The following is a 56,272-nucleotide window of genomic DNA, read 5'->3' as shown; positions in this document are numbered from 1 at the left end:
CCTGCGTCTCACCGTCCCTGCTCCAGCTGCGCGAGCCGTTAATGCTGTAATTTACCAGCAGTGCAGAAATGCCCTGGTTCCAGCGCGACGGGTCAACGGTGCCGCGTGCCCGCGCGTTAAGCGCCGACTGAGGGATAGAGATGTCCAGTCTCTGCCTGTCAAAATCCAGCCGGGTGGAGGCATCCGGTATAAATGCGCCGGGGTCGGTAATGATCGCCTCGGCAGGCAGCATGGATAGTTCAGGAAATGCCTTCACCCTGACTCCGAGCGATTCCAGCACGCCACGGTTAAGCTCCGGTGCCAGCCCGACGCCGTTAATAGATACAAAAGAGATATTCTCCGTTCGGATGTAATTTTCATTAAGCCATATTTCCACCCTGTAGGTGCCGGGTAACTGCTCTCCCCGCTCGAAGCGGCCCAGATCGATGCCCTGAGAAGTCGAGTGTGTTTTTTCAAGCGCATCGGCCATGAAATAGAGTTCGCCTGCGGCTGCGGGAAAAACGCCCGAAATAAAAAGCGCTATCGTCGAGAGTCGACTTACGCGGTCAGGCCACGAGCCAGAGAAAAAACCATATCGAGAAAAAGGAACAGTATTCACTTTGCTTACCTGCGCGAGTGACATGCGTATTGTTAATATTTTTTATTTCAGCATCTGGCGCTTTTCTGCTGTTACGCCACCAAAATCATTTATGGCTTTCCAGGCCACCTGTTTTCCACTGCCAGCCACCGTTTCTGAACTAAAGGGTGAAATCATGGGCGGCTGCGCAATCGTCTTATTGCCAATAGTTAACGAATAAAGAGAAACGTAGAACGGCGTGGGATTATTAATCACCAGGCGTTCACCGCGCGGCTCAAATGTTAATTTCGTCCATGCTTCACCGGCTTTTTCTGATGCCAGCGCCGCAGGGCGATAGAAAATCTTCATGCGCGTTTTAACGGCAATAAGCAGCCGATTTTCATCTGACCGGGTCATTGAGGGAATAGACTTAACGTTTAGCCAAAAAACAGATTCGTGATTATCAGGCAGTTTTTTTCACCGGTATAAATGATCCGCAGCGTATTTTCATGCCCGCCGTCGAGGCGGAACAAGGGCGGCGTAACGATAAAAGGAACCTTCTCCTTCGCGTTTTCACCTAACTCAACCCATGACTGAATTAAATAGGGAACAGCATCTCGGCTGTTGCTCACAGGAAGTGAGGCTTCATTGTCATTTCCGTTATAAATTAAGCGCGTTCCCCCGACGGTTATGCTGGCCTGAACCGGCAGAAAAATCAGGCAAGCGCTTAATAATACAATTGTTCGAATAAGTTGACTCATCATACGTTCCCGATATTTCAGCAAGAGACAACGGGGCGCACCTCAGGTACGCCCAGGATATTACTGATAGGTAATGGTAAAATCTGACGTCGCGTTTGCCGTACCCGCCACCACGGCAGCCTGCGTTGCCTTATATTTCGCCACGAAGGTCATCTTATTGCTGTTTGCGGCATCTTCACCTGCGCTGGTGTCAAGCGTGATGCTCTTCGACTGGGTAGCCAGAGGGATCGCGGTAATGCCGTCCTCTTCATAAAACGCAACGCCTACGCCTTTCGCCGTCTGATCGCTGTTCAGCGCAAGAATACTGGTGTCAGAGCTGTCCGCAGTACCATCAAACTTAATGGAGGCAGAGGTAACGGCCGCGGGGCAATTGTTCAGCACAATGCTAAAGCGGGTTGCGGCAGCAACAGATCCAGCCGCGCTAAACGAGCTTTTGGGGATTTTTCCAAGGTTAACGGTCTGATTCGCCGTATTGGTATCAATTGTACAGGCTGAATCAAGGATTGTGCCGGTGAAATTAATTTTTCCATCGGCCGCCTGCGCGGCAAAGGTGATTCCGCTCACGGCTGCGGCCGTCAGCACATTCCGAATTACACGGGTAATTTTAGTTTGCATAGCTTTATCCTTAGGATTGAACATTATCTGTATTGACGTCATGTCAATACAGGAACAGCGGAATAAGTCCGCTAAACCAGTTAATATATTATTTAATGCCCAGTCAGGCTGATTTTAAACAAGGATGGTGATAAGCCTGAGTGGTTAAAATGACGATGAGTTGCTTCATCTCTGAACTGCTTCCTAGTGCCAGTCGCTTTCTTAAATAATAGTTTTTATTTATGTCATCACGGTCATTGCAACGATATTCACCGGTCGACGCATCGTACAGCGTCATCAGAAAGTCCAGATGTTCTGCCGATAGCTTTTCCGATAACCTGTCGTAAATAACATCGGCTATTTCCCACGATTTTTCCGTTGTGGGAAGTTTCGCTGCACGATCGCAAAGCGCCTTCAACTCTTTAATCGTTGTAACTAGCCAGAAGAGTTTTAAATAGCTATTGCCTGTATTTTCTTCTGGCGAAATAAAATAGGTTCGCCGCGATAACCCTCTGGCCGCGAGCCGAGAATATAACCACCCTATGTTATCTGTTGTTTCATCTATTGCATCAATCAATATGCAAGGCTTATCCAGGATTGTTGCACAGACAATAAACTCAAGGCGGTTATCAAAAAAGAATACCGCTCTGTCCGCTGAGGATAAACCCTGAATGGCCTGCCTCATTGCAAAATTCCGAGTAAACACCAGTAGCGTCGTCAACGTTCATTCCTTTTTTATTCACATAACATGATTAAGATGAAGTTTTGACAACATATATGCGTTCTAAACAAGAGCGATCGATTACATAAGCTTTTCCATCGACCCTTGCAAAGGGATACCGCTCAAAGCCGACGGTATTAAACGCATTTTGAATTTTTTTAATCATGGACAGCAGATAAGATCTGGAGCACCGCAACCCATGATCCTCAAAAACATGTATGATGATGTCATTATCGTAGACAATTCCTTCATCCATTCCTGACAATAAATACTCAAACAATCTGGCTTTTGTCGTGCCAAATCTTTTGATTCGGCCATTCTTGATATTAATTAGCGTGCGCGTTGCTGGCCTGTATTCCAGATGCTGGAAAATGGTGTATCCATACAGAAGTTCGTCAGAGACAAAAGGCACAACCACTCCTTAGGGATTATCGTTCTCATTTCTGTGACATCTCCTCCTTCGCTCCGGGTAAATCAGCGTTCGCCTGATTTGTAGAAGATGGTATTCGAATGAAGAAAATGTGACAATGAGACAACTTTATCAAGATAAAAAGACATTAGTTAAAATTTTTATAAAACATTAAACTGCATAAAAAACATAATTAAGTATATAATTCCTTTTGATAAAAAAATGTATAATCTAAACACTAATTTTTAACATAATCATTACACAAGCATATTCATCCATTATTTTTAACAAAATAGAACAAAAAACCAAACAACAAGTATTCGATAAATCAAATCAATAAGTTAGTAGAGTAAAGAAAGGGAATTAAACCTTTTCTTAATAGGGTTAATTTAAGATTATTCATGACAAAACTTTGAGTTTTAGTAAAACGCCTACTACAAAATCTGAAGTTTCTTTACGAATGCCTAACAGCCGCTCGCGTGAAAAATAATAAAATCTCTTTAAAATCAAACAACTTCCGGAAAAGCGCGTTCAGATCAATTTTTTTGATGAAAATTAACATTATTCCGACGCACTCCTTCTCCCCTTCCCCTGATGAGTGCTCCCGGCAAACTTAAGGGAAAAAAAAGGCAAGTGTCAGTAGACACTTGCCTTATCGTGCGCGTTTATAGACAGCGTTACTTACGTGTCCGGGAACATCACGCTATTCCCCGGCGCTTCCCTGTGCAGGTGGATAAAGTTCAGGTGCCGTTCATACTGGTCCAGTATGTCCGTAATCACCTGCTCCTTGCTGTAGTCCATCAAATCATTCCCCTGGCTGCCTTCCAGCAGGAAGGTTTCCAGCCGGTAGTAGGTCGATTTCCCGCTGCGCGCCCGATAGGTAAACCCGGGTACGGAATACTGCTGCGGCCAGATCTGGTAGACAAAGTTCTGCTCGTCGCCCATGTGCACCAGCAGATCCAGGTGCCCCAGGGTCTCGCCCTCCTCCGGCGGCAGGTTTTTCAGCTCCACGTAGGCTCCGCGCAGCTTCAGCTCCTGCGCCACTTCCTCCATCGCCGGGAAGCAGACCGTCTCCATCATCTGCCTGGTGTAGCGCGTGCCCGGGTAGTTCATCAGGCGCGAGAGACGTTTCTTCCAGCTCAGCCTGTCCTGCGCGCCCATCGGGCGCGGGGCGGTGTGGCGGCTGGCGCTGACGCGGCGGTAGTCTTCTACCTTAAGCGATTTATACAGCCCCGCCATCACGAAGAAGATGACGAAGCTGAACGGCAGGCCCATGATCACCGTCGTGTTCTGCAGCGCCGAAATGCCGTTGGTCATCAGCATGCCGAGCGTCAGCAGGCCGATGGCCACGGACCAGAAGATGCGCAGCCAGTTCGGGGCATCGCTGTTAATATCCTTGAGCTTCGAGGTAAAGTTGCCCAGCACCAGCGCGCCGGAATCCGCCGAGGTGACGTAAAACAGCAGGCCGGTGATGGTCGCCACGGAGGCGCTAAAGGTAAACGCCGGGTACTGCGCCAGCAGGCTGTAGAAACCGCGCTCCGGGTGCGCCATCGCTTCCTGCGCAAAACCCGCATTGCCGTGGATGATCTCGTGCAGCGCGCTGTTGCCAAACACCGACAGCCACAGCAGGGTGAAGGTGAACGGGATAATCAGCGTGCCCATCACGAACTGGCGGATGGTGCGGCCACGCGAAATACGCGCCAGGAACAGGCCGACAAACGGCGACCACGCTACCCACCACGCCCAGAAGAACAGCGTCCAGTTGTTCATCCACTCGACCGGGCGGTCGAAGGCGAAGCTGTTCAGCGTCATGCCCATAAAGCGGTTCACGTAGTCGCCCACGTTGAGCACTAAGGCGTTGAGCAGGAACGAGGTGTCGCCCATAAACAGCACGAACAGGATCAGCCCCAGCGCCAGCGCAACGTTCAGCTCGGAGAGCACGCGGATGCCCTTATCGACGCCCGACGTCACCGAAATGGTGGCGATAATCACCGACAGCGCAATCAGCGCCGCCTTCGCCGCTATCGAATCCGGAATATCAAACAGCACGCTCAGCCCGTAGTTAAGCTGCACCACGCCGATGCCGAGCGTCGTCGCGATGCCGAAGATGGTGCCGATCACCGCCGCGATATCGACGCTGTGGCCAATCGGTCCGTTGATTTTTTTACCGAAGATCGGGTACAGCGCGGAGCGAATGGTGAGGGGCAAATTATAACGATAGCTAAAGTATCCGAGCGCCATCCCCATCAGGGCGTACATCGACCAGCCCGTCAGGCCGTAGTGGAACAGCGTCCAGACCATCGCCTGGCGCGCGGCCTCCATCGTCTGCCCTGCCCCTTCCGGCGGCTGCATATACTGCGTAACCGGTTCGGCCACGGAGAAGAACATCAGGTCGATGCCGATGCCCGCGGCAAACAGCATCGCGGCCCAGCTCAGCAGGCTGAACTCGGGCTTGGACTGCTCCGGCCCCAGCTTCACCGAACCGAAGCGCGAGCATGCAATGCAGACCACGAAGACGATATAAAGCGTCGCGGCCAGCAGGTAGTACCAGCCGAAGGTCTTCGACACCCAGTTCAGGGTGCGCCCAATCCACTCGGCGGAAAAATCGCGAAAGAAGATGGTCGTCAGGGAAAACAACAAAATCAGCCCGGCGGAAGTATAAAAAACGACCGGGTTGATTTTGTCTTTTTCTCTGTCTTGTGAAAGGTCTGTCATCCAGTATCCCCACTGTTTTTGTAACTATTAAAATCCAAATCCGCAACAATTAAGACACATTTTATATTGAACGTCCAATCAAAAACCGCTTTAATGTATTACCAAAGCTGATGAATGGAGTGGCAACAATGCCCAAAGTGGGGATGCAGCCGATCCGGCGCAGGCAGCTAATTAACGCCACGCTGGAAGCAATAAATGAAGTGGGAATGCATGACGCGACGATCGCGCAGATAGCCCGTCGGGCGGGCGTTTCCACCGGGATCATCAGTCACTATTTCAAAGACAAAAATGGCCTGCTGGAAGCGACCATGCGCGACATCACCGGCCAGCTTCGCGACGCGGTATTAAGCCGCCTGCACGCCCTGCCGGACGGCAGCGCGGAGCAGCGACTGCAGGCGATTGTCGGCGGCAACTTTGATGAAACCCAGGTCAGCAGCGCGGCGATGAAGGCCTGGCTGGCCTTCTGGGCGAGCAGCATGCACCAGCCGATGCTCTACCGCCTGCAGCAGGTGAGCAGCCGTCGCCTGCTGTCGAATCTGGTGTACGAATTCCGCCGCGCGCTGCCGCGCGAGCAGGCCCAGGAGGCGGGCTACGGGCTGGCGGCGCTGATCGACGGACTGTGGCTGCGCGCTGCACTGAGCGGCAAGCCGCTGGATAAGACCCTGGCGCAATCGCTGACCAGCCACTTTATCAGCCAGCATTTACCGACCGAATAACCGAGGAGAATTTATGTCCCGAATGGCAGAACAGCAGCTTTATATCAATGGTGGTTATACATCCGCCACCAGCGGTCGCACCTTCGAGACCATCAACCCGGCCAACGGTGAAGTCCTGGCGAGCGTGCAGGCCGCCGGGCGCGAAGACGTCGATCGCGCCGTAGAAAGCGCAGCGCGCGGGCAAAAAATCTGGGCGGCGATGACCGCCATGGAGCGCTCGCGCATCCTGCGTCGCGCCGTGGACATCCTGCGCGAGCGCAACGACGATCTGGCAAAGCTGGAAACCCTCGACACCGGCAAAGCTTATTCCGAAACCTCGACCGTGGATATCGTCACCGGCGCGGACGTGCTGGAGTACTACGCAGGGCTGATCCCGGCGCTGGAAGGCAGCCAGATCCCCCTGCGTGAGACCTCGTTCGTCTACACCCGCCGCGAGCCGCTGGGCGTGGTGGCGGGCATCGGCGCGTGGAACTACCCGATCCAGATTGCCCTGTGGAAATCGGCCCCGGCGCTGGCGGCGGGCAACGCGATGATCTTCAAGCCGAGCGAAGTGACGCCGCTCACCGCCCTCAGGCTTGCCGAAATCTATACCGAAGCGGGTCTGCCGGACGGCGTGTTTAACGTCCTGCCGGGCGTGGGCGCGGAGACCGGTCAGTACCTGACCGAGCATCCGGGCATCGCCAAAGTCTCCTTCACCGGCGGCGTCGCCAGCGGCAAAAAGGTGATGGCGAACTCGGCGGCCTCGTCCCTGAAAGAGGTGACGATGGAGCTGGGCGGCAAATCGCCGCTGATTATTTTTGACGACGCGGATCTCGATCTCGCGGCGGACATCGCCATGATGGCGAACTTCTTCAGCTCCGGTCAGGTGTGCACTAACGGCACCCGCGTGTTCGTGCCTGCGAAGTTTAAGGCCGCGTTTGAGCAGAAAATCGTTGAGCGCGTGGGCCGCATCCGCGCGGGGGATCTGTTCGATGTGAAAACCAACTTCGGGCCGATGGTCAGCTTCCCGCACCGCGACAGCGTGCTGCGCTACATCGCCAAAGGTAAAGAAGAAGGCGCGCGCGTGCTGTGCGGCGGAGACGTGCTGAAGGGCGAAGCGTTCGACAGCGGCGCGTGGGTGGCCCCGACCGTGTTCACCGACTGCACCGACGAGATGACCATCGTGCGCGAGGAGATCTTCGGCCCGGTGATGTCCATCCTCACCTATGAAACCGATGAAGAGGCCATTCGCCGCGCCAACGACACCGACTACGGGCTGGCGGCGGGGATCGTCACCGCCGATCTGAACCGCGCCCACGGCGCCATTCATCAGCTCGAAGCGGGCATCTGCTGGATCAACACCTGGGGTGAATCCGCCGCAGAGATGCCGGTGGGCGGCTACAAACACTCCGGCATTGGCCGCGAGAACGGCGTGATGACGCTGCAGAGCTACACCCAGGTGAAGTCCATCCAGGTTGAGATGGGTAAATTCCAGTCCATATTTTAACCGGGAGGTTTATTTGCAATTTGACTACATCATTATCGGCGCCGGCTCTGCCGGCAACGTGCTGGCAACGCGACTGACCGAAGATCCGAATACCACCGTGCTGCTGCTTGAGGCGGGCGGGCCGGATTACCGCTTTGACTTCCGCACCCAGATGCCCGCCGCGCTGGCGTTCCCGCTGCAGGGCAAGCGCTACAACTGGGCGTACGAAACCGAGCCTGAGCCGTTCATGAACAACCGCCGCATGGAGTGCGGGCGCGGTAAAGGGCTGGGCGGTTCGTCGCTGATCAACGGCATGTGCTACATCCGCGGCAACGCCATGGATCTGGATAACTGGGCGAAAGAAGATGGCCTGGAGCACTGGAGCTACCTCAACTGCCTGCCCTACTACCGCAAGGCCGAGACGCGCGACGTGGGGCCGAACGACTACCACGGCGGCGACGGTCCGGTGAGCGTCACCACCTCTAAGCCGGGCGTGAACCCGCTGTTTGAGGCGATGGTGGAAGCGGGCGTGCAGGCGGGCTACCCGCGCACGGAGGATCTCAACGGCTATCAGCAGGAAGGCTTCGGCCCGATGGACCGCACGGTCACGCCGCAGGGCCGACGCGCCAGCACCGCGCGCGGTTATCTGGACCAGGCAAAGCAACGCCCGAACCTGACCATCCGCACCCACGCCATGACCGACCACATTATCTTTGACGGCAAGCGCGCGGTGGGCGTCGAGTGGCTGGAAGGGGAAAGCACCATTCCGTCGAAAGCGACGGCGAATAAAGAGGTGCTGCTGTGCGCCGGGGCCATTGCCTCCCCGCAGATCCTCCAGCGCTCCGGCGTGGGCAATGCCGAGCTGCTGAAGCAGTTCGATATCCCGCTGGTGCACGACCTGCCCGGCGTGGGCGAAAACCTGCAGGATCACCTGGAGATGTACCTCCAGTACGAGTGCAAGGAGCCGGTCTCCCTCTACCCTGCCCTGCAGTGGTGGAACCAGCCGAAGATTGGCGCCGAGTGGCTGTTTGGCGGCACCGGCGTGGGCGCGAGCAACCACTTCGAGGCGGGCGGGTTTATCCGCAGCCGCGAGGAGTTCGAATGGCCGAACATTCAGTACCACTTCCTGCCGGTCGCGATTAACTACAATGGCTCGAACGCGGTGAAAGAGCACGGCTTCCAGTGCCACGTTGGCTCTATGCGCTCGCCGAGCCGCGGACACGTGCGCATCAAGTCCCGCGATCCGCACCAGCATCCGGCGATCCTGTTCAACTATATGTCCCACGAGCAGGACTGGCAGGAGTTCCGCGACGCGATCCGCATCACCCGCGAGATCATGCACCAGCCCGCGCTGGACAAGTACCGCGGCCGTGAAATCAGTCCGGGTATTGACTGCCAGACCGACGAGCAGCTGGACGAGTTCGTGCGTAACCACGCCGAAACCGCGTTCCATCCGTGCGGCACCTGCAAGATGGGCTATGACGAGATGGCGGTGGTTGACGGCGAAGGCCGCGTTCACGGACTGGAAGGGCTGCGCGTGGTGGATGCGTCGATCATGCCGCAGATCATCACCGGCAACCTGAACGCCACCACCATTATGATCGGCGAGAAAATTGCCGATGCGATTCGCGGGCGGGAACCGCTGGCGAAGAGCACGGCGGCGTATTACGTGGCGAACGGCGCGCCGGTTCGCCGCTGAGGGTTGCCCCTCACCCTAACCCTCTCCCCATTGGGGAGAGGGAATAAACGTCTCCTGAATTTATTTTTATTTCCCTGCATCCAGTTTCCCCCCAGCCCTCGTATATGGGTATGTGAGCAACTCCTTTGCTCCCCAATCCGAGGAATGATGATGAAAAAGCTAACCCGTGTTGCCTTCGTAACCAGCGCTTTACTCTTCTGTGCAGGCGCATCAGCAGCCATGACGTCAGACACCGTGATGGTGGGCGGAGCGGCTATGTTCCCGAGCAAAAATATTGTTGAAAACGCCGTGAACTCGAAAGATCACACCACCCTGGTAGCGGCAGTCAAAGCCGCCGGACTGGTGGATACCCTTCAGAGCAAAGGACCGTTCACCGTGTTTGCGCCGACCAATGCGGCGTTTGCAAAATTGCCCGCCGGCACCGTCGATAACCTGGTCAAACCCGAAAACAAAGCCCTGCTCACCAGCATCCTGACCTACCACGTGGTCGCCGGTAATTACGATATGAAAGCGCTGGAGCAGAAGATTAAACAGGGTGGCGGCCGCGCGGAGCTGAAGACCGTTAACGGTCAGCCGCTGTGGATCATGAGCAACGGCCTGCACAATATTCAGCTTAAGGATGCCAAAGGCAACGTGGCAAACATCAGCACCTACGACGTTCATCAAAAAAATGGCGTGATCGATGTGATCGATACCGTTCTGATGCCTAAGTAGTTGTCTATACTTCGGAAGTGTGACGCTGCCTTCCGGGGAAAACATGGATAACGCGCTGGCTGAACAGCAGCAAAAATTAATGCAGGCGGTCGCTAACGGCGATCGCCGTGCATTTGAACAACTCTACCGACTCACCTCGCCGCATCTGTTTGCCGTCGCGCTGCGCATGCTGCGTGACCGGGCATGGGCGGAAGAGATCCTTCACGACTGTTTTCTCACCGTCTGGAGTAAAGCTGAAACCTATAATGCCGCCCTGAGTTCTCCAATGACCTGGCTTACGCACATTGTTCGCAACCGCTGTATAGACTGGCTGCGCAGCGGGCAAACCCGGGCCGCCGAGCGCGAGACGGCGTATAACGAAGCGCTTCTCCCGGGCGAGAACGATGAGCAGAACAGCTGGCACGACGATGCACAGGCAGAACGGCTCAGGCACTGTCTCGAACATTTGAGCAGCGAGCAGCGCCAGAGCATTACGCTCGCCTACTATCAGGGGATGTCTCACAGCGATATTGCCGACTGGCTCCAGCAGCCCGTAGGCTCAGTGAAAAGCTGGATACGTCGCGCAATGGATCATCTTCGGGAGTGTGTGGGGCTATGAATGACGCAGAAAAACGCGACGACATGCTGGCAGCAGAATATGCCCTCGGCACCCTGCGGGGAGGCGCGCGGCTGCAGTTCCAGAAAAGGATTGCCGCGGAACCCGCGCTGGCTGCGCGCGTAGCGTACTGGCAGCAGATGTTCAGCACGCTCGATAGCCACCTCGTCCCCATCACGCCTCCTGAGTCGGTGTGGAAAAAAATTGCCCTCGAACTGCCGTCCAACCGGCCGGTGCGCAACTGGCGACCTTACCTCGGCTGGATGGTGGCCGCCGGCCTTGCCGCCTTTAGCGTCGTGACGTGGTACTCCACCCGCACGCCAGCGCTCGCACCGCTGATGGTGCTCAACGATGCCCAACAGCGCGGGCAGTGGGTAGTGAGTGCGGACAGCCGCCGTCAGCAGCTGAGTATTGCACCTCTCGGCCCCGCCGCCGTCCCGGCGCAGCACAGCCTGCAGCTTTGGCTGATCCCGACCGGACAGGCCCCTGTCTCGCTGGGGCTGCTGCATAGCGATATCCCAACGACGGTGGCCCTCAGGAACACAACGCTTCCTCCTGACGCCACGATAGCGATAAGCCTTGAACCAGAGGGCGGATCCCCCACTGGCCTGCCAACAGGCCCGGTGCTCTACAGTGGAAAAATATAATCCTCAGGCCCTGTTCGCAGGGCCTGCAGCATCACTCTATTTCTATTTTATACTCTTCTCGGTTACATATAAGAATTAAATATTAGGTCTGCAATTAATTTAATTATTAAAAAACGACATTGACAGACTCTTCCGCACTCCATTAAGTTTTAAACGAACAACATTTTATTCCCGATACACAATATATCAAAAAGCCGCGTTAATGAATTTGTCATTATTCATCAACGCTTATCTGCATTTTATTTTTTTGCATCACTCAATAGCGAGATAAGATCATGAATAATAGTCGAAACAACGTTATTGTCATCACCGGTGCCAGCAGCGGTATTGGTCAGGCCATTGCCCTCCATTTAGCGAATAACGCATTTTCGCTGGTGCTGGTGGCGCGCCGTCTCGACAGAATTAATGCCCTGGTGGATCAAATAATTCAGCAAGGGGGAAAGGCCATTGCCGTGAAGGCGGATGTGACCCGTCAGGAAGAGGTTCAGCGCGCCATTGATGCCGCCGTTGCCGCCTACCAGCGCGTGGATGTGCTGATCAACAACGCGGGCTTTATGGCTATCGCCCCCCTTTGCGAGCTGAAAACCGACGAATGGGACAAGATGATTGATACCAATCTGAAAGGCGTGCTGTACGGCATCGCGGCGGCATTACCGGTGTTTCAGCGTCAGGGCAGCGGGCATTTTATTAACGTGGCCTCCGTTGCGGGCATCAAGGTACTGGCCCCTGGCGGCGTGGTGTATAGCGCCACAAAATTCGCCGTTCGCGCGCTGAGCGAAGGCCTGCGTCAGGAGGCGGGAAAAACCATCCGCACGACGCTTATTTCGCCCGGTGCCGTCGAAAGCGAACTTCAATTCGGCAGCTCTGACGTAGAGAGTAAAAAATTTCTCCATGAATTTTATAAGCAGGCTATTCCGGCTGATGCGATTGCCCGCGCGGTTTTATTTGCCATTGAACAGCCTGGCGACGTTGATATTAATGAAATTGTTGTTCGTCCGACGCAGGAAGAATTTTAGCCTGCGTTAAATAATACTGAATGAGGTGTCATTATGATTAAATCATTAACGTCCTTATCAGATCTCAATATGCGAACGGGCGCCGATATTCTCCTTGAAGTGCTGGAGAGTGAAGGCGTGGAATATATTTTTGGCAACCCCGGCACAACCGAACTGCCGCTCATTGATGCCCTGCTTCGCCATGAAAATATTCACTATATTCTTGCACTTCAGGAGAGCAGCGTGGTCGCCATTGCCGACGGCTATGCGAAAGCCTCCGGTAAAACGGGTTTTATCAACCTGCACACCGCCAGCGGCCTGGGGCACGGCATGGGGAATCTCATTAACTCGCGGATCATGAAAACCCCGCTGGTGGTAACCGTCGGGCAGCAGGATACGCGGCACTACGTTCGCGACCCGCTTCTGTACGATGACATTGTCTCCATTGGTTCCCCGGTCATGAAATGGGCGCAGGAGGTCACCAGCGCCGACCAGCTTCCGGTGCTGGTGCGCCGCGCGTTTCACGCTGCCAGCTATCCTCCGGCCGGCCCGGTTCTGCTTTCTCTTCCAATGAACGTCATGGAGGAACTGAGCGACGCCGGAATACAGACGGCGTCCAGAGTGAACTACCACACCGTCGCTGGCTCGCTGGACGAACTGGCTGAGGCGCTCAGCGAGATCGCGCCAGGCAGGATCATGATTGTGGCGGGAGATGAAGTCCACTCCAGCGGCTCGACGCAGGAGATTGTCCAGCTGGCGGAAGCGCTCAGCGCCCACGTCTACGGCTCCTCCTGGCCGCTGAATTTACCCTTCCCCACCCAGCACGCACTCTGGCGGGGCAATATGCCCACCACCGCCAGCGAAATTGCCAGCATCATTAATGCCTACGATGCCGTGTTTATCATCGGCGGCAGAAGCCTGATCACCATTTTATACAGCGAAGGCGAGGCCATTCCGGCGACCTGCGCGGTGTATCAGCTCTCGGCAGATATGCACGAGCTTGGCCGCACGTACGCCACTCGGCTTTCAGTGATGGGGGATATCAAACTGTCCCTGCACGAACTGTTGCCGAAGCTTGAGCAGCGCCTGATCGCCAGCAGTCTGTCCCACCAGCGGCTGCTGGTTGCGGCCCGCGACGAGCGCGAGAAGGAGTGGCTGCAGCAGGAAGAACGTCTGGCCGCCGAGCGGCTACGCCCAACCCTTTCGCCGATGGTCGCGGCCTGGGAAGTTATCCGTTCCATTCCCGCGGGTACTACCATCGTTGATGAGGCGATAGCGACCGCCAGACACGTCCGCCGGTTCATCTCTGACCAGCAGCATCAGCGCTACTACTTTATGCGCGGCGGCGGACTGGGCTGGGGGATGCCCGCCTCAGTGGGGCACTCGCTGGGGCGCGGACGGGAGCCGGTGGTATGCCTGATAGGTGACGGCGCCTCGCTGTACTCGCCGCAGGCGCTCTGGACGGCGGCACACGAGAACCTGCCGGTCACCTTTATCGTCATGAATAACAGGGAGTACAACATCCTGAAAAACTTTATGAAGAGCCAGGCTGACTACAGTTCAACGCGGCTGGGGCGTTTTATCGGGATGGACCTGGTGAACCCGCATATCGATTTTCAGTCCCTTGCCACCGCCATGGGCGTCCCCTCCTGCCGGGTGACCGAGGCGGCAGATATCGCCGAAGCGGTAACGCGCGGGCTGCAGTCAGGAAAAACCAATTTGATTGAAATCGCAATTTCCGCGGATTAGCCGCGCATTTACGCTGTACCCTACATAAAAAACTTATAACCGAAACGCCTCAAGCCGCTTTATCTGCCGCCCTTAGCGGTCGAAATTCTCCGCCGCCAAAAATAAAAAGCCGTTCGTTATAGCGGGCGAAAAGCCGCGCATTTTCATAGCCAGAGCGCATGCGATATTCCCGGATGGCATAAGCAAAGCTGAATTTCGACTTTGCGGAATGTCACAGTCGCCCTAACGTAGCGGAGCATAAAACCATCACAATATATTCTTCTCAGGGATCGCTATGACGAAAAAACTGTTGCCGTTACTGGTGCTGGCCGCGCTCTCAGGCGCAGCCCACGCCGCTACTCCACCCAACACGCTGGTGGTTGCCCAGGGGCTTGATGACATCGTAAGCCTCGACCCGGCAGAAGCTAACGAGCTTTCCAGCATCCAGACCGTGCCGAGCCTGTATCAGCGCCTGGTACAGCCGGACCGCGATAATCCGGAAAAAATCACCCCGATTCTGGCGGAAAGCTGGAAAGCGGACGCGGCAGCAAAAACCCTGACCATCAAGCTTAAGCCCGATGCCAAATTCGCCTCCGGCAACCCGCTGCGCCCGGAAGACGTGATTTTTTCTTATACCCGCGCCGTAACGCTGAACAAATCCCCGGCTTTTATCCTTAACGTGCTGGGCTGGGACGCGAGCAACATCGCCAGCCAGCTGAAAAAGGTGGACGACCATACCCTTCAGCTGCACTGGACGGCGGACGTTAGCCCGTCGGTGGCGCTGAATATCCTTTCCACGCCGATTGCCTCCATCGTCGATGAAAAGCAGGTCGCGGCAAACGTGAAGGATAACGACTTCGGCAACGCCTGGCTGAAAATGCACTCGGCAGGCAGCGGCGCGTTCAAAATGCGCGTCTATCAGCCGCATCAGGCCATCGTGCTGGAAGCCAACGAGTCAGCCCCCGGCGGCGCGCCGAAGCTTAAAAGCATCATCATTAAAAACGTCCCCGATCCGGCATCGCGCCGCCTGCTGATCCAGCAGGGTGATGCGGACGTGGCGCGCGATCTGGGTGCAGATCAGATTAGCGCCCTGGACGGCAAGCCGGGCGTGAAGGTGCTGAGCATTCCGTCCGCCGAGCAAAATTACCTGGTGTTTAACACCGGCAACAGCGCCAACCCGCTGCTGAGCAACCCGGCGTTCTGGGAGGCCTCGCGCTGGCTGGTCGATTATGACGGCATCACTAAAAACCTGCTGAAAGGCCAGTACTTTGTTCATCAGAGCTTCCTGCCGGTGGGGCTGCCGGGCGCGCTGGAGGACAATCCATTCAAGTTTGACCCGGAAAAAGCGAAAGCCATTCTCGCCAAAGCGGGCATTAAGGACGCGCACTTTACGCTGGACGTGGAGAACAAGCCGCCGTTTATCACCATCGCCCAGTCGATGCAGGCGAGCTTTGCTCAGGGCGGCGTGAAGGTGGATCTGCTGCCTGCCGCCGGGAGCCAGGTTTATGCCCGCGTTCGCGCAAAGCAGCATCAGGCGGCAATTCGGCTGTGGATCCCGGACTACTTCGATGCGCACTCTAACGCCAGCGCCTTCGCGTGGAACGACGGTAAATCCAGCACCGTGGCCGGTCTGAACGGCTGGAAAATTCCGGAGCTGAACAAGTCCACGCTGGCGGCGGTCGCCGAGCCGGATCCGGCGAAGCGTCTGGACCTGTACAAGAAGATGCAGGAACAGCTGCAGCAGAGCTCGCCGTACGTGTTCGTCGATCAGGGCAAAACCCAGATCGTGGTGCGCGATAACGTGAAGGGGTATCAGCAGGGGCTGAACGCGGATATGGTCTGGTACGACCGCGTCACGAAGTAGCCCTTGTTGCCGGGTGGCGCTACGCTTACCCGGCCTGTGTTCTCGGTTTTGTAGGCCGGGTAAGGCGAAGCCGCCACCCGGCATGAAGAGATATCCCATGCCACATCTTTCCACCCGCGTGTTGCAGGGACTGCTGACCCTCCTGCTCACGCTCTTCGGGCTGCTGCTCGTCACGTTTGCGCTCTCGGCGTTTTCGCCGGTCGATCGCGTGCTGCAGATCGTCGGGGATCACGCCAGCCAGTCCACCTACGATCAGGTTCGCCACCAGCTTGGGCTGGACCGGCCCCTGCCCGTGCAGTTCTGGCACTACCTGCAAAATCTTGCCCACGGCGATTTAGGCACCGCCAGCGCCACCGGGCAGCCGGTGCTGCATGACCTGCTGCACGCCTTCCCCGCCACGCTGGAGCTGGCGACGCTGGCCTTAATCATCGGCGCCGTGCTCGGCGTGATGGCAGGCGTGCTGTGCGCCCGCTACGCCGGTTCGCCGCTCGATTTAGCGATCAGAACGCTCACCCTGCTCGGCAACTCGGTGCCGATTTTCTGGCTCGGCCTGCTGATGCTGGCCCTGTTCTACGCGAAGCTACAGTGGAGCGCGGGCCCCGGCAGGCTGGACGATGTCTGGCAGTTTACCGTCGAGCCGCGCACCGGCTTTGCGCTGGTGGATACCTGGCTTTCCGGCGATCGCGAGGCGTTCCGCAACGCCGTCAGCCACCTGGTGCTGCCGGTGCTGCTGCTGGCCTATTACTCGCTGGCAAGCATCACCCGGCTGACGCGCTCCGCCTGCCTGAGCGAAATGAACAAAGAGTACATCCTGCTTGCCCGCGCCAAGGGGGCCGGGGAGATGACAATCCTGCTGCGCCACGTGCTGCCGAACATTCGCGGCACCCTGCTGACGGTGATCGCCCTCGCCTACACCAGCATGCTGGAGGGCGCGGTGCTGACCGAAACCGTCTTCTCCTGGCCGGGGATCGGGCGCTACCTCACCACCGCCCTGTTCGCCGGCGACACCACCGCCGTCATGGGCGGCACGCTGCTGATTGGCGTCTGCTTTGTGCTGATCAATAACCTTACCGACCTGCTCGTGCGGGCGACCGACCCCAGGGTGCGCTGATGCCGTTTTATCTTTTCTTACGCCGCCTGCGCCGCTCCCCCGCCGCGCTGTGCGGGCTGGTTGCCATCGCGCTGCTGGGGGGTATCGCCCTGTTCGCGCCGTGGCTCGCGCCGCTTGACCCGAACTGGCAGGACGCCGCCGCGCGCCTGCAGGCCCCGAACGGCCAGCACTGGCTGGGCACCGACAGCTACGGGCGCGACCTGCTCTCGCGCCTGATTTACGGCACCCGTCCGGCGCTCGGGCTGGTGGCCTTAGTCACCGTAATTACCCTGCCCGCCGGGCTGCTGGTGGGGATTTTGTCCGGCTACTACGGCGGCTGGCTGGAGCGCATCCTGATGCGCTTTACCGACGTGGTGATGTCGATGCCGCGCCTGATCCTCGCCTTCGCGTTTGTGGCGATGCTCGGCCCCGGGCTGGTCAACGGCGCGCTGGCGCTGGCCTTAACCACCTGGCCCGCCTACGCGCGGCAGGCGCGGAGCGAGATTCAGCGTCTGCGCCACAGCGATTACCTGGCGGCCGCCGAGATGATGGGCATTCGCGGCCCGCGCCTGCTGGTCGGCCATATTCTGCCCCTGTGCCTGCCCTCCGCGATTGTGCGGCTGGCGCTGGATCTGGCGGGGATTATTCTGGCCGCCGCCGGTCTCGGCTTCCTCGGCCTTGGCGCCCGTCCCCCCATGGCCGAATGGGGAGCGATGATCGCCGACGGCATGCAGGTGATTTTCGACCAGTGGTGGATTGCCGCTATTCCGGGCGGAGCCATTCTGTTTGCCAGCCTGGCCTTTAACCTGCTGGGCGATGGCCTGCGCGACGTACTGGAGCCACATCATGACTGAACCCCGCGTTATCGTCGATGCGCTGAATATCGACTACCCCGCCGCGCGCGTGGTCAACAACCTGAGCTTTACGCTTGGCAACGAGCGGCTGGCGCTGGTCGGGGAATCCGGCTCGGGCAAGTCGATGTCCGCCCGCGCCCTGATAGGGCTGGTGCGTAAACCCGGCGTCGTGAGCGCAAAACGACTCCACGTGCTCGGCAACGACCTGCTGACCCTGAACGCCCGCCGCTGGCAGGCGCTGCGCGGCAACGGGATCGCGATGGTCCTGCAGGACCCGCGCTACGCGCTTAATCCGGCGAAAAACGTCGCCGCCCAGCTAGATGAGGCGCTTACCCTGCATCAGCGCCTGCCCCGCGCGGAACGTCTGGCGCGCGTTCATGACGTCATCCGCGCCGTCGGGCTGAGCGAACATGTCCTCCAGCGCTACCCCGGCGAACTCTCCGGGGGCATGGGCCAGCGGGTGATGATCGCGATGGCGCTCGTCAACAACCCGCAGGTGCTGATTGCCGACGAACCGACCTCCGCGCTGGACGCCCGCCTGCGCAACCAGATCCTCGAACTGCTGGTGCAGCAGTGTGAAGAACGTCAGATGGCGATGCTGTTAATCAGCCACGATCTGCCGCTGGTGGCGGCACACTGCGACCGCGTGCTGGTGATGTATCAGGGAGAGAAAGTTGACGAGATGGCGGCGAGCCAGCTCCCGCAGGCGACGCATCCGTACACGCGCACCCTGTGGACCTGTCGTCCAGACGCCAGTACCTATGGACAGATGCTGCCAACGCTCGACCGTTCGCAGCCGTGGAAGGAGGCCAACGATGGCGCTCGTTGAGGTTAACCGGGTTCAGGTCACCTTCGGGGAAAAAACGGCGGTCTCAGCCGCCAGCTTTGCCATTGAGAAAGGCGAAACCTTCAGCCTGATGGGTGAATCCGGCTGCGGCAAATCGACCCTGCTGCGCGTGCTGGCGGGGCTGCAGCGCGAGTGGAACGGCACGATTTCGATACTGGGGGAAGCGTTACGCCCCGGACGGCGTTTTGAAGGCGCGCTGCGCCGCAACGTGCAGATGGTGTTTCAGGACCCGTGGGCGTCGCTACATCCGAACCACACCGTTGCGCGCACGCTGTCGGAGCCGTTAAGCATCCACGGCGAAACGCAGGTTGCCGAAAAGGTAGCGGATGCGCTGCAGCAGGTGGGGCTTTCCGCCGACGCGGGCAGGCGCTACCCGCACCAGCTTTCCGGCGGCCAGCGCCAGCGCGTGGCGATTGCCCGGGCGCTGCTGCTGCGCCCGCAGCTTCTGCTGCTGGATGAACCCACCTCGGCGCTGGATATGTCCGTGCAGGCGGAGATCCTGAACCTGCTCAACCGCCTGAAGGCCGAGCACGAGATGACCTATCTGCTGGTGAGCCACGATGCGGACGTGATTGCCCATATGTCCGACCGGGCGGCGTTTATGGCGCACGGGGAGATTCAGAAGGTGTTCGATCGTGAGGCGATGGTGCGGGGCGAGCACAGGATGGGGTAAACCGTGCGGATTTCGTAGGCCGGGTAAGGCGAAGCCGCCACCCGGCAAAAAATCACTTCAGCAGCTTCACCGTGGCATCAATGTCGATCTCATCTTCGGTAAAGATCAGCGTTGTATTCTGGAAGGTGGTGATCGCCAGCTTCTTCACCGTGCGCATTTCGCCCGGCTTTTTGTCAGATTTTGGCTTGATGCTGTTCATCAGCAGCCCCACCGACAGCACGGCGTTCTCTTTGTCGATTTTGGTATCGACCGGTTCTTCTTCGGTAAACACCACGAAGGATTTAATCGAGGTGAGCTTCACGCGCTCGCCCGCAATATAGAGGTGCTTGCTTTCGGGGATCACCTTCACCGCATAGGCGGAAAGGCCTTTATTGTTGGTGGTCGGCTCAAAGGTCACCGCGGCATCTTTTTTAATCAGATCGGGGTTCGCGACCTTAATCACGTGAAAATAGCGGTTGTCGCCGTTTTCATCTTTGATAAATCCAAAGCCTTTATCTTTAAACCACGTTGTGATTGTACCGTTCATCGCTGTTACCGCCTGTCAGATCGTAATGACTAAAGTTTTGCAGCGCGCAGTGTAATGCACAATGGCGGAGGAGACAAAAAAAAGCCCCTGCACGGGGGCAGGGGAAAACTCATGTCAGAACTTATTAGAATTTAGTTGAACACCATCCCACCATCAATTAAGAGCGACTGGCCGGTCATGTAGTCGGAATCCGGTCCGGCGAGGTATGAAACGCAGGCGGCGACATCTTCCGGCTCGGACAGGCGGCCAAGCGTAATGCGTTTGGCGAAGGTTTCGGTCCCGTAGCCGAGCGGTTTACCCGCCGCCTCGGAAACCTGACGGTCGATCTCCGCCCACATTGGCGTTTTAACGATGCCCGGGCAGTAGGCGTTAACGGTGATCCCCAGCGGGGCAAGGTCTCGCGCTGCGGTCTGGGTTAAGCCGCGCACCGCGAACTTGCTGGAGCTGTACACCGCCAGTTCCGGGTTGCCGGTGTGGCCCGCCTGGGAGCAGGCGTTGATGATCTTGCCGCCGTGCCCCTCTTTGCGAAACGCGTCGATCGCGGCCTGAATGCCCCAGATCACCCCTTTCACGTTGATGTTGTAGACCTTGTCGACAATCTCCGGCGTGATGGATTCGATCGGCGTGGACGGCGCGACCCCGGCGTTGTTGACGATCACGTTAAAGCCGCCCAGCGCGGTGCGGGCCTTCTCAACCGCCGCAAACACCTGCTCGCGGTCAGAGACATCGACCTTCACGGCGACGGCCTTGCCGCCGTTGCGGATGATTTCATCGGCGACGGCTCTGGCCGTCTCCGCGTTATAGTCGGCGATAGCGACGGCAAAGCCATCTTTCACCAGACGAAGCGCGATCGCTTTACCAATCCCCTGGCCTGAGCCGGTTACGAGAGCAACTTTTTGCATTTCTCTGTCCTTATGTTAAGTCACAAAATCTGGCTGAGATGGAGCTGGCCCATCAGCAGCGGGTTATCGCTGTAGTCGACGGGGATCGCCACCACGGCAGGCCCGTCCACATCCATCGCCGCGCGCAGCGTCGGTTCCAGCGCCTCGGCGCTCTCCACGGCAAAGCCTTTCGCGCCGAAGGCGTCGGCATAGACTTTAAAATCAACCGGGCCGAACTCCACGCCGGATAGGCGCTGGTATTTTTTCTCTTCCTGAATCGCCACCATGTTGTAGCCGTTATCCACCCAGATGATGTGCAGCACGTTGGCGTTGAGGCGCACCGCGGTTTCCAGCTCCATGCTCGACTGCAGGAAGCCGCCGTCACCGGAGACCGACACCACCTTGCGGCCCGGATTGACCAGCCAGGCACCAATCGCCCACGGCAGCGCGACGCCCATGGTCTGCTGGCCGTTGGAGATCATCACCTGACGCGCCCGGAAGCTGTAGAGGTAGCGGGCGATCCAGATGTGGAAGCTGCCCATATCCACGGTCAGGGTGACGTCGTTATTGACGATGTCCTGCATGGCGCGCACGATGCGCAGCGGGTGTAGGGCAAACTGGTTGAGCGAGGCGCCGCGGCGATCGAGCAGATCCCGCTGATGCTGGCGATCGACCAGGATTTCAGAGGCCCGCGGGCTCAGCGCCAGCTTATGCTCGATGCGGTTTGCAAGCAGGTTCAGCGTTTCGGCGATGTCCCCCACCAGCTCGAGATCCGGCACGTAGTTGCGCTCTTCATAGGCAGGCAGCACGTCAATGTGCACCAGCGTCGCGTCGCCGCTGTTCCACATGGACGGCTCGTATTCCACCGGGCTGTAGCCGATGCAGATAATCAGATCCGCCAGATGCAGCAGCCGGTCGCCCGCCTGGTTATTGAACAGACCGACGCGTCCGGCGAAGCGGGTGAAGTGCTCCTGGTTCACCGCCCCGGCGGCCTGATAGGTGCTGGTCACCGGAATGCGGCTTTTCTCCAGCAGCTTGCGCAGCGCGGCGCTGTTCGCGGGCTGGCTGGCCATCAGGCCGAGTAAAATGACCGGGTTTTCGGCCTTTTCGATAAGCTTCGCCACGTCGTTAATCGCTGACTCGGGTGCCGGGCCCATCCGCGCCGCGCCGCTGGCGGGCAAAATCGCCCCCGTCGCAGGCTGGTCGACGATATCCTGCGGCAGGCTGACAAATGCCCCCCCGGGCCTGCCGTGCTCGGCGGCGCGAAACGCGTTCGATACCACCTCGGCAATCGCGTCCGGCGAGCTGACCTCCACGGCGTATTTAGTCACCGGGCTGAACATGGCGACGGTGTCCATGCTCTGGTGAACCAGCTTCGCTTTATCCGCGCGTTTGACCGCCCCGCCCAGCGCCACCACCGGGTCGCCCTCGCTGTTGGCGGTGGCGATGCCGGTGATCAGGTTGGAACAGCCTGGACCGGAGGTCACCAGCGCCACCCCGGCTTTGCCGGTCAATCGCCCTACCGCAGCCGCCATAAACGCCGCGTTCGCTTCGTGACGCACCGGAATAATGTCGATGGAGGAGTCCAGCAGGGAGTCAAAAACCTTGTCGATTTTCGCACCCGGGATGCCGAACACCTGCTTCACGCCCTGCGCTTCCAGCTGGCCGACAACCATATCGGCGCCGTGCGCCCACTGACGCGACTGTTTCTCACTGTTCACGGTAGTTCTCCTGTTAGTTTTCGACGGAACGGATCGCGGCATCCAGATTGCTGGGGTGAAGGTTGGCCTGTAAGAACGCGCTGTCGGCGGGCAGGTCAATCATCAGCTTGTGAATTTCACCGAAGGTGAGCACGCCGCTCTCCAGCTGGTAGTCGAGCAGGTGTCCCCCGCCCTGACGGTCGTCGGTGATGAAATGCTCGTGATAGCCGGCCACGTTAATGCCCTGCATATGCTGCGGCGTACGGAACCCGACCAGCACCCCTTCGCGCTGGTTGAAGCGGAACACCGGCTGGTCGTCCAGCACGTCGGTCATCGCGCGGTACGGCGGCTTCTGGCGCGGTACGGTGCGGGTATGGGCGTGGCGGAAAGTGCCGTCGATACGCAGCGCGCAGAACAGGTTATCGGAGGGGATCTGCTGGTCGATCGCGTCGTGGATCTGCTGACGGCTGACCGGCGCGTCGAAGGTTTTACGGTACTGCGGCTGGAACCAGGTCATCACTGCGAACGGCGTTTTCTGCTCCGGCTTCGCGGCCCGGGCGCTGCCGTCGGCGCGCAGCTGGTACACCTGGCTGCTGAAGGCAATCATTTCGCCGTCCAGCTCGTTGAAGGTGCCCAGACCAAAATCACCGTGTGCCAGCAGATCGGCGATGGTGGTTTCCCCCTCGTACACGCCGCTTAGCAGGGCGCTCATTAGCGATGTCTGATAGATCACGCTGTCAGGATGCTGGGCGGAGAACCCGCGCAGGGTCTCGCACAGGCTGGCCTCACAGTCGCAGGCAGATGAATGCATCATCGTGCTCGTCCTCTTCAACTTTATTTAGAAAGGTTAAATAAATGTTGACCCGATTCAGCAGAGAGTTCCAATATAGAAACCATGCTGGTTTGAGACGTTTTAGATATGGAACTTCGTTATCTGCGGTATTTTGTTGCGGTTGCACGGGAGCGACACTTCACCAGGGCGGCCGAAGCGCTGGGTATTTCACAGCCTCCTCTGAGTCAGCAGATCAAACGGCTCGAAGAGGAAGTGGGTACCCCGCTGTTCAGACGCCTGACGCGGGGCGTGGAGCTGACCGAAGCGGGAGAAGCCTTCTATGAAGATGCCTGCAAAATTCTGGCGCTGAGCGATGCCGCGCTGGAAAAGGCCCGCGGCATCGCGCGCGGGCTGAACGGCAACCTGTCGATAGGCATCACCAGCTCCGACGCTTTCCATCCCAAAATTTTCGCGCTGATTCGCCAGTTTCAGGTGCAGAACATGGCGGTGCAGGTTCACCAGGTCGAAGCCAATATGTCGTCGCTGACGACGATGCTGGCGGAGGGCGAGCTGGATATCGCCTTCGTGCGCCTGCCGTGCGAGAGCAGCAAGGCATTCGAGTTAAAAATCCTCGACCGGGAGCCGATGGTGGTGGCGCTGCATCGCGATCATCCGCTGGCGGCGTGCGATGCGCTGGCGTTAGAGCAGCTGCGTGATACGCCCGTGGTGCTGTTCCCGCAGGAGGTCGCGCCGGGCCTGTACGAACGGGTTCACGGCTGCTGCGAACGGGCCGGGATTGACGTGCAGCACGCGCTGCAGTCGTCGCAGCTTTCCTCCTCCCTGAGCATGGTTTCCGCCGGCGGCGGCTTCGCGCTGGTGCCAAAATCCATGGCGGCCATTTCTCCGCCGAACGTCACCTATCACACGCTGAGTTCACCGGAGCTTTACACCGATATCGCGCTTTGCTGGCGGCGGTTTGAGCGCTCGCGGACGGTGAAGCGATTTTTGACGATGATGAGTGAGGAGTAGCGGTGCGGCTGTGCCCGGCGGCGCTGCGCTTGCGCGGGCCTACGGTTCGTGTCGCGGGCAGGTTGGTTGGCGGTTTTGTAGGCCGGGTAAGGCGTAGCCGCCACCCGGCAATGCCGTTCTGGAAGCCGCCTCGCAAACCTGCAAGCAACCTTATGTAATTCAGGGTTATCTCTTTTCATCCCTTCTTCGCGGTTTTAAAGTGCCTGCGTTGCGGCACATCCGTAACCGGGCGTAGGAACCCGTTAGCATAACATGACACTTTTTTGCACAACGAGGATGCTAAATGGCGACTAACCCTGTTTTTTCATACGCGCTTTCTGAGGAAAGTGCTGTTCATCATCTCATTAATACATCCATTTGCGATTCTGCGAATCTCTTTGAACTGGCCGATGCTTGTGCCGCCTGCGTGAGCGTGCTGGTAGAAACGGACGATACCGTGACGTTTTCCACGCTTTGCAAGCGATTGCTGGCGGCGCTGAAGCGACTGCGGGAATGCTGTGACTCGGAGCTTCCGCCGTATCTGGTTGAACAGTTGATCGCAGGTGAAAAAATCACCTCCTGCGTGCCCGACTGCTGGCAGGAGACGACGCTACAAGTTGACTATGCCGTGGCGTTAACGCTGGCCGTAATGGGAGGAACATTGCCTGCGAGCGTGGCGAAAGAGCTAACCGGGCTGCTGCATGATATGGTCTGGCTGCTGGCGGAGTTTGTGAAGGAACCTTATATTTCGGCACATTGAGGCGGGTGATGGGAGGCCGGGATTCTGCTGGGTAAAAAGCAGGATTCCGGCCTTGCGTTCAGTGCAATGTTTGCCCCTAATGAGCGAATAACGTACAAGATACTAACGTTAATGTCGGTAAGGGTCGATTCCACGCAACAACAGATTGATATGTCTTAGACATCCAAAACAGGTTACACGTTGGATGCTAAATGAACAGCGCCCCTTATAATTCGGTTACAGCGCTCCCTTCAATGAAGGTTCTTCTGGCAATATTCCCAACTATATTCGTTGAAATACCATCGAATGTCCCTCCAATAACGCCACCAACAAGTGGTATCATTTTACCTAAGTTGATCGCCCCTTTTTCACCAAATTTAGTGAGAAGTCTAAAGCCAACCCGCTTATTGATAGCGACAATCGTCTCTCTAGATATACTTTTAATTAACTGCGTAGACATTTTTGAACCAATAATTATTCCTGTTCCTTTAAGAATATCTTTTGCAGCATTGCCAGCGAGGCATGAGTAAACGAGCGCTTTAACACGATCATCTTTAACATCATAACCTCCCATAATAGCGATTGCTGTTATCATACGAATCTGGACATAAATCACAGTTGCAATACTTGCTGGAATTGCAACGGGCATAGTTATAATCCCTCCAAGTCCGGATACGAACCCAGTAGTGGCAGATTTCGTATTTTGCCATCTGATAAGTGAGTTAACCTTGGCCTCTAAGTTATCTGTTCCTTTCAGGTAGTTTTCAGCCATATCATAAGATGAATCTGTTCCAGGAATCGTACCATCCAAAGCTTTATCGTAGGCCCAATTAAGGGCTTGCATGATCTTGCCTTCGTTAAGCATTTCAGCCATTTATAAGTCCTGTTAAATCAAAGTGAAAAGTTACATAATTATCGACCTTCACATAATTTTCTTTAATCTAAATTAACTTTAGGTCATCTTTTTTAGTACTGTTCCATAGTCGTCATGTCCGCCGATGGCACAAAGAAGAACCATCTTTCTCACACATCCATATACTAAAATAAGCAAGCTATCACCCACTACAATCCTTCTCAGCCCCATTCCTGAAAACGCTACGCAAATCAAAAAAATATCCAAAATCCAGCCCCCAAGCCCCTTTAATCTCTCACCACCACCTCTTAAAGTCTTTGAACTCAATTAACGGGTGCCATTCTCATGAGCAGGTGGAAACCGAGAATTCATCATAGTTTCCACATTGTCAACCCACCAACCATCATCTATAATGTTTCCATCCTGGAAACAAGGGGCAAGGATGCATGTAGTCTCAAGAGCGCCTTTCGACATGGCGACCAGACATTTTCCCAATCAAGCACTAGCCCTGGAGGATCTTTACCGGGTGCTCAAGAAAGAACATTACTCGTCACCAGACGACATGCGAAAGCGCTTTCCCAGCCTGGATCGGATGAAATACCGGGAAAAATGGTGGGTCATTGATGTCGGGGGCGGGCATTTAAGAGTGATGTTTTTTGCTGATTTTGAGCGGGGAAAGATCTTCATCAAACACATCAGCACGCACGCAGAGTATGACAAGCTCACGGACCTCTACCGGAGAACAAAAGAATGAATTATGCAGCAGCCATCAAAGCGGCACACGCGCTGACAAACGAGCTCCCTTTCCTGGGTTCAAGCCCGTCGCGACAAGATTACGAGGATGCACTGGCGCTGGTGGAGTACCTGCTCGAACACGACCCCGATAGCCCGCTTGTAGAGATGCTCACTGCCAAAATCGATAAATACGAAAATGAGTCTGCGGAGTTTGCAGAATTTAACGCGCGCGTTGCCAGCATTCCGTCTGGCGTTGCGTTATTGCGAACGCTGATGGATCAGTACCAACTCACTCAGAGCGACTTCGAAAATGAGATTGGCAAGAAGTCTCTGGTGAGTCGGGTCCTCAACGGACAGCGCACGTTAACGCTGGAACATATGCGGGCGCTGGCGAGGCGTTTTGATTTGCCAGTGAGCGCGTTTGTGGGGAAATGATGCGAGATTTCTATCCGTACCGCCTCCTCTCATTTTAAAACTGCTATTCAACTCACACCAGCCCCTCGCTCCCCGCCGCCAGCAGCGGTACCTCCACGTCGCTGATGGGCACCGCAATGCCGTGTTTGCGGCCGTGGCGCTGGATAACGCCGTTGCGGATATCCCACTCCATCGGGCGATCCGCCTGAAGGTCGGCCAGGAACGACAGCATTAAAGATCTGCACTGGCAGCTAACCAGGCGGCCATATTAAGCATCGGAAGTAGGATTTTCTGCTTAACCTCTTTAACCGTTTCAGGCATGTCGTCAGGAATTTGCGGGTATTCTGACGAACCGTTATGAGCTTTTACCAACTAATAAATCGTTAAATAGATATAAACCTAATAACAGCCCAAATATTTATTAGACTTTCAATCAATATTCACTTAATTAATCCTTAAGTAAAACCACGGCATTAATCATTAATAAATAATCCAGTTTCAAACCGTAAGATCCCACATTTTCTTAATTTATATCAACGAAAATGCAGTTCATTTCATATCCAAATCGTACAAATATTGACGACCCACTTTATAAGCGCTAGCGTCACCATGGTTACTTAACCAACTTAACCAAAAGATTTTTTCAGGATTTTCTTAAATGGAGTTTTAAACAAATGGCTATTCCCGCTTATTTATGGCTCAAAGACGACGGTGGTACCGACATCAAAGGGTCTGTCGATATACATGGCCGTGAAGGAAGTATTGAGTTAATCGCACTGAACCACGGCGTAATGCAACCCATGGACAAGAATAACGGCAAAGCAACAAGTCTTCGCGTCCATTCCCCTTATTCTTTCGATAAAGAGATCGACGCCTCCAGCCCCTATTTGTACAAGGCAGTCAGTACAGGCCAGAAGCTAAAATCCGCGGAGGTGAAGTTTTACCGTATCAACGATGCCGGTCAGGAAGTAGAATATTTTTCCACCTTTATGGAAGGAGTGACGATCGCCAGCGTCTGTCCAATGATGCTTGATATCAAAGATCCTGACTATGAGAAACATAACCATCTTGAGCTGGTAGAACTGCTGTATGAAAAAATTACCTGGCGCTATGTCGACGGTAACATCATGCATTCTGATAGCTGGAATGATCGCAAAACGGCATAAGGAGAACGTTATGGTATGGAAGTATGAGCAGTCTACCGGCAAGATGTATAAAGACGGCAAATTAATTGAAACCGGATATTCCGGTGCTCTTACGAATAAAAACAACCCGGACCGTCAGCATGTAAAGGGGCTGGGGCCACTGCCTCGCGGGACATATAAAATCGCGGGTCATTCGAATTCAAAAGGACCAATTACAATCATCCTTGAGCAAACCTCCGGAGAGAGTTTTGGTCGCTCAGAATTCCGCATTCATGGTGACCACAAGTATGGTCCAGCCGGGTTTGCATCAGAGGGTTGCATCATTCTCTCACTGTCAACGAGGCGTAAAATCCTTCGTGACGGCGGTGACCTTGAGGTCGTGCGATGAAATACCCTATCGTACCCCTGCTATGTGCGCTTACCGTCCCAGCCATTGCAGCCAGCACTGACTGGTCATCAGCACTTAATGGAATCGCCTCTGGTGATGCACACTGGATTGAGCAAGCTCCTACCCTGTCTGCTACGGCTGACGTCAAGCAGGCGCAACAGCTGGAGGACGCCTTAGCCGCAGCGCTCATAACAAATACGAACGCAACGCTGAAAGCGCTCCGCACCATTGACGCCGGAAAGTGGCCGCACATGGTAGGCAGCGATATTGTCTGCACGCCGCCTTTAGAGAAATCCCCCAAAGAAATCGACGCGTTCTATCAGCGTACCCGCCAAGCGCTGCTGGAAACGTTTGACGGTGCTCAGTGCCTCTGGATCCTGGAGGCAACCATGGAAGAGTTGAAAGCAGAGAAAGCCCGTCAGGCTAAGTAGAGACGCTACCCGGCGCACAACGGCCGGGTCTTTCCTTCACCCCAGACCCTGGCTCACCCCGGCCCCTCGCTTCCCGCCGCCAGCAGCGGCACCACCACGTCGCTGATGGGCACCGCAATGCCGTGCCTGCGCCCGTAGCGCTGGATCGCGCCGTTGCGGATATCCCACTCCATCGGGCGATCCGCCTGACGGTCGGCGAGAATCGACGTGCCGAGGTCCTCAGGCGCACGCTGAAAGTTCGCCAGAATCTCATCGGCCACCGCATCGTCAAGCCTCGCCCCCTCGGCGCGGGCGACGGTAAGCCCCTCGCGCAGATAGGTGAGCGCAAGCTCGCTGATGTCCTCGCGCCTGAACATGCCTGCGCGGCGGTTGGCGAGCACCATCAGCCCCGCAACCGCGTTTTGCAGCAGCTTGCGCCAGGCGACGGTGGCGAAATCGGTCGAGAGTTCCACTTCACAGCGCGTACCGCGAAGCGCCTCAACCACCCGCTGCGCCTGCGTTACGTCCGGCAGCGTCAGGCGCGGCTTCGCCCGCAGCCAGACGGAGGCATCCGGCTCGCGCTGTGCCGGGAACCACACCACCGACGGCAGCACCGTCGCACCGTTGACCAAAGGCTCAAGCTGGGCTTTTTGCTCAACGCCGTTTTGCAGGGCGCAGACCACGGTGTTCTCATCGCACAGGGCGCGCAGCCATCCGGCGCTGTCGGCATTTTGCGTCGTTTTTACCGCGATAAAAACCAGATCGGCGGGACGCGTAATGGCGGCAGGATCGGTTAATACCGGACCGGGTACCACCGTTTCGCCCTCGTCATAACGTAAGCGTAATTCCGGATGTGCGGTACGTCCGCACAGCAGCGGCGTGCGGCCCGCGTCATGCAGCACCGCGGCAATGGTGGTCCCAATCGCACCGGGACCTATCAGCGCAATCACTGGATTGTCAGACATGATTAACTCCCCCTTTTCGCTAAGCCTGCTAACAGTTATACCACCCTGAAAAGTGAGCGCCACGTCGTTGTCTATACTCAACACACAACTGACAACGGAGTGCGCCATGCCTTTACCCGATTTCAAGTCCTCTGAACCGTTTACCCTCGGCATCGAACTCGAACTGCAGGTGGTTAACCCGCCGGGCTACGATCTGAGCCAGGACTCCTCCGCACTCATCGCCGCCGTTAAGGACGACATCAAAGGCGGCGAGGTCAAACACGACATCACCGAAAGCATGCTCGAAATCGCCACCGGCGTGTGCCAGACCATCGACCAGGCGGCGGCGCAGTTCTCGGTGATGCAGCAGAGCATCCTGCGCGCGGCGGCGGAGCAGCATATCCAAATCTGCGGCGGCGGGACGCACCCGTTCCAGAAGTGGCAGCGACAGGAGGTGTGCGATGACGAGCGCTATAACGTCACGCTGGAGCGCTTTGGCTACCTGATTTTGCAGGCAACGGTCTTTGGCCAGCACGTGCACGTCGGCTGCCGGACCGGGGACGACGCCATTTACCTGGCGCACGGCCTGTCGCGTTTCGTGCCGCACCTTATCGCCCTCGCCGCCGCGTCGCCCTATATGCAGGGCACGGACACGAAGTTCGCCTCGTCGCGGCTCAACATCTTCTCCGGATTCCCGGATAACGGCCTGATGCCGTGGGTCAACAGCTGGCAGGAGTTCGAGGGGCTGTTCCGCCGCCTCAGCGCTACCAGCATGATCGACAGCATTAAGGATCTGCACTGGGACATCCGCCCCAGCCCGCACTTTGGCACCGTGGAGGTGCGGGTGATGGATACGCCGCTGACGCTCGGTCACGCGATTAACATCGCCGGGCTGATCCAGGCCACGTCGCACTGGCTGCTGACCGCGCGGCCCTATAAGCATCAGGAACGGGATTTTCTGCTCTACCGTTTTAACCGTTTTCAGGCCTGCCGCTACGGGCTGGAGGGGATCCTGACGGACGTGCACACCGGCGAGCACAAAACCGTGGCGGAAGATATCGCCTGGCTGCTGGAGCAGGTTGCGCCGTCGGCCGAGAAGCTCGGCGCGACAAGCGCAATCAATGAAATTGCCCTGCTGTTAAAGCAGGGCAAGAGCGAGGCGCAGCGCATGCGGGACTTTATCGCCGACGGCGGCTCGCTTATTTCTCTGGTTCAGAAGCACTGCGAGCTGTGGGCGACGAGTCCGTAAGGCCGTGGCCCCACTCGCGCAGGCGCTGGAACAGCACGAACAGCGCGGGAATGAACACAATCCCCACCACGGTCGCCACCAGCATGCCGCTGAACACCGTGGTGCCGATAATCCGTCGGCTCTGGGCTCCTGCGCCAGTCGCCAGCATCATCGGCAGGACGCCGATAATGAACGACACGGCGGTCATCATCACCGCGCGGAAGCGGCGCGACGCCCCTTCCCGCGCGGCATCGGCAATCGTCATCCCGTCCATGCGCCGCGCGCGGGCGAACTCTACGATGAGAATCGCGTTTTTGGCCGCGAGTGCGATCAGCAATACCAGACCAATCTGCACGTACACGTCGTTGGCGTAGCCCGCCGTCCACAGCCAGACCAGCGCCCCGCCGATGGCAAACAGCACCGAAAGCATGACGCTCGCCGGGAGCGTCCAGCTCTCGTACTGGGCGACGAGAAACAGCCACGCCATCACCACCGCCGCCAGCACGATCCACATCGCCTGGTTGCCGGTCTGCTGCTCCTGATACGACATGCCGCTCCAGGCGTAGTCGTACCCGGCAGGCAGGCTCTCCGCCAGAATCTCAGCCATCGCCGCCATCGCGGTGCTGCTGCTCACGCCAGGCGCGGCAGAGCCGCTCACCGACACGGACGGGAACTGGTTGTACTGCTGCAGGAACGGCGCGCCAACGCCCGGCGTAATGGTGACGAGGTTGCTCAGGCGTACCCGCTCGCCGCTGTTGCTGCGCACGAACAGCTCGCTGATTTGCTCGGCGCGCTCGCGCCACTGCATCTCGTTTTGCATCACCACGTGGTAGACGCGGTTGTTGATGCTGAAATCCCCGGCGCGCGTGCCGCCGAAGGCGGTTTGCAGGCTGCTGAAGATGCGCGACACCGGCACGTCGAGGCGGGCAGCGCGCTCGCGGTCAACGGTCAGGGTCAGCTGCGGCACGCTGCTGCTCCAGGTGGTGAACACGCGGCTCAGCTGCGGGTGCTGGTTGGCCTTCATCAGCACCCCGCGCGTGACGAGCTCAAGCTCCGCCGGGCTTTGCCCCACCAGTGCCTGGATACGCAGGTCGAAGCCGGAGGCGTTGCCAAGCCCCGGCAGCGTCGGCGGCGCGAAGGTCATGATGGTAGCTTCCGGCAGGGCCAGCAGCTGACGCTGCAGGGTGCCCATCACCTCGTCCAGCGGCGGACGCTCGCTCCAGTCTTTGAGCATGATGGAGATAAACCCGCCGTTGGACGCGCTGGTGCCGTTGAGGATGTTAAACCCGGAGACCTGTATCACGTCCTCCACCGCCGGATTGTTGGCGATCAGCGCGCGCGCTTTGGTCATTACCGCTTCGGTACGCTCCAGCGAGGCCGCTTCAGGCAGCTGAACGCTGGCGAAGAAGTAGCCCTGATCCTCCTGCGGCAGGAAGCCTTTTGGCATTGACGTAAAGCTGAACAGGACGACTGCCGCCGCGCCTGCGGTAGCCAGCAGCGCCAGCCACGGGCGCAGGGTGAATACGCTCACGATCCGGCTATAGCGATTGCGCGTGGCGTCCAGCCCGCGGTTAAAGGCGCGATAAACGGCCGCAGGCTTCTCCGGGCGCGGACGCAGCAGCATCGCGCACAGGGCGGGCGTCAGGGTGAGCGCCACCAGGCTTGAAAGCGTGACCGCCGTGGAAAGCGTCACCGCGAACTGGCGGTACAGCTCGCCGACAATGCCCGGCAGCAGCGCCACCGGCACAAACACCGCCAGCAGCACCAGCGTCGTCGCGATCACCGGCCCGGCAATCTGGCGCAAGGCCAGCGCGGTCGCCGCCGTGCGGCTCTGCCCTTCCGCCATCAGCGTTTCAACGCTTTCCACCACCACGATGGCGTCATCCACCACCATGGTGAGCGCCAGAATAATGGCGAACAGGCTCAGCGTGTTGGCGGAGTAGCCGAGCGTATTGAGCACCGCAAAGGTGCCCACCAGCGACACCGGAATGGCGAGTGCGACGATCAGCGTCGCACGCCAGCTTTGCAGGAACAGGGACACCACGACCACCACCGCCAGCATCGTCAGCGCCAGCGAGACGCCGATCTCTTTAATGGTGGCGGCCACAAAGGCGGTGGTGTCGAATTTCACCTCGTAAACCAGATCGTCCGGGAAGCGCGTCGAGAGGTGGTCCAGCTCCGCGCGCACCGCGTCGGCCACGCGCAGGGCGTTGGCGGACGGCGTCGGATAGATGCCGAGGTAGCCGGAGTCGTGCCCGTTCAGCTGCGCGCCGGAGCTGTAGCTGCGCGAGCCAAGTTCGATTGTCGCCACGTCCTTCAGGCGAACAAGCTGGCCCATCTCACCCGCGCGGATAATGATGTCGGCAAAGTCTTCGGCCTGGCTTAAGCGCCCCAGCCCGTTGATGGTCAAAGTCTGCTGCTGGCCGTTAAACACCGGCGGCGTGCCGACCTGGCCTGCCGCGCCCTGCACGTTCTGCTCGCGCAGCGCCTGCGCCACGTCATCGGTAGTGACGTTGAGGGCGTTCATGCGGTCCGGACGCAGCCAGATGCGCATGCTGTAATCGCGCGCGCCAAACATCTGCACCTGCCCGATGCCCGGCAGACGCGACAGCGCCTCGCGCACCTGGGTGCTGGCGTAGTTGCTGACGAACAGCGGCGTGTGGGTCTTATTCGGTGAGTAAAGGCTTACGCCCATCATCAGGTTGGTGGCGCGCTTGCGCACCTGCACGCCGTTTTGCTGCGCCTCGGTCGGGAGCTGCGCCACGGCCTGCGCCACGCGGTTTTGCACGTCGATGGCGGCGAGGTCCGGATCGGTGCCCGCCGCGAAGGTGATGTTCAGGCTATAAGAGCCTTCGTCCGAGCTGGTGGACTCCATGTACAGCATATGATCCACGCCGTTCAGCTGGGTCTCCAGCGGCGTGGCGATGGCCTCCGCCACGTCGGCCGAACTGGCGCCCGGCCAGCTGGCCGAGACGTTCACCACCGGCGGCGCGATCTGCGGATACTGCTCTACCGGGATAATCTTCAGCGCGATGGCTCCCAGCAGGGTGATGACCAGCGCAATCACCATCGCGAAGCGCGGGCGTTTGATGAAAAACGTCAGCATGATGGCTCCTTAATTCAGTATCTGGACGGCAGCGCCGGGCTGCACGCGCTGCGCGCCGTCAGTAATCGCTCGCTCACCGGGCTTTACGCCGGAGGCAATCTGAAACTGCTGTCCGATCTGTCCGGCCACCTTCAGCGGGCGCATTTCGGCTTTGCCCTCGGCATTGACCATCCAGGCAAAGAATCCGTCACCGTTCTGCTGTACGGCAGCGGCGGGCAGGATCAGTACCGGCTGCTCGCTTGCCGGGCGCAAAAACACGTTCACATTGCCGCCGGGCAGCAGCTGGTGGCGCGGATTGGCAAACTCGGCGCGCAGCATCACGCTGGCGGTGCGCGGGTCGATGCGGTTATCCACCGACGTCAGCTCGCCGCTGACGCGCTGGCCGTTGCTGTCGATCAGCGCCTGCCAGGCCTGCTTCATGGCGCGGATATCCGCATGCTCTCCGGCTTTGGTGGCGAACGCCCCCTCTTCCAGCGCAAAGGCGATGCGGATCGGGTCAAGCTGCACCACCTCCACCAGCACGCCGCTTGCGGGATTCACCAGGCTTCCGACGTGGAACCGGCTGTGCCCCACGCGACCGTCAATCGGCGAGGCGATGCGGGTGTAGTTCAGGGTCACGCTGCGGGTGTCGAGCCGGGCTTTTGCCTGCTCCAGCGCGGCGCTTGCCACGTCCCGCTGCATGCGGGCGTTGTCCACGTCGTGACGACTGATGGCGTTGCTGCTGCCCAGGCTTTCAAACCGGGACAGCTGCTGCTGCGCCTGGCGCAGCGTGGCTTCGGCGCTTTTCACTTCGGCCTGCGCCAGGCGCAGGGCGGCGCGCGGCTCGGCGTCGTCCAGCTCGAACAGCACGTCGCCTTTTTTCACGTACTGCCCGTCGCGGAAGTGAATTTTGGTAATGACGCCCTCCGTACGCGCGCGCAGCTCAACGGTGTGGATAGCTTCGATGCGGCCCGGGATCTGCCGTTCGGCGGCGTGGGCGGTCTGCTCTACGGTGGCAACGCGTACGGGAATGGCGGCGGCAAATGCGGGTGGCAGCGTGCAGACGAGGAGGACGAACAGGAGCGGGAGTTTCATGGGAGTACCTCAGCGTGATTTCACCCCTCACCCCGGCCCTCTCCCCAAAGGGGCGAGGGAGAAAACCGAGCCCAAGGGAGAGTACCAGACGATCCCCTCTCCCCTATGGGGAGAGGGTTAGGGTGAGGGGTAAGGTTTCAAGGTTTTCGTTATGCAGCCTTACGGAACCTGCGGGTCAGTCGCTTCTCGATTTCGACGACGAAGAACATCGCTCCTGCAACCGCCAGGGTCACAAACCAGTAGCGCAGCGGCAGCGCTTCGGTGCCGAACAGCATCTGCATAAACGGCAGGTAGATAATCGCCGCCTGGAGCAGGAACAGCACGCCCGTCACCAGCCAGATCCCTTTGTTCGCCAGCAGGCCGCGGTTGAGGGAGAATCCTTCGGTGTTGCGGCAGTTAATCATGTACACCCACTGGGCGCAGACCAGCATCTGCAGCAGCACGGTGCGGATGAACTCCGCGCTGTGGCCGCGCGGGGCAAGCCAGGCTTCCAGCGCGAAGGCGGCGATGGCAATCATGGTGCCGACGAAGGCCACGCGCCATACGGCATAGGCATCCATCACGTGCTGCCCGGTCTGACGCGGCGGACGACGCATAATGTTGCGCTCGGCGGCCTCAAAGGCCAGGCCGAAGGAGAGCGTGGCGGAGGTCGCCATGTTCATCCACAGAATCAGCACCGGCGTCAGCGGAATGATGTTCCCGGCGAGCAGCGCAATCACAATCAGCAGCCCCTGCGCCAGGTTGGTCGGCATGATGAACAGAATCGTCTTCTTCAGGTTGTCGTAAACGCGACGCCCCTCCTTCACCGCGCTGGCGATGGTGGCGAAGTTGTCGTCCGTCAGGACCATATCCGCCGCCTCTTTGGTCACTTCCGTGCCCTTGATGCCCATGGCGATGCCGACGTCCGCCTGACGCAGCGCCGGGGCATCGTTCACGCCGTCACCGGTCATGCCGACGATTTCACCTTTGTCCTGCAGCGCTTTCACCAGGCGCAGCTTATGCTCCGGGCTGGTACGGGCAAAGATGTCGTACTTCACCGCCGCGTCCGCCAGCGTAGCGTCGTCCATCTTCTCCAGCTCGTAGCCGGTGACCGCCTGCTCGCTGTTGCTGATCCCCAGCATCTGGCCGATGCTCATCGCCGTCTGCGGGTGATCCCCGGTGATCATCTTCACGCGGATCCCGGCCTGCTGGCAGGCGTTAATGGCGTCAATCGCTTCCGGACGCGGGGGATCCATCATCCCGGCGATGCCGAGGAAGATCAGGCCGTGGCTCAGGTCGTCGTGCGTCAGCGCCTGCTCGCCGTTAGCCGGCTTGAACGCCGCGGCAACCATGCGCAGCCCCTGACGCGCATAGCGCTCCATCTCGCTTTCCCAGTACGCGCGGTTGAAGGCCTCCGCACCGTGGCGGGTCTGCTGCTGCGCGCAGAGGGCGAAAATGACGTCCGGCGCGCCGGTGATCAGGATCTGCTCCTCACCGCCAATCTGGTAGTGGGTGCTCATGTACTTGTACTGCGAGTCGAACGGGATCTTATTGACCAGCGTGCTCATGACCGGCTCAAGGCTGGCCTTCGCCGCCAGCACCTTCAGCGCGCCCTCGGTCGGGCCGCCGGTGATGCCCCACAGGCCGCGCTCGTCCTGAATCAGCTGGCTGTCGTTACACAGGTCGATGGTGCGCAGGTACTGCTCCAGCACGGTGCCCGGCTGGATGTGGACCGCCTCGTCGCTGCCTTCCAGGTAGATATTGCCTACCGGCTCGTAGCTGTTGCCGTCCACGCGGTAGCAGGCGTCGGCGGTGATGATGGCTTTAACCGTCATCTCGTTCATCGTCAGGGTGCCGGTTTTATCCGAGCAGACCACGGTCATCGCGCCGAGCGTTTCCACCGTCGGCAGCTTGCGGATAATCGCCCGCTTGCGCGCCATCGCCTGCACGCCCAGGGAGAGGATGATGGAGATAATCGCAGGCAGACCTTCCGGCACGGAGGCCACCGCCAGGCTAATCAGGGAGAGCAGCAGCTCGCCCATCGGGATCTCGCGGAACGCCAGGCTGAAGACAAACAGCGCGGCCATCATCGCCAGAATAATCGCGAAGATCGCTTTACCCAGCTTGTCCATCTGCACCAGCAGCGGCGTGCGGTGTTTTTCAATGCCCGCCATCATCTGGTTGATGTGGCCGAGTTCCGTCTCCTGACCGGTCGCGGTGACCACGCCGACGCCGCCGCCCGCGCTCACGGTCGTCCCGGAGAAGACCATGTTGGTGCGATCGCCCAGCGGTAATTCGCCGCTCAGCGGGTTAACGTGTTTATCCACCACGGTGGATTCGCCGGTCAGAATCGCCTCTTCCACGCGTAAATTATGCGCTTCGATTAAGCGCATATCCGCCGGAATACGATCCCCGGCGCGTAAAACAATAATATCGCCCGGGACTATATCAGTCGTCGGTATGGTTTCATGGTTGCCATTGCGAATAACGCGCGCCTCGCTGGCGAGCATATTTCGAATACTCTTCAGCGATTTTTCCGCGTTGCTTTCCTGAATATGGCCAATTAAGGCATTGATTACCGCCACGCCCAAAATAACCAGCGTATCCACCCAGTGGCCCATTATTGCCGTTAATACGGCGGCGGCCAGCAGGACATAAATCAACACATCATTAAAATGGGCTAAAAAACGCAGCCAGGCAGGTTTGCCTTTTTTCTCCGGCAGCGCGTTTGGCCCTGTTTTTTGCAGACGCGCCAGCGCCTCTGCACGATCGAGACCGCTGGCCTGGCTCTGCGCGTGAGCGAGCACCTGCTCTACGGTCTGCTGGTATGCCAACCCGCCGGAAGGCGGCATGTTTGGGGAGCGTTTTTTTTCGGTCATCGTATTTTTCCTTCAATATCCGGTGAACAGAAGCCTGAATTCCTTTCTGGCTTAAATAAATTCATTTTAAAGTCTTGCGGGTAAATTTGATCTACCGCAATATAATGACTTCACGGTTATTCAAAACTGATTAAAACTAATTCGACGACCTGATTTTTACAAAATATTTCTAAACCAATACTAAACGAGGGGGAACCATGTGGGGTATTTATCGCGGACGCCGACTGGTGTTATATGTCATCGCGGCCATTGTTATTGCCACGTTAATTGGTTATAGCACATATACATTTGTAAAATTATTTTCCTGATAAAGACGTTTATTTACATAACGCGATAGTAATATGAATATCTGACCGCGTTTTGTTTTTTATTCGCAAAATAATAGCGTTATTTTATTCAACAACGCCAGAGTAGCTGATATTGCTTTACGTTACAGGATGCCGGACAATGACATTTTTAACTGACGATTAACATTACGATGAAACACCCGTTAGAATCGCTGCTTACGGCAGGCGGCATTTTATTGCTGGCCCTGCTCTCCTGCCTGCTGTTACCCGCGCCATCGCTGGGCCTGGTGCTGGCGCAGAAGCTGGTTCAGACCTTTCACATGGTCGATCTGAACCAGCTCTACACCATTCTGTTCTGCGTGTGGTTTTTACTGCTGGGCGCCATCGAATTCTTCGTACTGCGTTTCGTCTGGCGCCGCTGGTTTTCACTGGCGTCGTGAGCGCACAAAAAAGCCGGGTGGCGGCTACGCCTTACTCGGCCTCGATGCGACATCTTAATGTGTCTGGCTATGGTTCTCTTTGCGGTACGCGCCAGGCGGCTGGTTGAATGTCCGGGTAAAGATGCGGGTAAACGTCTGCTGCGAGTCAAACCCGTAACGCAGGCAGATGTCGTACACCCGCGCGTCGGACTCACGCAGATCGCGTGCCGCCAGCAGCAGCTTGCGTTCACGGATATAGCGCCCCAGACTCTCCCCTTTGTACTGCATAAACAACCGCTGCAGATGCCACTTCGAATAACCCGCGTGGCGGGCAATCTCTTCTATGCGCAATGGCTGATGCAGGTTGTCGTCGATCCATTCGACGATAGTGTCGATGACTTGAGCGGAAATGGTCATACAGCTGTCCCCCTCTGCTTCTCGCTTAAACATTATTCCCACCACGCACGAAAGGTTTGCGTGGTATCACTCACCCGGACGGGCTCGCCCAGTTCCGGCGTGAGCAACCGATAATTTTTATCCTGGCTGGCTTTTGCCAGCTGGATCAGCGGATCGTTCCACGCGTGTTTCGCCAGCACGAAGCGTCCGTTATGACCGGGCACCACGGCTTTCGCGTTCAGATCCGCCGAGGCCTGAGCCGTTTCCTCCGGCAGCATGTGGATGTACTTCCAGTCCTGGTCGTACTGGCCGTTTTCCATGATGGCGACGTCCACGCCCTCAAACTGCTCGCCGATGGCCTTAAAGTGCGGGCCGTAGCCGGAATCCCCGCTGTAGTAAACCTTCTGCGCTGGCGTGACGAACATAAAGCTGCCCCACAGGGTCTGGTCACGCTTGATGCCGCGCCCGGAGAAGTGGCGCGCCGGCAGCACGTGCACGGTCAATTCATCGCTGATGCGTACCGACTGGTTCCAGTCGCGCTCGTCAATAATTTCAGGCTTCATCCCCCAGTAGCGCAGGTGTGACCCTACCCCAAGCGGCGTCACCACGCGCTTCACCTTCGGCAGCAGCGCCTTGATGGTGGAGTAATCCAGGTGATCGTAGTGATCGTGCGAGATAATCAGCAGGTCGATCTCCGGCATGCTGTCAGCGCGCCACGGATACTCGCCGGCAAAGGCTTTATTGAGAAACGAGAACGGCGCGGCATAGTTACCGAGGACCGGATCGATCAGAATGCGTTTGCCCGCGAGCTGCAGGTACCACGAGGAGTGGCCGAGCCACACCAGGGTGTCCTGCTCCCGCGGCAGGCTCGCCAGATCGGTTTTCACCAGCGGCAGCGGCTGAGCCGGGCGGGCGTTTTCGGTTTTACGGGTCAGAAATTGCCACCACGCCACCAGCATATTTTGTTGCCCGGTAAAGCCAGGCGTCGGCAGCGTATTGTGGAATTTCCCCTCGCGATACTGTGGGGAGGCCTCCACTTCAGTGAGCCGTTCACCCTGAGGCGGCTGGCCGAATCCGGCATTCAGAACAAACGGCAAACTCGCGGCTGAAGCAATAATCATGATTAACACCACGCAGATGAAGAGAGGTTTTTTCATATCCTGACCCGAAAACGCGCCCCATCCGACGGTGTGCGCAGGGTAAACTTGATTATGAGTGAGTAAGCACTCATTATAGATATGATGATAAAGTCGTCAAGACGTTTTCGATCTTTGACATTCCGCGTTGCAGCGTGTCAAAGCACGTGTTTCAATCAGGGTTTTTATAATTGACAGGAGGAAAAATTTAGTGGCACGTCCGAAGAGTGAAGATAAAAAACAGGCCTTACTGGACGCCGCAACGGCGGCGTTTGCACAGTCAGGCATTGCCGCCTCAACGGCGCTTATTGCCCGCAAGGCGGGCGTCGCCGAAGGCACTCTGTTCCGCTACTTTGCTACGAAAGACGATCTGCTGAATGCCCTCTATCTGCACCTGAAGCAGGATCTCTGCCAGACCATGCTGGCGAACCTCGATCGCACCATCACGCTGCCTAAAGAACATACCCGCAATATCTGGAACAGCTATGTGGACTGGGGCATTCGTAACCCGGTTGCGCATGCGGCGATCCGCCAGATTGGCGTCAGTGAAAAGCTGAGCGCCGAAACGGAACAGGCGGTGAAAGAGATGTTCCCGGAGCTGCATGAACTGTGTCGTCGTTCAGTGCGCCCGGTGTTTATGTCGGATGAATTTAAGACCTTTGGCGATGCGCTGTTCTTATCGCTGGCGGAAACCACCATGGAGTTTGCCACCCGCGATCCTTCCCGTGCCGTTGATTTTAAATCGCTGGGTTTTGAGGCCATGTGGCGCGGGCTGGCTCAGGAGGAGAGCGATGGACAGTAAATCCCTGCAGGAATACGCGAAGCGCGTCGCGCTGGAGATGCCTTTTACCGAACACTGCTGGCCGTTCGGCCCGGAGTACGACGTCTTCAAAGTCGGCGGGAAAATTTTCATGCTGATGGCAACCGCACGCGGACGGGCGCACGTTAGCCTGAAATCCGATCCGGAAAAGTCCCTGTTAAATCAGCAGATCTACCGGGGCGTTGAGCCGGGTTACCATCTGAATAAAAAGCACTGGATTTCGCTTTACGGCACCGACGACATGACGCCGGAACTGGTTGCCGACCTCATTAATGATTCCTGGAATCTGGTCGTCGATAAGCTGCCGAAAAAAGACCAGAAGTGGATACGCCCGGCCTGATTGTTCGTCTGGGACGAACAGATTAAACGCTCGAATTGCACTTATCTTTTTTCGCGTCCCGCTGTAATCTGCTCTCCTTTCGCGCCCGCGAGCGGGCGAATTTCATCACCAGGAGTTGTTATGGATATCATTTCTGTCGCCCTGAAACGCCACTCAACCAAGGCGTTCGACGCAAGCAAAAAACTGACCGCAGAAGAAGCGGAAAAAATCAAAACCCTGCTGCAGTACAGCCCGTCCAGCACCAACTCCCAGCCGTGGCACTTCATTGTTGCCAGCACCGAGGAAGGGAAAGCGCGCGTGGCGAAATCCGCCGCGGGCACCTATGTGTTCAACGAACGCAAAATGCTGGATGCGTCTCACGTGGTGGTGTTCTGCGCGAAAACCGCAATGGACGATGCCTGGCTGGAGCGCGTTGTCGATCAGGAAGAGGCCGATGGCCGTTTCAACACGCCGGAAGCTAAAGCGGCGAACCACAAGGGCCGCACCTATTTCGCCGACATGCACCGCGTGGATCTGAAAGATGACGACCAGTGGATGGCGAAGCAGGTTTACCTGAACGTCGGTAACTTCCTGCTGGGCGTGGCCGCGATGGGTCTGGACGCGGTACCGATTGAAGGTTTCGACGCCGCCATTCTCGACGAAGAGTTTGGCCTGAAAGAGAAAGGCTTCACCAGCCTGGTGGTGGTACCGGTTGGGCATCACAGCGTAGAAGATTTCAACGCCACGCTGCCGAAGTCTCGCCTGCCGCTGAGCACGATTATGACCGAGTGCTAATCAAAACGGGCCGCACAGTGCGGCCCGTTACGCTTTACTGATGACGAGCCTGCGATGTGGATGCACATCGCGGTCGTATCCCCAGGCAAACGCAATCCAGCGCTCTTCCAGTTCGGCGTAAGAACTCACCGGGGTTAAGCGCCACTCTTCACCTACCGTTCCGTCCGCCACGCTTATCTGATAATTCATGCTGAACGCCCAGTCGATCATGCGTAACCAAAACCGCTGTCCGTCGCCGGTCTGCTCGCTGTCTGAGACCACGATGTCGTATTCGCTGAGCACCCACTGAAAGAAAAGTTGTGGCAACCCGCTGATTACGGATTGATGGACCGCGCGCGGCGTACGCCAGACCATCACTTGCGTGGCGGCCCCGTGAGGAAAGGTAATTTCTTTATGAAACGTCAGCTTCACGGCATACGCCGTATAGGGTTTTCCCTCGTCGGTGGTCACGAGACGGTATTCATCGCCGTAGCGCGATTTTAACAGGCGATATCCTGCAGGCAGGATAAATCCGGGCAGGTGAAAATCCACCGTGCCTCGCGCAAGAAACGCTTCGGTATGTTCGACGTTTCGGGAGATAAGGCCTAATTTCTGGCTAAAATCTGCGGAATCAATCATCAGTGGCGACATGGTGGTTGCTCATGGCGTGAGTATAGACGACTTAGTACCTCATCGAAACGATGTCGATGCAGTCGGCTGGTTTACTTTAAACACCACCTTACACCTGTCCTATCCTCTTAGCAGAGAGAGCTCTCATTCCCTGAAAGCCCCTCGCAGAAAACCTATTTCCCCTGCGCCGCCAGCCATGCCATTGCCCTCTCCCCCGCTTCATCCACCGGGAGGTACACCAGCAGCCGCGAGCCGTTTCGCGGCGCGGAGTACCAGTACATCTGCTGCAGCGTAAAATCCCCCAGCTCGGGATGGGTAAACAGCTTGAGCTGGTTCTCCACGCCGCGCACGTCGTTGCGCTGGTGCCACAGGGTTTTAAACTCTTCGGACACCGCAAAGAAGCGCGCCAGTTTGGCCTCCCACAGCGGGTCACCCCGGTGTTCGGCCATCGCCGCGCGGAAATAGGAGACAAAGATGGGCAGCACGTCGTCGCGCCTGCCGAGGCGCGCGCGCCACGCCGGATGGGTGAGGAACAGGTAAATACAGTTGCGATCTTCCGGCGGGATTGCATTGAAATCCACACCCATCAGGTGCCCGAAGCTGTCGTTCCACGCCACGATGTCGAAATTTGGTTTCTGGATGCTGGCGGGTTTCGGCATAAGCGTATCCAGCAGGCGGCGCGTGCCTTCGCTGATCCCCTCGCAGCAGACCGCCTGCGGCGCTTCACCCGGCGGCAACCCGGCCAGCACGAACAGGTGTCGGGCCTCGGTCGGGGTACATTGCAGCGCTTTCGCTACCGCGGCCATCACCGCGCTGGACGGATTGACGTCCCTGCCCTGCTCAAGCCAGGTGTACCAGGTCACGCCCACGTCAGCGAGCATCGCCACCTCTTCCCGGCGCAGACCCGGCGTGCGGCGGCGACCGCTGCGCGGCAGCCCGAGACGCTGCGGGTCGAGGCTTTCACGCCGGGCGCGTAAAAATGCGCCCAGCTGCTTTCGCGTGTCATCCTGACGTGAGGTAACAGGTTCAGACATCAAGGCCATAACTCCCCCTGCATGGTAGTGCCAGTACCAGTATAAGCAAGAACTGGTACCCGTTTATCAGATGGTTGATGCTACGACCATCTGATGAATGACGCAATGGAGTTACCATGAATACGTCAGTTGTTTCACAGGGCCGCGCTGGCCTGATACTGCTGCTTACCGGCCAGATGCTGCCGATGATTGATACCTCAATCACCAACGTGGCGCTGGACGCCATCACCCGTTCGCTGCACGCCACCGCCACCGAGCTGGAGCTGATTGTCGCCCTCTACGGCGTAGCCTTCGCCGTCTGCCTCGCGCTCGGCAGCAAGCTGGGGGATAACCTGGGCCGTCGTCGCCTGTTTATGTGGGGCGTGGCGAGCTTTGGCCTGGCCTCGCTGCTGTGCGGTTTGGCGGGGAACATTGCGCAGCTGCTGGCCGCGCGCATCGTTCAGGGCGCGGGAGCCGCCCTGATCGTGCCGCAAATTCTTGCCACGCTGCACGTGACGCTGAAAGGTACGGCGCACGCGAAGGCCATCAGCCTGTTTGGCGGCATCGGTGGGATCGCGTTTATCGTGGGCCAGATGGGCGGCGGCTGGCTGGTGTCGGCGGATATCGCCGGGCTGGGCTGGCGTAACGCCTTCTTTATTAACGTGCCGATCTGCCTGGCGGTGCTGGCGCTGAGCCGCCGCTACGTGCCGGAAACCCGTCGCGAGACGCCGTCACGCATCGACTGGACGGGTACCGTGCTGCTGGCGATTATGCTTTGTTGCCTGCTGTTTCCGATGGCGCTCGGTCCGCAGTGGCACTGGTCCTGGCCGCTTAAGGCGATGCTGCTCGCACTCGTCCCGCTGGCCTGGCTGATGGCGCTCAATGCGCGTAAAAAAGAGCGCGAGAATGCCCACCCGCTGATCCCGCCGCGCCTGCTTGCGCTTCGCAGCGTCCGCTTTGGCACACTGATTGCGATGCTCTTTTTCAGCGTCTGGTCCGGGTTTATGTTCTGTATGGCGCTGACCATGCAAACCGGTCTGGGGATGGCGCCCTGGCAGTCCGGGAACAGTTTTATCGCCCTCGGGGTGACCTATTTTATCTCCGCATGGTTTGCGCCGCGGCTGATTGCTCGCTACAGCACCAGCACCATTTTGCTGACGGGGCTGGCGATCCAGATTGCTGGCCTGCTGGCGCTGATCGCCACGTTTCGCTACTGGGGCGTGCAAAATACGGCCCTGACGCTGGCACCTGCCACCGGGCTGGTTGGCTATGGGCAGGCGCTGATCGTCAACAGCTTCTACCGCATCGGGATGCGCGATATCAAGCCTGACGACGCGGGGGCCGCGAGCGCCATTCTCAGCACGCTGCAGCAGGCCGCGCTGGGGCTTGGACCGGCCATTTTTGGTGCCATTTTGCTGCACGCGCTACAAAACCATCACGGGGATTACACCCAGGCGGTGAACGTCTTCCTGACGGTGGAAACGGTCATGATGGTCGTGCTGGCCCTGGCGACGCTGCGTATGCGCCATCGCCTGTGCCTGCCTGTCGCGAAAGTCTGTCAGACCGCCAAATAGGCCAGTGAATTTGCATAATAGATCCGCAGCCGCCATTATGGGGCTGCAACAATACAGGAGACGTTATGCAGGAATTAATTGCTCAGGTTGAAGAGTTAGGCATTGAAATTAATCACACCACCTCTTTAGTGATTATCTTTGGTATTATTTTTCTTACCGCCATCATCGTTCATTTTATTCTCCACAAAGTGGTGCTTCGCGCTTTCGAAAAGCGCGCGCAGGCCAGCAGCCATTTATGGCTGCAGATCATTACCCAGAATAAATTATTTCACCGTCTGGCGTTTACCCTTCAGGGGATAATCGTCAACGTCCAGGCCGTACTGTGGCTGCAAAAAGGCAGCGAAGCGGCGGAAATACTCACCACCTGCGCGAAGCTGTGGGTGATGGTGTACGCCCTGCTCTCCTTCTTCTCGCTGCTGGACGTGATTTTTAATCTTTCACAGAAAATGGCCACCGCGTCTCAGCTGCCGCTGAAAGGGATTTTTCAGGGCATCAAGCTGGTGAGCGCGATCCTGGTGGGGATATTGATTATCTCCCTGCTGATCGGCCAGTCCCCGGCGATTCTGATCAGCGGTCTGGGCGCTATGGCGGCGGTGTTAATGCTGGTATTCAAAGACCCGATACTGGGGCTTGTCGCAGGCATTCAGCTTTCCGCCAACGACATGCTCAAGCTTGGCGACTGGCTGGAGATGCCGAAATACGGCGCCAACGGCACGGTGACGGACATTGGGCTGACCACCGTTAAGGTGCGCAATTTCGATAATACGATTACCACCATTCCGACGTGGGCGCTGGTTTCCGACGCCTTTATCAACTGGAGCGGGATGTCGGCCTCCGGCGGGCGTCGCATTAAGCGCAGCCTGAACATTGATACCACCAGCATTCATTTTCTCGACGAGCAGGAACAGCAGAAACTTATTCAGGCAAAACTGCTGAAGCCCTATCTCGCCGCACGACACGAGGAAATAAACCTGTGGAACCAGCAGAACGGCGAAGGGGAGTCGGTATTAAACCTGCGGAAGATGACCAATATTGGCACCTTCCGCGCCTACCTGAACGAATATCTGCGCAACCACCCGCGCATTCGAAAAGATATGACGCTGATGGTGCGCCAGCTCGCGCCTGACGCGAACGGTCTGCCGATTGAAATATATGCCTTCACCAACACGGTGGTGTGGGCGGAATATGAGGAAATTCAGGCCGACATCTTCGACCATATTTTCGCGGTGGTGGATGAATTTGGACTGCGTATTCACCAGTCACCGACCGGGAACGATATTCGCTCGTTGACGCCTCAGCCTCGGTGAGGTGAGTTGCCGGGTGGCGGCTTCGCCTGACCCGGCCTACCCTGGTTTTGTAGGCCCGGTAAGCGCAGCGCCACCGGGCGCGGTCTGGTGCCCTCAGCCCACCGGGAGAGGGAGAAAGACACGCTACTTTTTGCGAGAGAGCTTAAACGCAATAAACAGGAACACCACCCACACCGGCAGCAGCATCGCCGAAAGACGCATCTCGTCCATGGTGCACATCAGCACCAGAATCAGCCCCAGGAAGGCGATACAGAGGTAGTTCCCCGCAGGATAAAGCAGCGCTTTGAACTGCGTCTCGCGTCCCTTGCGGCGCATCGCGGCGCGAAAGCGCAGGTGTGCGAGGCAGATCATAATCCAGTTCAGCAACAGCGTGGCGACAACCAGCGCCATCAGCAGGCCAAACGCCGCTTTTGGCAAGAGGTAGTTGATCAGCACGACTAAAGACGTAATCGCCCCGGAAAGGAGCAGCGAATTGATCGGCACGCCGCGGCGGCTGACGCGGGTGAGGAACTTCGGCGCGTTGCCCTGCACGGAGAGGCCAAACAGCATGCGGCTGTTGGAGTAAACCCCACTGTTATAGACCGACAGCGACGCCACCAGAATGACGAAGTTGAGCGCAGAGGCGACCACGTTGCTGTTCAGATCGTGGAAAATCATCACGAACGGGCTGCTGTCGGACTTCACTTCTACCCACGGATAGAGCGCCAGCAGCACCACCAGCGAGCCGATGTAGAACAGCAGGATACGGTACACGACCTGGTTAACCGCTTTTGGAATGCTTTTATGCGGGTCGCGCGCCTCAGCGGCGGTAATGCCAATCAGCTCTAATCCACCGAAAGAGAACATGATCACGGCCAGGGAGAGGATAAGCCCTTTCCAGCCGGTGGCGAGGAAGCCGCCGTGCTGCCACAGGTTGTCGATCGTGGCGCGCTCGCCGCCGTGGCCGGAGAACAGCAGCCACAGGCCAAAACCGATCATCCCGATAATCGCCAGCACCTTGATCAGCGCAAACCAGAATTCGGTTTCGCCGTACAGGCGCACGTTGACGAGGTTAACCGCGTTAATAATGATGAAGAAAGCCGCCGCCCAGATCCACGTCGGGACATCCGGCAGCCAGTACTGCATATAGATGCCTGCGGCGGTCAGCTCCGCCATCCCCACCAGCACGAACATGACCCAGTAGTTCCAGCCGGAGAGGAAGCCGGCAAACGGGCCCCAGTATTTATAGGCAAAGTGCGCAAAGGAGCCTGAAACCGGCTCTTCAACGACCATCTCGCCAAGCTGGCGCATGATCAGGAAGGCAATAATCCCGGCGATAGCGTAGCCCAGCAGAACCGCCGGGCCCGCCATCTGAATCGCGGGGCCGATGCCGAGGAACAGCCCGGTACCGATGGCGCCGCCGAGGGCAATTAACTGAATATGTCGATTTTGCAAACCACGTTGCAGCGTCGGATTCTGATCCGACGTGGCTTCGGCACTACCCTGGCCTGAAGCGGATGACGCGTCTTTCACGTCCTACCCCTGTCTCTTTTTTAGAAGGGGCACGTTTTAACACTTCATGCTGGAGGTAGCAAGGGATTGGGGCATCCGTACCCCGGATAACGAGGTGGTAAGAATCATAAAACGCGCGCGGTGCCCATAACGTCAATGCGTACCGCCGTGCCCGGGTTCCATCCTGGCTGGCTGACGGTCTTGACGATCACGGGCTGCTGCTGCCCGGGTAGCCCCAGGGTGAGCGTCGACAGCTGGCCGGTAAAATCCACATCAAGAATCGAAATCGGGCTTTCGTGCGATGCACATGCCGTCACGCGTAGTTGCTCAGGGCGCATCATCACCTTGCCCTCTCCAGCCGCATGCGCGTTATCCGTTGGTACGTTACCCAGCGCGCATACGGCATACCCGGCGCCCAGCCGGGCAGGCAGGATCACGGCATCGCCAAGAAACAGCGCCGTCTCTTCGTCAACGGGACGGGTGTATACGTCATAGGGCGTACCGACCTGCGTAAAGCGCCCGGCGCGCATGACGGCCACCTGCGTGGCAAACGACAGCGCTTCGTTCTGATCGTGGGTGACCAGAATCGAGGCTACGCCCGCGTCGGCAAGCAGGTCTGCCGTTGCCTTACGCGTCATGGCGCGCAGGCCGGTATCCAGCGCCGAGAACGGTTCATCAAGCAGCATCAGCGAAGGACGCTGGGCCAGCGCACGGGCAAGCGCCACGCGCTGCTGCTGTCCGCCGGAAATCTCATGGGGCCAGTGCGTTGCGAGCTGCCGGTCCAGAGAGACCATCTCCATTAGCGCCTCTACGCGCTGGCGCTTCTCGTGGCGGGTGCCGTCCAGCCCCCAGGCAATGTTGTCTGCCACGTTGAGATGCGGGAACAGCGCGCCCTCCTGAGGCACAAAGCCAATCCGGCGCAGGTGGGCGGGAACAAAATTGTTTTCATCAAACAGCGTGTTCCCCTGCATGACAATGCGCCCCGCGTCAGGCGTTTCGAACCCGGCAAGAATGCGCAGCAGCGTGGTTTTCCCCGACCCGGACGGCCCGACAATCGCCGTCCTGCTCCCCGGCGCAACGCTCAGGTTTAAGCTGTCGAGCACCTGCACGTCAGAAAACGATTTAGAAATGGCGGTTAATTCAAGCATGTTATAGCCCTGCAATTTTTTTCGACTGCATATAGAGAATGGCGGTCAGCGGGAGTGAAATCAGGATCATCAGCATCGCGTAAGGCGCGGCGGCCACATAGTCAATTTCACTGGTCAGCGCCCAGAATCCGGTGGAGAGCGTGCGCGTGCCCAGCGGCGAGAGCAGCAGCGTGGCGGTCAACTCGTTGCTGACGCCGAGGAAAACCAGCGCCGCCCCCGCAGCCGCACCCGGCGCGGCCAGCCGCATCGTGACGCTCCAGAGCGCCTTTGCGGGCGTGCTGCCCAGACTGCGCGCCACGTTCTCCAGCTCAACCGGCGCCTGCGCAATGCCCGCCCGCAGGTTGATAAGCGCACGGGGCATAAACATCAGCAGGTAGGCCAGGAACAGGGTAATTTCCGTCTGGTAAATCGGACGGGCGTAATGAATGGTGACCGTGACCAGCGCCAGCGCGGTGACAATCCCCGGCAGCGAACTGGTGATATAGATGCACCCTTCCAGCATCCGGAAGATACGGCGGGGATAGCGGATCCCGAGCCACGCGATGGGGATCACGCACGCCGTCGTCAGGAGTGCGCCGCCCACGCCGAGCATCAGCGTCTGGCGCAGCGAGTGCCAGAGATCGGCATTCATCCAGTTTTGCACGCCGCCGAGCCAAATCCAGCGGCACAGGACAATCAACGGCACGCCCAGCGCCAGAACGATCAGCACAATGAAAAACAGCTGGCCCAGCGCGGCAGCCGCAGGCTTCAGCGGCCAGCGCTTCTGCTCGCGCGCGGCCCCGGCGCCAATGCGCGCGTAGCGTGCTTTGCCGCGCGTCACCCCTTCCAGCACTAAGATCGCCAGGCAGCACAAGGCCAGCACGCCCGCCAGCATGTTCGCCGCCGGGCCGCTGAAGGTAGACTGGAACTGGTCATAAATGGCCGTGGTGAAGGTATCAAAGCGGATCATCACGTACAGGCCGTACTCCGCCAGCAGGTGCAGCGCCACCAGCAGCGCGCCGCCGCAGATAGCCAGCTTGAGCTGGGGCAGCACCACGCGGAAAAAGACCCGCCACGGAGGCGTGCCGAGCGAGGCGGCGACATCTTCCAGCGTCGGGTCAAGGCGACGCAGCACCGCCGCAACCGGCATATAAATAAACGGATAGTAGGCCAGAACGGAGAGGAACACGCCCGCGGAAAGGCCATGCAGGGACGGCACCACGCTCACCCAGGCGTAGCTTTGCACAAACGCGGGGATCGCCAGCGGCGCAACCGCCAGCGCGGACCAGATCCCCCGCCCGGCAAGCTGCGTGCGCTCGGTGAGCCAGGCGATTGCCACGCCCGTCATGATACAGAGCGGAACCGCTAAGGCCGTTAGCCACAGCGTGTTGCTGAGCAGCTCGGCCACGCGCGGGCGGAACACCAGCGTCTTGATGGTTTCCCAGCCGGTCTCAATGCCAATGGCAATGATAAAACCCAGAGGCAGAAGCGCCATTAATGAAAACAATACAGCTAACGCAACCATCGGCAGTGCAGGACGCCTGCGGGCAGGCTCCTGCACGCTGTTTTTTCCGATGTCGAGACTCAGACCAGACATAAGACCTTCACTTCACTCTCAGGATCACAGCAGACCGGCCTGCGTCATCAGCTCGATAACTTTTTTACTGTTGAGCGTTGAAGGTTCAACTTTCGGGGCATCCAGATCTTTCAGCGGAACCAGCTTCGGGTTTGAGGCCGCGTTCACGCCCACTGCATATTCAAAGGCATTGTTAGTGCGCAGGCTTTCCTGACCTTCTTTACCGGTAATGTATTTAACGAAGGCCTGCGCCTGCGCTTTGTGCTTGCTGGAGGCCAGCACGCCGCCGCCAGAGAGGCTCACAAACGCGCCCGGATCCTGGTGTTTGAAGTAGTAGAGCTGGGTGTTTTTGCTGTTTTCGCCGGTTTTGGACTGGTCGACAAAGCGGTAGTAGTGATAGATCACGCCGCCATCAATCTGACCGGCATTGACCGCTTTCATCACGGTGCTGTTGCCTTTATAGGCAACGAAGTTGGCTTTCATCGCCTTGAGCCATTCCAGGGTGGCCTTTTCGCCTTTCAGCGCCAGCATCGCGCTCACGATGGCCTGGAAATCCGCGCCTGACGGCGATGCCGCCCAGCGGCCTTTCCACTCGGGCTTCGCCAGATCCATCAGCGACTTAGGCAGCTGCTGTTCGCTCAGTTTTGCCGGGTTGTAGACGAATACGGTACTGCGGGCGGCAATCCCGATCCAGCGGCCGTGAGCGGGACGATACTCTGCAGGTACCTGCTCCAGGGTGGCTGCATCCAGCGGGGCAAACAGGTTGGCGTTATCCACCAGCACCATCGACGGCGAGTTTTCCGTCAGAAATACGTCGGCCGGCGAGGCGCTGCCTTCCTGAACCAGCTGGTTACCCAGCTCGCTGTCATCACCATTACGCAAAGTCACCTTGATGCCGGTTTCTTTAGTAAAACCGTCCACCCACGACTTCACCAGGTTTTCATGCTGCGCGTTATAGACAACGATACCTTCGCTGTTATCGGCGGCAACTGATTGTGTGGAAAGGAAAAGGGATGAAGACAACAAGGCAAGCGAGAAGCAGGACAGCAGGCGAGAATTCATGAACATATCCTTAACAGAGCAACGGGAATAATGACGCACAGCATTGTGGGACAGGATTAAAGCATACAACAACGCTAATGATAATTAGTATCAATCAAGTTTACGCGTAAAAGTGTAAAATTTCTTAATTGCAGATTTTAGAAAGATAAAAACCCACATTTTAATTCAGGATGATATTTAGATTAAGAAAACCTTAAGATTGCCCGCAATAAGACTCATTAGCCTTCTATTCATTTTGACGCGAAGATAAATCTGTTATTCGTGCGCCCGGTATATATGAAAAAAGCCCCGAGCTTTCGGGGCTTTTTTTGCTTATCCGCAAGTCGCCAAATGGATAAGGCTACTATTTTAAAATGAATCACATAGCTGCGTGAGGAGCATACATCGGATAGGTAAAGAACAATAAATGCACGCAGTTCAGCCCAAAGTGGAATAACGTTGCAACCCAGAGCCTGCCGCTCCACATCCACGCGATGCCGTAAATAATACCGGAGAGGCTGGCAAAAATAATCAGGAGTAAACCGCCGCTATAATGCATTAGGCCAAAAATAACTGCGGCAATCAGCAGCGCCACAACAGGATGAACAATTCGGGACAAGCGCTGCTGCAGATAGCCTCTGAACAAGGCCTCCTCGGCCAAAGAGACGAAGAAAATATTCGCAAGGGCAAATTGAGCGAACCATTCTGGCGCATGCAACTCAATTCTCAACCCGCCTAACGCAACCGCCAGCAGTAACAGCGCGGGTATGGCAAGAGCCAATATTCCCCAGCCGACCCTGCCAGCTTTACAGAGGGGGGTTGCTACGAATAACGTTGGCATGCAGGTTATTAAAAAGAACGGCACCAGTGCCTTGTCCATATTAAAGTACATACTGAACGGTTTGCTTTGCGCCCCAACGACGACCCCATCCAGCACTTTCGGGTTATGGAAGCCGGGGATCGCATGCAGAACCAGGGCAACGGCGATGGCCACGCACAGGCCTTCAACCAGATAAATAGCGTTATTATTTTTATGACGCAGCCATTCAACGACAGACCAGCCAACAACGATTGTTGCAATCACCAGCAGCGCCGGGGCGTCGAGAATACTCTGTTTCCAGCCGAGAAATGCCGTTAATCCAAGCATCAGATAAGCCAGGCTTTTATTAAGGGAAAGCGCGGCAAGCGAAGTTGCGAGTAGATACCACATAAATGTCCTTCATGACCGAGAAATTTTAGGGTCGATGTCCCAAATATGTCCCACAACGGAACCCACAGGATGTGAAGGAGGCGTAACTCAATGAAATGAAATGGCACGCCCTGTAGGATTCGAACCTACGACCTACGGCTTAGAAGAACGTAGAGTATCATTTAACACACTGTAAAGTCATTAGTTTTTCCGCGCTCGCACCGGACTTGTGTCATTACGTGTCGTTATATGCTTCTGCATTTCGTTACGACTCATCCATGCATGACATATCTGTGACACAGAGAGTGCGCAGCCATGCCTCAGTCATAGCTATGCATTTTCCCTTCACATAACCGGGCAATCATCAAACTCACCTGCACCCGCATCGTTGATAATGTAGGTGATCACACCAAATATCGCATCCGGGCTCGTTCCGTCATCGCGAACCGGTATCTCTTCGCACCTTCCTGTCTGTAAATCTTCCAGATGAGGTCTGGCGATTGACGATATCGCTTTATCCTCATCTCGCCTTCCATTCTGCAAACCAGCAATGACCCATCACATGGCCTTAGCGATGCATCAACGACAAGCAGAGCGCCGCTGATTATTCCCTCGCGGTAATGTGTTGCACCGGCACGCATGAAGTATGTGGCGGCTGGTCTGGTGATGATGCGCTTGTCGAGAGATATGCGTTCTTCTACGTAGTCTGCTGCAGGACTCGGGAATCCCATGATGCACCTCCGATAGCTACTGTATATGCATACAGTATACAATTTTATGGTGTCGATCAATAGCTGGCCTCGTGCTAGACTCTCCAAAATTACGATAGTTCTGATTTTTTGGGCTTTTTTCCATGCATGGTAATGAGGATTATGTCTTACCATTAATTGGGATGGATGAGATAATGATATATTTAGTTATAATATTTCTTACGTGTGCATTCTTATTATTCGTTTCTTTGCGGTTCATGAAGGTTGGGATTACGTCCCCGGTATTTCTTACTCTATTGTCGTGGTCTATAATGTCATTTGTTGGGTATTTATCCTATGATAGCTTTGACGCTTTTAGAGAAGAGTCATTCTATTGCCTGATGATATGGATAGTCATTACTTCATTTGTCTACATGTCGGTAGAGAATGCGCAGAGAATTAAATCCAGAGTATACGTAAATTACATTCCAAATAGACTATGCTCACGGTATTCTTTATTTGTAATACCTGCCTGTGCCATAACTGCATATGAGATATATAAGGTCGGGTCAGGTGGTCCTGTTAACTTCCTGTTAAACCTTAGACTTGCTAACATAGAAGACGACTATCCATACGAAACTTTCACATTTATGCCTTCATTTTATCCAATCGTAATGGCAATGTTTGCTTCTATATGCTTGTTTAAATCACGACTGATAGATAAGATCTCAATATTTGCGTGGCTTGTTCTCTTTGCCATTGGAACTATGGGTAAGTTTGCTGTAATAACGCCAATAATGATGTTCATCACCATCTATGAGATGAAGCGTGGGCTGAGCAAGAAAAGGCTAGCCGTGATGGTTCCTGTTGTTTTGTCTTTGATGCTTGTTATGCATTTTTATCGCATGTCTGATGGAGACTCTTCATCAATAGCCTATGTGTTCGGGACTTACATTTACTCACCTATAATCGCCTTTGGTCATCTAATTGACTCGGGAATAAACTGGTCAGGTGATTATACGCTAAGATTCGTTCACGCAATCGCATTTAAATCAGGATTATCAGGCGATGAGCCAGTTAAGACTATACTTGATTATGCATATGTACCTACGCCAACAAACGTTTATACTGTCATGCAACCATTCTATAGTGACATGGGTTATTATGGGGTCATACTTGGTGCTATTATTTATGGAGTTATGCTATCAGCGGTTTACTCTATGGCTAAATTAGGAAACTTGTTGATGCTGGCATTCTACTCTATTTTAAGCATTGGTATTATTACAGAGTTTTTATCTGAAACGATAATTACAAACATATCCGGCAATATTAAGATGCTTATCTGCATGGCTATAGTGTTTAAGTTCTTCACGCGCAGAATTCCATCAAAAACTGGACTCCCTCGTGATTATCAAGAAGTAACTAAGGCCGGAAATGTTGTTTAATAAATTAGAAGGCCGCCCTAATAGGGCGGCTTTTTATAACAGTCTTTGCAGCATAAGCGTAACAGTTGCAGTTCTGACCGCTCCAGTCTCGTTGTAACCTATGCCATAAAGTTGTCCATTTGTTTTTGTTGTGTATGATGCTGGTAGGTTATAGTCAGTACCACCTCCAGATGACAATGGATAGGCGCTAGTTACCCAATCATATATTGAAGTTGTTGAGAAAAATGGCGTTGCACCTGTCAGGCTATAGCTTGTCAATGATACTGATGCTGGATAGCAAACGTATACATTTCCTCCGCCCTGCTGTCCACCTTCAAAAACAGCTGTTCGCGCCATATTTTTTGTAAAACTGGCACTTACTTTAATGGTTGAATAAGATATTGAGCATGTTGAAGGGAAATATATATTACGCTATACATGCTCGCATCTTCTGAAGATAGCTTCGCAGATATAGATGTATCTGTTACAGATGCAAACCTCATTTCAAATAGGTTTGACCTGCCCCCAGTATTAGATACAACTATCAGTTAGTAATGTCGGTTTGTTTACCTTCACATTTTTCATTTCGCCACCGTGCTGCAAACTCTGATGGCGTCTGATAATTCAGTGCTGAAT

54 protein-coding genes and 2 pseudogenes (1 of these 56 cut by a window edge) are annotated in these 56,272 nt (G+C 57.0%); 28 read left to right on the top strand and 28 right to left on the bottom strand.

Annotation, left to right across the window (positions count from 1 at the left end):
• The 7 genes from ACJBF3_RS16635 to betT form a co-directional block, all read right to left on the bottom strand.
• On the bottom strand, positions 1-469 hold the start of the coding sequence (locus ACJBF3_RS16635) for a fimbria/pilus outer membrane usher protein (protein ID WP_045325641.1). It extends 1,895 nt beyond the left edge of the window; the window shows 469 of its 2,364 coding nt (coding positions 1-469); its start codon is at positions 467-469; the stop codon falls past the left edge of the window.
• 171 nt (positions 470-640) lie between these two features.
• On the bottom strand, positions 641-925 hold the full coding sequence (locus ACJBF3_RS16630; protein WP_284948488.1) for a molecular chaperone: 285 nt from the start codon (positions 923-925) through the stop codon (positions 641-643).
• Positions 926-993: 68 nt separating this feature from the next.
• Complete coding sequence (locus ACJBF3_RS16625) at positions 994-1,320, bottom strand: molecular chaperone (RefSeq protein ID WP_406545233.1); 327 nt, start codon at positions 1,318-1,320, stop codon at positions 994-996.
• A gap of 57 nt (positions 1,321-1,377) precedes the next feature.
• Positions 1,378-1,932, bottom strand: a complete 555-nt coding sequence (locus ACJBF3_RS16620; RefSeq protein ID WP_045325636.1) for a fimbrial protein — start codon at positions 1,930-1,932, stop codon at positions 1,378-1,380.
• A 103-nt stretch (positions 1,933-2,035) separates the two neighbouring features.
• Positions 2,036-2,632: a hypothetical protein gene (locus ACJBF3_RS16615; RefSeq protein WP_223239956.1), complete on the bottom strand. Its 597-nt coding sequence runs from the start codon at positions 2,630-2,632 to the stop codon at positions 2,036-2,038.
• A gap of 31 nt (positions 2,633-2,663) precedes the next feature.
• Positions 2,664-3,044, bottom strand: a complete 381-nt coding sequence (locus tag ACJBF3_RS16610) for a hypothetical protein (protein ID WP_045325634.1) — start codon at positions 3,042-3,044, stop codon at positions 2,664-2,666.
• A gap of 678 nt (positions 3,045-3,722) precedes the next feature.
• On the bottom strand, positions 3,723-5,756 hold the full coding sequence (betT, locus tag ACJBF3_RS16605; protein ID WP_406545232.1) for a choline BCCT transporter BetT: 2,034 nt from the start codon (positions 5,754-5,756) through the stop codon (positions 3,723-3,725).
• Positions 5,757-5,884: 128 nt separating this feature from the next.
• Here betT and betI point away from each other — a divergent pair, with 128 nt between their 5' ends.
• From betI to ACJBF3_RS16540, 13 genes are all read left to right on the top strand, one after another.
• Entirely contained in the window at positions 5,885-6,472 is a 588-nt protein-coding gene (gene betI / locus ACJBF3_RS16600; protein WP_045325630.1) for a transcriptional regulator BetI, read from the top strand.
• Positions 6,473-6,485: 13 nt separating this feature from the next.
• Complete coding sequence (betB, locus tag ACJBF3_RS16595) at positions 6,486-7,958, top strand: betaine-aldehyde dehydrogenase (RefSeq protein WP_045325628.1); 1,473 nt, start codon at positions 6,486-6,488, stop codon at positions 7,956-7,958.
• A gap of 13 nt (positions 7,959-7,971) precedes the next feature.
• Complete coding sequence (betA, locus tag ACJBF3_RS16590; RefSeq protein WP_045325626.1) at positions 7,972-9,636, top strand: choline dehydrogenase; 1,665 nt, start codon at positions 7,972-7,974, stop codon at positions 9,634-9,636.
• Positions 9,637-9,786: 150 nt separating this feature from the next.
• A complete protein-coding gene (locus tag ACJBF3_RS16585) occupies positions 9,787-10,350 on the top strand; it encodes a fasciclin domain-containing protein (protein WP_045325624.1) in 564 nt (187 codons plus the stop codon).
• A 43-nt stretch (positions 10,351-10,393) separates the two neighbouring features.
• Complete coding sequence (locus tag ACJBF3_RS16580; RefSeq protein WP_045325622.1) at positions 10,394-10,948, top strand: RNA polymerase sigma factor; 555 nt, start codon at positions 10,394-10,396, stop codon at positions 10,946-10,948.
• Positions 10,945-11,592: an anti-sigma factor domain-containing protein gene (locus ACJBF3_RS16575; RefSeq protein ID WP_045325619.1), complete on the top strand. Its 648-nt coding sequence runs from the start codon at positions 10,945-10,947 to the stop codon at positions 11,590-11,592. The genes ACJBF3_RS16580 and ACJBF3_RS16575 overlap by 4 nt, the downstream gene beginning before the upstream one ends.
• A gap of 275 nt (positions 11,593-11,867) precedes the next feature.
• Positions 11,868-12,608, top strand: coding sequence for an SDR family oxidoreductase (locus ACJBF3_RS16570; protein ID WP_045325617.1), 741 nt, complete (start codon positions 11,868-11,870; stop codon positions 12,606-12,608).
• A 33-nt stretch (positions 12,609-12,641) separates the two neighbouring features.
• Positions 12,642-14,336 (top strand): thiamine pyrophosphate-binding protein, encoded by a 1,695-nt coding sequence (locus tag ACJBF3_RS16565; protein ID WP_045325614.1) that lies wholly within the window; start codon positions 12,642-12,644, stop codon positions 14,334-14,336.
• 274 nt (positions 14,337-14,610) lie between these two features.
• On the top strand, positions 14,611-16,179 hold the full coding sequence (locus ACJBF3_RS16560; protein ID WP_045325612.1) for an ABC transporter substrate-binding protein: 1,569 nt from the start codon (positions 14,611-14,613) through the stop codon (positions 16,177-16,179).
• A 97-nt stretch (positions 16,180-16,276) separates the two neighbouring features.
• Positions 16,277-17,290, top strand: a complete 1,014-nt coding sequence (locus ACJBF3_RS16555; protein WP_045325611.1) for an ABC transporter permease — start codon at positions 16,277-16,279, stop codon at positions 17,288-17,290.
• Positions 17,290-18,123: an ABC transporter permease gene (locus ACJBF3_RS16550; protein ID WP_045325609.1), complete on the top strand. Its 834-nt coding sequence runs from the start codon at positions 17,290-17,292 to the stop codon at positions 18,121-18,123. Before ACJBF3_RS16555 ends, ACJBF3_RS16550 begins: the two co-directional genes overlap by 1 nt.
• Positions 18,116-18,952 carry an ABC transporter ATP-binding protein gene (locus tag ACJBF3_RS16545; protein WP_045325608.1) on the top strand — a complete coding sequence of 279 codons (837 nt, stop codon included), beginning with the start codon at positions 18,116-18,118 and terminating at the stop codon, positions 18,950-18,952. Before ACJBF3_RS16550 ends, ACJBF3_RS16545 begins: the two co-directional genes overlap by 8 nt.
• A complete protein-coding gene (locus ACJBF3_RS16540; RefSeq protein ID WP_045325606.1) occupies positions 18,939-19,643 on the top strand; it encodes an ABC transporter ATP-binding protein in 705 nt (234 codons plus the stop codon). The genes ACJBF3_RS16545 and ACJBF3_RS16540 overlap by 14 nt, the downstream gene beginning before the upstream one ends.
• Positions 19,644-19,695: 52 nt before the next feature.
• Here the strand turns inward: ACJBF3_RS16540 and ACJBF3_RS16535 are convergent, their stop codons facing one another.
• The 4 genes from ACJBF3_RS16535 to budA form a co-directional block, all read right to left on the bottom strand.
• On the bottom strand, positions 19,696-20,169 hold the full coding sequence (locus tag ACJBF3_RS16535) for a cold-shock protein (protein ID WP_045325604.1): 474 nt from the start codon (positions 20,167-20,169) through the stop codon (positions 19,696-19,698).
• Between the two features lie 131 nt (positions 20,170-20,300).
• Positions 20,301-21,071 (bottom strand): (S)-acetoin forming diacetyl reductase, encoded by a 771-nt coding sequence (locus tag ACJBF3_RS16530; protein WP_045325603.1) that lies wholly within the window; start codon positions 21,069-21,071, stop codon positions 20,301-20,303.
• A gap of 20 nt (positions 21,072-21,091) precedes the next feature.
• Positions 21,092-22,813 carry an acetolactate synthase AlsS gene (gene alsS, locus ACJBF3_RS16525; RefSeq protein ID WP_201746445.1) on the bottom strand — a complete coding sequence of 574 codons (1,722 nt, stop codon included), beginning with the start codon at positions 22,811-22,813 and terminating at the stop codon, positions 21,092-21,094.
• Entirely contained in the window at positions 22,785-23,564 is a 780-nt protein-coding gene (gene budA, locus ACJBF3_RS16520) for an acetolactate decarboxylase (RefSeq protein WP_045325599.1), read from the bottom strand. Before budA ends, alsS begins: the two co-directional genes overlap by 29 nt.
• A gap of 105 nt (positions 23,565-23,669) precedes the next feature.
• Here budA and ACJBF3_RS16515 point away from each other — a divergent pair, with 105 nt between their 5' ends.
• Both ACJBF3_RS16515 and ACJBF3_RS16510 read left to right on the top strand, forming a co-directional pair.
• Complete coding sequence (locus ACJBF3_RS16515; protein WP_045325597.1) at positions 23,670-24,551, top strand: LysR family transcriptional regulator; 882 nt, start codon at positions 23,670-23,672, stop codon at positions 24,549-24,551.
• A gap of 283 nt (positions 24,552-24,834) precedes the next feature.
• Positions 24,835-25,290 carry a hypothetical protein gene (locus ACJBF3_RS16510; protein WP_045325596.1) on the top strand — a complete coding sequence of 152 codons (456 nt, stop codon included), beginning with the start codon at positions 24,835-24,837 and terminating at the stop codon, positions 25,288-25,290.
• A 205-nt stretch (positions 25,291-25,495) separates the two neighbouring features.
• On the opposite strand, the gene ACJBF3_RS16505 is transcribed toward ACJBF3_RS16510, so the two are convergent.
• A complete protein-coding gene (locus ACJBF3_RS16505; protein WP_045325595.1) occupies positions 25,496-26,143 on the bottom strand; it encodes an EcsC family protein in 648 nt (215 codons plus the stop codon).
• A 421-nt stretch (positions 26,144-26,564) separates the two neighbouring features.
• On the opposite strand from ACJBF3_RS16505, the gene ACJBF3_RS16500 reads away from it, so the two are divergent.
• Both ACJBF3_RS16500 and ACJBF3_RS16495 read left to right on the top strand, forming a co-directional pair.
• The gene (locus ACJBF3_RS16500; RefSeq protein WP_045325593.1) at positions 26,565-26,876 is read left to right on the top strand and encodes a type II toxin-antitoxin system HigB family toxin; all 312 of its coding nucleotides are present in this window, start codon (positions 26,565-26,567) and stop codon (positions 26,874-26,876) included.
• On the top strand, positions 26,873-27,292 hold the full coding sequence (locus tag ACJBF3_RS16495) for a type II toxin-antitoxin system HigA family antitoxin (RefSeq protein ID WP_045325591.1): 420 nt from the start codon (positions 26,873-26,875) through the stop codon (positions 27,290-27,292). Before ACJBF3_RS16500 ends, ACJBF3_RS16495 begins: the two co-directional genes overlap by 4 nt.
• 52 nt (positions 27,293-27,344) lie before the next feature.
• Here ACJBF3_RS16495 and ACJBF3_RS16490 read toward each other — a convergent pair.
• A pseudogene (locus ACJBF3_RS16490) lies at positions 27,345-27,497 on the bottom strand (ketopantoate reductase C-terminal domain-containing protein); the annotation flags it as partial.
• A gap of 448 nt (positions 27,498-27,945) precedes the next feature.
• Here ACJBF3_RS16490 and ACJBF3_RS16485 point away from each other — a divergent pair.
• The 3 genes from ACJBF3_RS16485 to ACJBF3_RS16475 are packed head-to-tail and all read left to right on the top strand — an operon-like array spanning position 27,946 to position 29,235.
• Complete coding sequence (locus ACJBF3_RS16485; RefSeq protein WP_406545231.1) at positions 27,946-28,437, top strand: Hcp family type VI secretion system effector; 492 nt, start codon at positions 27,946-27,948, stop codon at positions 28,435-28,437.
• Positions 28,438-28,447: 10 nt separating this feature from the next.
• Positions 28,448-28,804 carry a tlde1 domain-containing protein gene (locus tag ACJBF3_RS16480; RefSeq protein ID WP_045325586.1) on the top strand — a complete coding sequence of 119 codons (357 nt, stop codon included), beginning with the start codon at positions 28,448-28,450 and terminating at the stop codon, positions 28,802-28,804.
• Entirely contained in the window at positions 28,801-29,235 is a 435-nt protein-coding gene (locus ACJBF3_RS16475) for a hypothetical protein (protein WP_045325583.1), read from the top strand. Before ACJBF3_RS16480 ends, ACJBF3_RS16475 begins: the two co-directional genes overlap by 4 nt.
• 53 nt (positions 29,236-29,288) lie before the next feature.
• Here ACJBF3_RS16475 and ACJBF3_RS16470 read toward each other — a convergent pair whose 3' ends face one another.
• Positions 29,289-30,179 (bottom strand): oxidoreductase, encoded by an 891-nt coding sequence (locus ACJBF3_RS16470; protein WP_045325580.1) that lies wholly within the window; start codon positions 30,177-30,179, stop codon positions 29,289-29,291.
• Between the two features lie 106 nt (positions 30,180-30,285).
• On the opposite strand from ACJBF3_RS16470, the gene ACJBF3_RS16465 reads away from it, so the two are divergent.
• Positions 30,286-31,407 (top strand): YbdK family carboxylate-amine ligase, encoded by a 1,122-nt coding sequence (locus ACJBF3_RS16465; RefSeq protein WP_045325578.1) that lies wholly within the window; start codon positions 30,286-30,288, stop codon positions 31,405-31,407.
• On the opposite strand, the gene ACJBF3_RS16460 is transcribed toward ACJBF3_RS16465, so the two are convergent.
• From ACJBF3_RS16460 to ACJBF3_RS16450, 3 genes are all read right to left on the bottom strand, one after another.
• Positions 31,358-34,492 carry an efflux RND transporter permease subunit gene (locus tag ACJBF3_RS16460; RefSeq protein ID WP_045325575.1) on the bottom strand — a complete coding sequence of 1,045 codons (3,135 nt, stop codon included), beginning with the start codon at positions 34,490-34,492 and terminating at the stop codon, positions 31,358-31,360. The two genes, ACJBF3_RS16465 and ACJBF3_RS16460, sit on opposite strands and share 50 nt — an antisense overlap.
• A 9-nt stretch (positions 34,493-34,501) precedes the next feature.
• On the bottom strand, positions 34,502-35,566 hold the full coding sequence (locus tag ACJBF3_RS16455; protein WP_045325573.1) for an efflux RND transporter periplasmic adaptor subunit: 1,065 nt from the start codon (positions 35,564-35,566) through the stop codon (positions 34,502-34,504).
• Positions 35,567-35,715: 149 nt separating this feature from the next.
• Positions 35,716-38,424: a cation-transporting P-type ATPase gene (locus ACJBF3_RS16450; protein ID WP_045325572.1), complete on the bottom strand. Its 2,709-nt coding sequence runs from the start codon at positions 38,422-38,424 to the stop codon at positions 35,716-35,718.
• A gap of 478 nt (positions 38,425-38,902) precedes the next feature.
• On the opposite strand from ACJBF3_RS16450, the gene ACJBF3_RS16445 reads away from it, so the two are divergent.
• Entirely contained in the window at positions 38,903-39,151 is a 249-nt protein-coding gene (locus ACJBF3_RS16445) for a DUF1158 domain-containing protein (protein WP_013097677.1), read from the top strand.
• 54 nt (positions 39,152-39,205) lie between these two features.
• Here ACJBF3_RS16445 and ACJBF3_RS16440 read toward each other — a convergent pair whose 3' ends face one another.
• Positions 39,206-39,547, bottom strand: coding sequence for a RamA family antibiotic efflux transcriptional regulator (locus ACJBF3_RS16440; RefSeq protein WP_010428317.1), 342 nt, complete (start codon positions 39,545-39,547; stop codon positions 39,206-39,208).
• A gap of 32 nt (positions 39,548-39,579) precedes the next feature.
• Positions 39,580-40,683 carry an MBL fold metallo-hydrolase gene (locus ACJBF3_RS16435; RefSeq protein ID WP_045325570.1) on the bottom strand — a complete coding sequence of 368 codons (1,104 nt, stop codon included), beginning with the start codon at positions 40,681-40,683 and terminating at the stop codon, positions 39,580-39,582.
• Positions 40,684-40,873: 190 nt separating this feature from the next.
• On the opposite strand from ACJBF3_RS16435, the gene ACJBF3_RS16430 reads away from it, so the two are divergent.
• From ACJBF3_RS16430 to nfsB, 3 genes are all read left to right on the top strand, one after another.
• Positions 40,874-41,464: a TetR/AcrR family transcriptional regulator gene (locus ACJBF3_RS16430; protein WP_047717693.1), complete on the top strand. Its 591-nt coding sequence runs from the start codon at positions 40,874-40,876 to the stop codon at positions 41,462-41,464.
• A complete protein-coding gene (locus ACJBF3_RS16425; RefSeq protein ID WP_045325568.1) occupies positions 41,454-41,822 on the top strand; it encodes an MmcQ/YjbR family DNA-binding protein in 369 nt (122 codons plus the stop codon). Before ACJBF3_RS16430 ends, ACJBF3_RS16425 begins: the two co-directional genes overlap by 11 nt.
• A 120-nt stretch (positions 41,823-41,942) precedes the next feature.
• Positions 41,943-42,596 carry an oxygen-insensitive NAD(P)H nitroreductase gene (nfsB, locus tag ACJBF3_RS16420; RefSeq protein ID WP_045325565.1) on the top strand — a complete coding sequence of 218 codons (654 nt, stop codon included), beginning with the start codon at positions 41,943-41,945 and terminating at the stop codon, positions 42,594-42,596.
• 27 nt (positions 42,597-42,623) lie between these two features.
• On the opposite strand, the gene ACJBF3_RS16415 is transcribed toward nfsB, so the two are convergent.
• Positions 42,624-43,226 carry a hypothetical protein gene (locus tag ACJBF3_RS16415; protein ID WP_045325563.1) on the bottom strand — a complete coding sequence of 201 codons (603 nt, stop codon included), beginning with the start codon at positions 43,224-43,226 and terminating at the stop codon, positions 42,624-42,626.
• A gap of 152 nt (positions 43,227-43,378) precedes the next feature.
• Positions 43,379-44,248 carry a helix-turn-helix transcriptional regulator gene (locus ACJBF3_RS16410; RefSeq protein WP_045325561.1) on the bottom strand — a complete coding sequence of 290 codons (870 nt, stop codon included), beginning with the start codon at positions 44,246-44,248 and terminating at the stop codon, positions 43,379-43,381.
• A 107-nt stretch (positions 44,249-44,355) separates the two neighbouring features.
• On the opposite strand from ACJBF3_RS16410, the gene ACJBF3_RS16405 reads away from it, so the two are divergent.
• The gene (locus ACJBF3_RS16405) at positions 44,356-45,792 is read left to right on the top strand and encodes an MFS transporter (RefSeq protein ID WP_045325558.1); all 1,437 of its coding nucleotides are present in this window, start codon (positions 44,356-44,358) and stop codon (positions 45,790-45,792) included.
• Positions 45,793-45,857: 65 nt separating this feature from the next.
• Positions 45,858-47,099 (top strand): mechanosensitive ion channel family protein, encoded by a 1,242-nt coding sequence (locus ACJBF3_RS16400; protein WP_045325556.1) that lies wholly within the window; start codon positions 45,858-45,860, stop codon positions 47,097-47,099.
• A 123-nt stretch (positions 47,100-47,222) separates the two neighbouring features.
• Here ACJBF3_RS16400 and pheP read toward each other — a convergent pair whose 3' ends face one another.
• The 6 genes and pseudogenes from pheP to ACJBF3_RS16370 form a co-directional block, all read right to left on the bottom strand.
• Positions 47,223-48,611 carry a phenylalanine transporter gene (pheP, locus tag ACJBF3_RS16395; RefSeq protein WP_045325555.1) on the bottom strand — a complete coding sequence of 463 codons (1,389 nt, stop codon included), beginning with the start codon at positions 48,609-48,611 and terminating at the stop codon, positions 47,223-47,225.
• Positions 48,612-48,715: 104 nt separating this feature from the next.
• Positions 48,716-49,738, bottom strand: a complete 1,023-nt coding sequence (locus ACJBF3_RS16390) for an ABC transporter ATP-binding protein (RefSeq protein ID WP_045325553.1) — start codon at positions 49,736-49,738, stop codon at positions 48,716-48,718.
• A 1-nt stretch (position 49,739) separates the two neighbouring features.
• Positions 49,740-51,314, bottom strand: coding sequence for an iron ABC transporter permease (locus ACJBF3_RS16385; protein ID WP_045325550.1), 1,575 nt, complete (start codon positions 51,312-51,314; stop codon positions 49,740-49,742).
• A gap of 24 nt (positions 51,315-51,338) precedes the next feature.
• The gene (locus ACJBF3_RS16380; RefSeq protein ID WP_045325548.1) at positions 51,339-52,355 is read right to left on the bottom strand and encodes an iron ABC transporter substrate-binding protein; all 1,017 of its coding nucleotides are present in this window, start codon (positions 52,353-52,355) and stop codon (positions 51,339-51,341) included.
• 358 nt (positions 52,356-52,713) lie between these two features.
• Positions 52,714-53,544, bottom strand: a complete 831-nt coding sequence (locus ACJBF3_RS16375) for a CPBP family intramembrane glutamic endopeptidase (RefSeq protein WP_045325546.1) — start codon at positions 53,542-53,544, stop codon at positions 52,714-52,716.
• Between the two features lie 324 nt (positions 53,545-53,868).
• Positions 53,869-54,254, bottom strand: a pseudogene (locus tag ACJBF3_RS16370) (S24 family peptidase).
• Positions 54,255-54,376: 122 nt separating this feature from the next.
• On the opposite strand from ACJBF3_RS16370, the gene ACJBF3_RS16365 reads away from it, so the two are divergent.
• Entirely contained in the window at positions 54,377-55,657 is a 1,281-nt protein-coding gene (locus ACJBF3_RS16365) for an O-antigen polymerase (RefSeq protein WP_308464013.1), read from the top strand.
• Between the two features lie 33 nt (positions 55,658-55,690).
• Here ACJBF3_RS16365 and ACJBF3_RS16360 read toward each other — a convergent pair whose 3' ends face one another.
• Complete coding sequence (locus tag ACJBF3_RS16360; protein WP_371196652.1) at positions 55,691-55,993, bottom strand: hypothetical protein; 303 nt, start codon at positions 55,991-55,993, stop codon at positions 55,691-55,693.
• Between the last annotated feature and the right edge of the window lie 279 nt (positions 55,994-56,272).

The sequence above is a fragment of the Enterobacter sp. PP-008-ECC_S150 genome (assembly GCF_045257065.1).
GTDB lineage: Bacteria > Pseudomonadota > Gammaproteobacteria > Enterobacterales > Enterobacteriaceae > Enterobacter > Enterobacter chengduensis.
This window is presented reverse-complemented; position numbering and strand designations above follow the sequence as displayed.

What these genes read in the sequence shown, in the direction of transcription:
- ACJBF3_RS16410 (WP_045325561.1), bottom strand. Translation starts at nt 44,248, where the DNA reads ATGGCCTTGATGTCTGAACCTGTTACCTCACGTCAGGATGACACGCGA.
- ACJBF3_RS16515 (WP_045325597.1), top strand. Translation starts at nt 23,670, where the DNA reads ATGGAACTTCGTTATCTGCGGTATTTTGTTGCGGTTGCACGGGAGCGA.
- ACJBF3_RS16425 (WP_045325568.1), top strand. Translation starts at nt 41,454, where the DNA reads ATGGACAGTAAATCCCTGCAGGAATACGCGAAGCGCGTCGCGCTGGAG.
- ACJBF3_RS16570 (WP_045325617.1), top strand. Translation starts at nt 11,868, where the DNA reads ATGAATAATAGTCGAAACAACGTTATTGTCATCACCGGTGCCAGCAGC.
- ACJBF3_RS16375 (WP_045325546.1), bottom strand. Translation starts at nt 53,544, where the DNA reads ATGTGGTATCTACTCGCAACTTCGCTTGCCGCGCTTTCCCTTAATAAA.
- betB (WP_045325628.1), top strand. Translation starts at nt 6,486, where the DNA reads ATGTCCCGAATGGCAGAACAGCAGCTTTATATCAATGGTGGTTATACA.
- ACJBF3_RS16380 (WP_045325548.1), bottom strand. Translation starts at nt 52,355, where the DNA reads ATGAATTCTCGCCTGCTGTCCTGCTTCTCGCTTGCCTTGTTGTCTTCA.
- ACJBF3_RS16415 (WP_045325563.1), bottom strand. Translation starts at nt 43,226, where the DNA reads ATGTCGCCACTGATGATTGATTCCGCAGATTTTAGCCAGAAATTAGGC.
- betI (WP_045325630.1), top strand. Translation starts at nt 5,885, where the DNA reads ATGCCCAAAGTGGGGATGCAGCCGATCCGGCGCAGGCAGCTAATTAAC.
- nfsB (WP_045325565.1), top strand. Translation starts at nt 41,943, where the DNA reads ATGGATATCATTTCTGTCGCCCTGAAACGCCACTCAACCAAGGCGTTC.
- ACJBF3_RS16400 (WP_045325556.1), top strand. Translation starts at nt 45,858, where the DNA reads ATGCAGGAATTAATTGCTCAGGTTGAAGAGTTAGGCATTGAAATTAAT.
- ACJBF3_RS16500 (WP_045325593.1), top strand. Translation starts at nt 26,565, where the DNA reads ATGCATGTAGTCTCAAGAGCGCCTTTCGACATGGCGACCAGACATTTT.
- ACJBF3_RS16365 (WP_308464013.1), top strand. Translation starts at nt 54,377, where the DNA reads ATGCATGGTAATGAGGATTATGTCTTACCATTAATTGGGATGGATGAG.
- ACJBF3_RS16390 (WP_045325553.1), bottom strand. Translation starts at nt 49,738, where the DNA reads ATGCTTGAATTAACCGCCATTTCTAAATCGTTTTCTGACGTGCAGGTG.
- ACJBF3_RS16495 (WP_045325591.1), top strand. Translation starts at nt 26,873, where the DNA reads ATGAATTATGCAGCAGCCATCAAAGCGGCACACGCGCTGACAAACGAG.
- ACJBF3_RS16465 (WP_045325578.1), top strand. Translation starts at nt 30,286, where the DNA reads ATGCCTTTACCCGATTTCAAGTCCTCTGAACCGTTTACCCTCGGCATC.
- ACJBF3_RS16585 (WP_045325624.1), top strand. Translation starts at nt 9,787, where the DNA reads ATGAAAAAGCTAACCCGTGTTGCCTTCGTAACCAGCGCTTTACTCTTC.
- alsS (WP_201746445.1), bottom strand. Translation starts at nt 22,813, where the DNA reads ATGCCGCGATCCGTTCCGTCGAAAACTAACAGGAGAACTACCGTGAAC.
- ACJBF3_RS16480 (WP_045325586.1), top strand. Translation starts at nt 28,448, where the DNA reads ATGGTATGGAAGTATGAGCAGTCTACCGGCAAGATGTATAAAGACGGC.
- ACJBF3_RS16565 (WP_045325614.1), top strand. Translation starts at nt 12,642, where the DNA reads ATGATTAAATCATTAACGTCCTTATCAGATCTCAATATGCGAACGGGC.
- ACJBF3_RS16435 (WP_045325570.1), bottom strand. Translation starts at nt 40,683, where the DNA reads ATGAAAAAACCTCTCTTCATCTGCGTGGTGTTAATCATGATTATTGCT.
- ACJBF3_RS16470 (WP_045325580.1), bottom strand. Translation starts at nt 30,179, where the DNA reads ATGTCTGACAATCCAGTGATTGCGCTGATAGGTCCCGGTGCGATTGGG.
- ACJBF3_RS16620 (WP_045325636.1), bottom strand. Translation starts at nt 1,932, where the DNA reads ATGCAAACTAAAATTACCCGTGTAATTCGGAATGTGCTGACGGCCGCA.
- ACJBF3_RS16530 (WP_045325603.1), bottom strand. Translation starts at nt 21,071, where the DNA reads ATGCAAAAAGTTGCTCTCGTAACCGGCTCAGGCCAGGGGATTGGTAAA.
- ACJBF3_RS16385 (WP_045325550.1), bottom strand. Translation starts at nt 51,314, where the DNA reads ATGTCTGGTCTGAGTCTCGACATCGGAAAAAACAGCGTGCAGGAGCCT.
- ACJBF3_RS16540 (WP_045325606.1), top strand. Translation starts at nt 18,939, where the DNA reads ATGGCGCTCGTTGAGGTTAACCGGGTTCAGGTCACCTTCGGGGAAAAA.
- ACJBF3_RS16555 (WP_045325611.1), top strand. Translation starts at nt 16,277, where the DNA reads ATGCCACATCTTTCCACCCGCGTGTTGCAGGGACTGCTGACCCTCCTG.
- ACJBF3_RS16505 (WP_045325595.1), bottom strand. Translation starts at nt 26,143, where the DNA reads ATGGCTGAAATGCTTAACGAAGGCAAGATCATGCAAGCCCTTAATTGG.
- ACJBF3_RS16560 (WP_045325612.1), top strand. Translation starts at nt 14,611, where the DNA reads ATGACGAAAAAACTGTTGCCGTTACTGGTGCTGGCCGCGCTCTCAGGC.
- budA (WP_045325599.1), bottom strand. Translation starts at nt 23,564, where the DNA reads ATGATGCATTCATCTGCCTGCGACTGTGAGGCCAGCCTGTGCGAGACC.
- ACJBF3_RS16445 (WP_013097677.1), top strand. Translation starts at nt 38,903, where the DNA reads ATGAAACACCCGTTAGAATCGCTGCTTACGGCAGGCGGCATTTTATTG.
- ACJBF3_RS16630 (WP_284948488.1), bottom strand. Translation starts at nt 925, where the DNA reads ATGAAGATTTTCTATCGCCCTGCGGCGCTGGCATCAGAAAAAGCCGGT.
- ACJBF3_RS16450 (WP_045325572.1), bottom strand. Translation starts at nt 38,424, where the DNA reads ATGACCGAAAAAAAACGCTCCCCAAACATGCCGCCTTCCGGCGGGTTG.
- ACJBF3_RS16535 (WP_045325604.1), bottom strand. Translation starts at nt 20,169, where the DNA reads ATGAACGGTACAATCACAACGTGGTTTAAAGATAAAGGCTTTGGATTT.
- ACJBF3_RS16545 (WP_045325608.1), top strand. Translation starts at nt 18,116, where the DNA reads ATGACTGAACCCCGCGTTATCGTCGATGCGCTGAATATCGACTACCCC.
- ACJBF3_RS16405 (WP_045325558.1), top strand. Translation starts at nt 44,356, where the DNA reads ATGAATACGTCAGTTGTTTCACAGGGCCGCGCTGGCCTGATACTGCTG.
- betT (WP_406545232.1), bottom strand. Translation starts at nt 5,756, where the DNA reads ATGACAGACCTTTCACAAGACAGAGAAAAAGACAAAATCAACCCGGTC.
- ACJBF3_RS16580 (WP_045325622.1), top strand. Translation starts at nt 10,394, where the DNA reads ATGGATAACGCGCTGGCTGAACAGCAGCAAAAATTAATGCAGGCGGTC.
- ACJBF3_RS16460 (WP_045325575.1), bottom strand. Translation starts at nt 34,492, where the DNA reads ATGCTGACGTTTTTCATCAAACGCCCGCGCTTCGCGATGGTGATTGCG.
- ACJBF3_RS16625 (WP_406545233.1), bottom strand. Translation starts at nt 1,320, where the DNA reads ATGATGAGTCAACTTATTCGAACAATTGTATTATTAAGCGCTTGCCTG.
- ACJBF3_RS16360 (WP_371196652.1), bottom strand. Translation starts at nt 55,993, where the DNA reads ATGGCGCGAACAGCTGTTTTTGAAGGTGGACAGCAGGGCGGAGGAAAT.
- ACJBF3_RS16440 (WP_010428317.1), bottom strand. Translation starts at nt 39,547, where the DNA reads ATGACCATTTCCGCTCAAGTCATCGACACTATCGTCGAATGGATCGAC.
- ACJBF3_RS16550 (WP_045325609.1), top strand. Translation starts at nt 17,290, where the DNA reads ATGCCGTTTTATCTTTTCTTACGCCGCCTGCGCCGCTCCCCCGCCGCG.
- ACJBF3_RS16455 (WP_045325573.1), bottom strand. Translation starts at nt 35,566, where the DNA reads ATGAAACTCCCGCTCCTGTTCGTCCTCCTCGTCTGCACGCTGCCACCC.
- ACJBF3_RS16485 (WP_406545231.1), top strand. Translation starts at nt 27,946, where the DNA reads ATGGCTATTCCCGCTTATTTATGGCTCAAAGACGACGGTGGTACCGAC.
- ACJBF3_RS16475 (WP_045325583.1), top strand. Translation starts at nt 28,801, where the DNA reads ATGAAATACCCTATCGTACCCCTGCTATGTGCGCTTACCGTCCCAGCC.
- ACJBF3_RS16510 (WP_045325596.1), top strand. Translation starts at nt 24,835, where the DNA reads ATGGCGACTAACCCTGTTTTTTCATACGCGCTTTCTGAGGAAAGTGCT.
- ACJBF3_RS16575 (WP_045325619.1), top strand. Translation starts at nt 10,945, where the DNA reads ATGAATGACGCAGAAAAACGCGACGACATGCTGGCAGCAGAATATGCC.